Below are 57,059 nucleotides of genomic sequence, written 5' to 3' on the forward strand. Positions count from 1 at the left end.
ACGTTCTTACGGTTATCATCTGATTTAGACATCTTCTTCGTCGCGTCCTGAAGGCTCATTACGCGCGCATTTACCGTCGGGATATATGGCTCAGGAACCGTAAAGATTGGGCTCTCTGGCGAATAGATGTTGTTGAAACGCGTTGCAATATCACGTGCTAGCTCAAGGTGCTGCTTCTGGTCGCTGCCTACTGGCACCTGATGTGCGCCATAAAGCAGAATATCTGCTGCCATAAGCACTGGGTAATCAAACAAACCAACATTCACATCGTTCGCGTAGCGAGCTGATTTGTCTTTAAACTGAGTCATACGGCTCAGCTCACCCATCTGAGTGTAACAGTTAAGAAGCCAACCTAGTTGAGCATGCTCTGGTACGTGTGACTGAACGAATAGCGTGCTCTTCTTAGGGTCAACACCCACAGCCAGACAGATCGCCAGTGCATCCAGAGTTGCTTCATGTAGCGCTTTAGGGTCCTGACGAACCGTAATCGCATGAAGGTCTACTACACAATATTGGCAATCATAATCGTCTTGCATCTGGTGCCATTGACGTAGAGCACCCAAGTAGTTACCGATACTTAGTTCACCTGAAGGTTGAACACCACTCAATACAATGGGTTTGCTCATTAGAATGATTCCTTTGACTTCTTAATCTAATTAAATGAAAAACCGCGCACTTTTTGATGCACGGTTAGCTCAGTGTACTCATTAACAAGTATTTTGGAAGATTTTTTGTCGCGCTTATGCAGAAACGGCGACAACTTCCAATAATTCCGACATCTTGTCTGCGACAAAGTCCGGATTTGATGCAGAAATTGGCTCACCATGGTTGTAACCGTAAGTTAAACCAAATGAGGTACAGCCTGCGTTTTTCGCGGCAAGGATGTCGTTTTTCGAATCTCCTACCATTAACATTTCGCCCGGTTGAATCTTATGTTTTTCCATCAACCAGTTCAGTGCCACTGGGTTTGGTTTTTTCTCAGGGAAAGCATCACCGCCCAACACATCGACAAAGTAATCGGCAATGCCATGTTGCTCCAGGATATGCGGTACAAACTTAGAAGGTTTGTTCGTAACGACTGCAAGGGTAAAACCCGCCTGGTGCAACTCTGCCAGTGTCTCTTTTACTGTTGGGTAAAGGTGACTCAGTTTATGACCGCTCTGCTCGTAAAACTCATCAAACAGTTCTCGCGCTTCTGCACGTAGCTCTTCACTAAGTTCAGGGTTGATGGTCAGACTTTGACTCAAAGAGCGACCAATGAGTACATCTGCGCCATTCCCGACATAGTCACGAACTTGCTCTATTGATACCGATGGGTAACCAAGAGCCTGAACAGCCTGGTCTGCCGCGATGGCCAAATCGGGTACGCTATCAAGCAATGTACCGTCTAGGTCAAAGGCGATGAATTTTATAGATTGTTGAGTCATAACTTCCCTACGCATGAGCTAAAAATAACAAAGGATGGTTGCCCATCCTGAGTTTTGGTCATTGTCACTGACCTTTAAAATTGGTTCTACGCCTATTTTGAGGCTAGTCGCTGACGCACCGCTTCAAACAAACAGATGCCAGACGCAACCGACACATTCAGGCTTGATACACTACCTGCCATTGGGATTTTAATCAAATCATCGCAGGTTTCACGTGTCAAGCGGCGCATACCATCGCCTTCCGCGCCCATTACAATTGCCAGAGGCCCTGTCAGTTTCGCTTGGTAAATATCGTGTGTCGCTTCACCAGCAGTACCAACAAACCAGATGCCTTGCTCTTGCAGCGTACGCATCGTGCGAGCTAGGTTAGTTACACGAATCAGTGGCACCACTTCAGCTGCGCCACACGCGACCTTACTTACTGTCGCGTTCATCGGTGCCGAGCGATCTTTTGGCACTATAATAGCTGCTACGCCAGCAGCATCCGCATTACGCAGACACGCACCAAGATTGTGTGGATCAGTCACACCATCCAGCACAAGTAAAAGCGGTGATTCATGTTGCGCCAGAATCGCATCAATGTCATTTTCATTCAGCTGCTTTGCCGCTTTTACGCGTGCGATGATGCCTTGGTGGTTCGCACCTTGTGCTTTATCGTCCAAGGTCTTACGTGTCATTTGCTGAATGGAAACGCCACATACCTGTAAATCGTTCAGGATTGGCATTAAACGATCATCTTGGCGCCCTTTTAGCACGTACGCTTCGATAAATCGTTCTGGTTCACGTTCCAATACCGCTTTCACGGCATGAATACCGTAAATAAAATCGTTACTCATTATTTAACCTGTTGTTCTGATGACACCAATCGGAATCAATCTCATAAGTTGGTATCAGTGCCTTAGCCAGTCCAGCAACCACCAGACTGGCTATTCAGCCTACGACTCGTCTTGTTTCGAGCGTTTGGTTTTCTTTGGCTTACTGTGTGGCTTTTTCTTACTCGCTTTTCTTACTTTAGGCTTCTTTTTGCCTTCCGTTTCACCATTCCTAGTACCGCGCTTAGGACCATTGCGCTGGCCTCCTGCTGCACTTTCTTCCGGGCGTTTGGTCGGTTCAATTGCAGGAACGGCACGCACCGCACCACCTTCTTTCGATGAGGAACGTGTCGCTGCGCGTTTTTTCTCTTTCGCTTTACGTTTTGCTTCTGCCGCGCGCTTCTTCGCGGTCTTACCTTCGCCGCGTAGCTTACGACTTGTTTCGACCAATTCAAAGTCAATTTGTTTATCATTTAAGTTTACGGCTAACACTTTGACTTTTACCGCGTCACCTAAGCGATAGATATTGCCGAAGCTTTCACCGATAAGTCTTTGACCAATCGGATCAAACTGGTAGTAGTCATTTGCCAAGGTCGAAATGTGCACTAAACCATCAATATGCAGATCGGTTAGACGAACAAAGAAACCAAAACTGGTCACGTTAGCGATCACACCGTCTAACTCATCCCCAACATGGTCTTGCATGTACTCACATTTCAGCCAGTCGGCGACGTCGCGAGTTGCATCATCGGCTCGACGCTCAGTCATGGAGCATTGTTCACCATAGAAGTCCATGTCATCAAACGAGTAATGGTAGCCACCGGTTGGTGTCCAGCGATCTTGATTTCGGCCTTCGTGTTTGGCAATCAGATACTTGATAGCTCGGTGCAACAGCAAATCCGGGTAACGACGAATTGGCGAGGTGAAGTGAGCATATCGCTGTAGCGCCAGACCAAAGTGACCTGCATTGTCAGCGTTATACACCGCTTGTTTCATCGAGCGCAGCAACATGGTTTGAATCAACTCTTGATCTGGGCGATCGCCAACCTGGCTCATCAGATGCGCGTAATCGGTTGGTGATGGCTCCAGACCACCGCCAAGCTCTAAGCCAAGCTCAGCAAGGAAGTCACGGAAGCCCATCAGGCGTTCTTCCCCTGGCGTTTCATGGATACGGTATAGCGCAGGCTCTTTGGCTTTTTCCACCAGTGATGCCGACGCAATGTTCGCCATGATCATGCACTCTTCGATCAGTTTGTGAGCATCGTTACGTTCCACAGGTTCAATGCTTTCAATCTTGCGCTCAGCATTGAAGATGAACTTGGTTTCGACGGTTTCGAATTCAATCGCACCACGCTGCTCACGAGCTCCTTTCAGCACTTTGTACATGCTGTGCAGTTCTTCAAGATGCGGAACCAGCTCTTTGTAACGCTCACGTAGTTCTTCATCACCTTCCAAAATATGATGCACTTTGGTGTAAGTCAGACGAGCATGTGAGTTCATCACCGCTTCATAATGCTTGTAACCAGACAGCTTACCCGTTTCTGAAATAGTCATCTCACACACCATACACAAGCGATCCACTTGTGGGTTCAGCGAGCATAGACCATTAGAAAGCACTTCCGGCAACATTGGGACAACCTGAGATGGGAAGTAGACGGAGTTACCACGATTGATCGCTTCTTTGTCCAAAGCCGAATCCGGACGCACGTAGTAACTTACGTCAGCAATGGCAACCCAAAGACGCCAGCCACCGCTTTTCTTCTTCTCACAGAAAACCGCATCATCGAAGTCACGCGCGTCTTCACCATCAATCGTGACGAGTGGCAACTCGCGCAGATCAACACGACCTTCTTTAGCTTCTTCCGGAACTTCTTCCGTTAGGTTAGCGACTTGCTGATCAACACTTTCAGGCCACTCATGAGGAATTTGATGGGTACGAATCGCAATTTGAGTTTCCATACCCGGCGCCATGTTTTCGCCCAGAACTTCAACCACTTTGCCCATCATGCCGCGCGAACGTGAACCACGGTCGGTGATTTCAATCACCACGACGTTACCCATACGGGCACCCGCTTTGTGTTCATTCGGGATCAGAATATCCTGACTGATGCGCGAGTCATCAGGCACAACATACGAGTAACCGTATTCAAGGAAAAAGCGTCCGACGATTTGATCATTGCGCTCTTCAAGCACACGTACTAAGCGACCTTCACGTCGACCACGTTTGCTGTTGTCAGTTGGCTGAACCAGCACATAATCGCCATGAATAATGTTCTTCATCTGATGGTGTGGAAGTACAATATCATTATCCTTGCCGACACTGCCTTCTGGACGCACCCAGCCGTGACCGTCTTTATGGCCGATCACGTAACCTTTCACCATTTCCAGCTTTTCAGGTAATGCGTAGCACTGACGACGAGTGAACACTAGCTGACCATCTCGTTCCATCGCACGTAAACGACGACGCAACCCTTCGTATTGCTCTTCGCCTTCTAGCTTTAGCGCTTCAAACAGGTCATTGCGGTTCATTGGAACGCCTGCTTGGGTTAAGAACTCGATAATGAACTCTCGGCTTGGAATTGGATTTTCGTAATTCTGGGATTCACGATCTGCGAATGGATCGTTTGGAATATTGTCTGACATAGGCACGCCTATCTAGCAAGGAAGGTATAGAGCTAGTATATCCGAGTCTCTCGATAAGCTACAGAATTGCTTTGAAAAAAGAACGATCGAGATCGGCACTAAACAGACAAGATAGTTTATGGACGCTCTAATAAGATCAAAAGCTCAGAATTGTCCCTGAGTAACTCTTCAATCGTGCAGTAATCCAATTCCGCTAAGAAAGCGCTTTTGGCTTTCGCTAACTTATCTTTCAGTCGACAGGCTGGCGTGATGTGACAAAAATCTGCGCTGCAGTTCACCAAATCTAACGGTTCCAAATCACGGACAACGCCACCAACCGTGATCTCAGCAGCAGGCTTCATCAGACGGATACCGCCATTTTTGCCACGTACAGTCTGTACATATCCCAATTGACCAAGTCGGTTAATCACCTTAACCATATGGTTACGTGATACACCAAATAAATCAGTCACTTCAGTGATATTTGTCAACTCATCCTTTGGCAATGAAGCCAGATAGATCAAGGTTCTCAGCGCGTAATCGGTGAAGCTGGTTAACTGCATATTGCTATCCTCTCTAATAGGAAAAGTGTAAATCTTTTCTTGATTGAAAGATACATTTGAGATACAACTTTAAACATGCATTATAAATACAACTTAAATTAGGAAGCCCCATGCTCAGCAATCAGACCATTGAAATCGTAAAAGCAACCGCACCACTTATCGCCGAAACAGGACCAAAACTGACCGCACATTTTTATGATCGTATGTTTACTCACAACCCTGAGTTAAAAGACATTTTTAACATGAGCAACCAGCGCAATGGTGATCAGCGTGAAGCGTTATTTAATGCTATCTGTGCATACGCGGCGAATATTGAAAATTTACCGGCTCTGCTTGGTGCGGTAGAAAAAATTGCGCATAAACACACCAGCTTTTTGATCACAGCGGACCAATATCAAATTGTCGGTTCACATCTATTAGCGACCATTGACGAACTATTCAATCCGGGTCAGGAAGTATTGGATGCATGGGCAGAAGCTTATGGCGTGCTAGCCAATGTGTTCATTCAAAGAGAAGAGCAAATTTATCAGGCGAATGAAGCCTTGGAAGGTGGCTGGCGTGGATTACGTGAATTCGAACTTGTCACGAAACAAGCAGAAAGCGAACACATCTGCAGTTTTGTGTTTAAACCAACAGATGGTCTTAACGTCGCAGCCTATAAACCAGGGCAATATGTGGGTATCTACATCAACAGCGATAAGTTTGATAACCAAGAGATCCGCCAATACAGCCTCTCTTCTGCGGCACAAGAGAACACGTACCGCATCTCGGTTAAACGTGAACAAGACGGTAAGGTATCCAACTATCTGCACGATGAGCTTAACGTTGGTGATAAAGTAAAACTGGTCGCTCCGGCGGGTGACTTCTTCATGGACGTAGAATCGGACACTCCTGTCGTACTGCTCTCTGCTGGCGTAGGCTTAACGCCGACACTTTCTATGCTGGAGAGCTTGTCTGCGCATCAGGCGCCAGTAACTTGGGTACACGCGACGGAAAATGGTCAACAGCATGCCTTTAAGCAGCATGTGAACCAAATTGTCAGCTCACAAGATAACGTCAATGCGCTTGTCTGGTATAACCAACCGACAGCCGAAGATAAACTTGGTGAAGATTACCACTTCACTGGTTTCGTCAACCTGAAGGAAATTGAAGCTGCGCTTAAGCAAACCAATGTTCAGATTTATTTCTGCGGTCCTGTTGGGTTTATGCAGTATGTCGCCAAGCAGCTGATCGATCTTGGCGTTCCGCAAGAACAGTTCCATTACGAGTGCTTTGGTCCACACAAAGTCATTTAAGACCAAAAACCAAACCATATAAAAACAACAAAGCCCACATCAGTGGGCTTTGTTGTATGTATTCAATCGTGAGCAATTTTACCAGAAAGTATCTCGCCGCTTAGCTCGAGCGATAATATTTTCAGGCATACGCTGCTCAAGGCCATTTCGTAAAATAGTAATCCGTTTGTGCTGGCGTTTATCGGCCGTTACCGAGTTATACAACCAGCGGTAAGCATCTTCATAGTCCAGAGGGCTGCCGTAATCACGCAGGAGCAACTCCGCAAGTTGAATGCGTGCATTGAGGTTCCCCATGGATGCCGCTTCGCGCAGATAAGGGATCGCTCGCTCTTTGTCCTGCTGAACCAGAGTACCAAGAGAGTAATAGCGCCCTATTTGTTCTAGCGCGGCTGGTAATCCTTGCTGGGCGGCATTCTCCATATAGTAGAGCCCAAGTTCCACATCTTGTTCAACACAGACACCCCAAGCCAGCATATCGCCATACAAAAACTCATACGCAGGCAGGCTAATTCGAGTCGCGCGAGCAACAATGTCTTCCACCAACTGGCAGTTGTCAGCGCGCACACGCTGTAAGTGCTTATTCTGCTCAATAAGCGTTATCAGTTCTGCTTCGGTGTAAATGGGAACAGGCGCTCCAACATCAGAGGCACTTGCCCGAGATGCAACCGTCGCCAGCATCAGTAACAGTGAAGCAGCCACTGTTCGTAACTTCATAAACGTACTCTTCAAGGTGTCTGAGAAACAAAAAATCGCCAAAGGTTCTGCTCTGCTTGATAAGATTATCGGCAAACCTGCCCTGAGCTTTAGACAATTTTTGCCCCTCACCACCGAGAGACGGCAACAAGTTGCCACATTGAGACGCGTGTTCCACAACCGCAGCATTCCATTGCACAAAAGTATCAGACACAAAAAAGCCGACCTTAAGGTCGGCTTTCAAAATCTCTAACGAGTCGTCATTAAGATTCGAATGGGTGAACCTTGATGATAGTTTCGTTACGGTCAGGACCAGTTGAGACGATGTCTACTGGCACGCCTGTTAGCTCTTCGATACGCTTGATGTAGTCCAGAGCCGCTTTTGGCAGGTCTTCTAGTGCTTTAGCACCGAATGTGTTTTCAGACCAACCTGGCATTGTTTCGTAGATTGGCGTCGCTTTTTCAAATGCTTCAGCAGCCATTGGCGAAACTTCTAGTACAGAGCCATCTTCCATCTTGTAACCAGTACAGATTTTTAGCTCTTCTAGGCCATCTAGTACGTCTAGTTTGGTTAGACAGAAACCAGAGATAGAGTTGATTTGGATAGCACGACGCATTGCAACAGCATCAAACCAACCAGTACGACGTAAACGACCAGTTGTTGCACCAAACTCATGACCTACAGTACCTAGGTGCTTACCGATTGGGTCTTGCTTGTCTAGACCGTCGTATAATTCAGTCGGGAATGGACCAGAACCTACACGCGTACAGTAAGCTTTCGCGATACCAAGGATGTAACCAATGTGACGAGGACCAAAACCAGAACCTGCAGCAACACCACCAGCAGTCGTGTTAGAAGAAGTTACGTATGGGTATGTGCCATGGTCGATATCTAGTAGCGTACCTTGAGCACCTTCAAACATGATCTTGTCGCCGCGTTTACGAGCAGAGTCTAGCTCGTCAGTTACGTCGATAACCATTGAAGTTAGTAGCTCAGCGTAGCCTTTCGCTTCTTCCAGTACCGCTTCGTAGCTTACTGGTTCCGCTTTGTAGAAGTTTACTAGCTGGAAGTTGTGGTATTCCATAACTTCTTTTAGCTTCTCAGCAAATGCTTCCATATCGAATAGGTCGCCAACGCGTAGACCGCGACGAGCAACTTTATCTTCGTATGCTGGACCGATACCACGACCTGTTGTACCGATAGCTTTTTTACCGCGAGCGATTTCGCGAGCTTGGTCCATTGCAATATGGTATGGAAGAATTAGAGGACATGCTTCAGAAATGAAAAGACGTTCGCGTACTGGAATACCGCGCTCTTCAAGAGGTTTCATTTCTTTAAGTAGAGCTTCAGGTGATAGTACTACACCGTTACCGATAACACATTTTACGTTATCGCGAAGGATACCTGATGGAATTAAGTGAAGAACGGTTTTTTCACCGTCAATTACGAGAGTGTGGCCTGCATTGTGACCGCCTTGGTAGCGTACCACGTACTTTGCATCTTCAGTTAAAAGGTCTACGATTTTACCTTTACCTTCGTCACCCCATTGGGTGCCTAGAACGACTACGTTATTTCCCATCTTTCCAAGTCTGATTGCTAGTTAAAAATGGATTCTAGCACCGAATCGGACTTCTTGCAGTCATTTTTTGTTCACAGACTTAGAGCCGCAACGTAATCGAGCATTTCAGAAGCAACATATCACTGATAATATTTAGCTTTATAAATTGGTTTAGGAAGCTTTATGTCTGAGTCGATATGGCTGGCTGTAGGGCTAGTATTAATTGTTGAAGGGATTGGTCCGCTGGTAGCGCCGAATGGCTGGCGAAATATGGTCGCCCAACTCAGTGAGCAACCCAACAATCAGCTGCGTCGTATTGGCGGCTGTCTGGTTGTTGCTGGCGCTGTCATTGCTATCATGATGAGTTAACGACTCTCACCTTACATAACTACTAGATACAAAAAAGGCTCCTGATGGAGCCTTTTGAATACTAGAGGGAAGCTTTATTCAGCTTTTACACCTTTAGAATTATTCATGTACTGGAAGAAGTCACTCTTCGGATCCAGAACAAGGATATCGTTCTTAGAGCTGAACGACTTCTCGTAGGCTCTTAGTGAACGTAGGAAGCTGAAGAACTCAGGATCCTTGTTGTAAGCATTAGAGTAAATCTTCGCTGCTTCTGCATCCGCTCCACCTCGTGTAACACGAGCTGTTTTGTCGGCTTCAGCCAGAATTGTCGCAACTTCAAGCTCAGCTTGAGCACGGATAACTTCCGCTTTCTCACGGCCTTGAGAACGGTGTTTACGAGCTACCGACTCACGCTCTGCGCGCATACGACGGTAGATAGATTCACTGATCTCATCTGGCAGGTTGATTTTCTTCATTCGGAAATCAACTACGCGCACACCTAAGTCTTTCATCGCGCTTTCACGTGTGTCTTTCAACACGTTAGACATGATTAAGTCACGCTCACCATCGATTTCTAGTGCTTCACGAGCAGCTTCCGTCGTAACTTCATCACTGCTTGCATCTTCCGGTAGAACGTCGTTATTACGTGGGCCAGAAACGATTTGCTTGATTTCACGAGCACCGATTTCAGAACGAAGCACGTCAGTCACTTTACGTTCAAGAAGAGCTTCTGCCGTTAGCGAGTTACCGCCACCTGTTGCCAGGTAGTAACGTCCAAAATCTTCAATACGCCACTTCACGTAGGTATCAATGATAACGTCTTTTTTCTCAGACGTTACAAAACGGTCAGCACGGCCGTCCATTGTTTGGATACGTGCATCCAGAGTCTTCACACGATCAAACAATGGCATTTTGAAATGCAGACCCGGCTCGTAAATTCGAGTGATGTCGTTGTTGTCTTTCAGAACACGACCAAATCGAACGACGATACCGCGCTCACCTTCAGGAATCACAAACAGAGACATCAGCATCAATGCCAGTGCGATTACCAATACAGGGATCATTAACTTACGCATTCTTAGTATCTCCCTTGACGTGAACCAGTTGAACGAGACTGCGTGTTCGAGGTGTCTTCTTGTGTACGCTCAGACTCTAGTTGAATTTGATCGTAGGTTGAAGAAGACTTCGACTTACGTTTGGTGTCAGTTTGACCTTCTTGACCCGACAATTTATCAATCGGTAGGTAAAGCAGGTTACCGCTTGATTCAGAGTCAATCAGCACTTTAGAAGTACTTGTGTAAACTTCTTCCATCGCGTCGATGTACAGACGGTCACGAGTTACACCTGGAGCTGCTTGGTATTCTGGAAGTAGCTGTTCAAACTGTGCAACCTGACCAAGAGCTTCATTGGTAACACGTTCGCTGTAACCTTGCGCTTCTTTCTTCAAACGCTCAGCACGACCCGTTGCTTTTGGCAGAATCTCGTTTTTGTAAGCTTCTGCTTCACGGATGAAACGCTCTTCATCCTCTCGCGCTGCAATCGCGTCATCAAACGCATCTTTAACCTGCTCTGGCGGACGTGCAGACTGGAAGTTCACATCAACAAGCACAAGACCCATATCATAGCTATCCATGATTTGGTTCAGTGTCTCTTGAGTTGTTTGACGAATTTGCTGACGACCACTGGTTAGAATGCTATCCATCAGTGAGTCACCAATTACCGCACGTAGAGCAGAGTCCGTTGCCTGACGTAAACTGTCGTCAGCATTGGTTACTCGGTATAGGTATTTGTATGGGTCAGTAACGCGATACTGAACGTCCATGCCTACCGTCACAACGTTTTCATCTTTAGTCAGCATTAGACCAGATGCACGAAGTGAACGAATCGCCTGTACGTTAACCGCTTCATACTCATCAATAAAGCGAGGACGCCAGTTCAGACCTGGCTCTACGATACGATCGTATTTACCTAAACGCAGTACTACACCACGCTCTGCTTCACCGATGGTGTAAAAACCAGCGAAGAACCAAACAGCAACAGCAATCAGTGCAATCACACCAAAGCCAATTGCGCTGCCACCACCGCCGAGTGGAGAACCACCGCCGCCTTTTTTACCAAATTTGCCGCCCAGCTTCTGACTCAGTTTATTGAACACTTCATCTAAATCTGGCGGACCTTGATCTCGGCCACCAGGACGCTGGCCACCACGATTATTATTACCCCAAGGGTCGTTATCGCGGCCATCATTGCCGTTGTTATTTCCAGGCTCATTCCACGCCATTAGAAAGCTCCATCATTTGATATGACGTTATACTGTAGCAGTCCTTTAAGTGACTATAAAGCCAGTCAAAACTGCCCCTTCTCTTTTTTCAAGTCTAGACCAATCTACTTGCTGCATTCGAATATCGATCAACAAGTTACCTTCCTGGTCGTATTCTTCACGCTGAATACAATTCATTTGGAAGAATGTACTACGGAACCGTCCTTGATACTGTGGAGGAATACACAACTGATGCTCAACCATTTGTGACGCCAGACGTTCTGTCAGCGCTTCAAACAGGAGCTCGATGCCCATACCTTCCATTGCAGATACCCAGACCGAACGAGGTACGCCTTCCTCATCACGCTCTATACGCGGATTCTGCGATTCTAGATTGTCAATTTTGTTCATGACAACCAGACTCGGCACTTCGTGCGCGTCGATCTCTTCTAGTACTTCATGAACAGCTTGAATATTCTCACGAAAACGCTCATCACTGGCATCAACAACATGTAACAAAATGTCAGCTTCTTGCGTTTCTTGCAAGGTTGCTTTGAAGGCTGCAACTAAATCGTGAGGCAAATGTCGAATAAAACCAACGGTATCTGCAAGTATGGCAGGTCCCACGTCCGCTAACTCGATCTTACGTAATGTAGGGTCCAAAGTAGCAAACAACTGGTCTGCGGCATACACTCCCGCTTCGGTAATACGGTTAAACAGTGTCGACTTACCCGCGTTGGTGTAGCCCACGAGAGAAATCGTTGGGATTTCAGCTCGATTTCGGGCGCGACGCCCTTGTTCACGCTGCTTGGCCACTTTTTCTAAGCGGCGCAGGATGGCTTTGATTCTGTCACGCAATAAACGACGGTCGGTTTCCAACTGGGTTTCACCAGGACCACGTAGACCAATACCACCTTTCTGCCTTTCTAGGTGCGTCCAACCACGAATCAAACGAGTAGAGATATGACGAAGTTGAGCCAGCTCTACCTGTAGCTTACCTTCATGTGTTCGCGCTCGTTGAGCAAAGATATCGAGGATGAGACCAGTGCGATCGAGAACTCGACATTTGCACAGTGTTTCGAGGTTACGTTCTTGGGCAGGAGAGAGGGAGTGATTAAAAATCACAATTTCAGCGCCAGTTAATTGTACTGCTGTAGCAATTTCCTGAGCCTTACCCTCTCCGACATAGTATTTCGGGTGTGGGGATTGACGACTACCAGTTACCACTTGTAGCGTCTCTACCCCAGCAGAAGAAACCAGCATTTCGAACTCAGCCAGATCTTCCCATTCACCTTCTTGCGTGAAGTTGATATGAACAAGTACGGCTCGCTCACCGGATTCATAACGGTCAAACAAGCAATCAACTCCTTACTTTAAAAATATTCGATGAAGAATTAATCTTCAGATTTCTCTTGTGGACGATCACCTTGGGTACGTTCACCGCTGTGGTGGCTCACTGGACGAGCCGGCACAACTGTTGAGATCGCGTGCTTGTACACCATTTGGTTAACAGTGTTTTTCAAAAGAATCACGAATTGATCGAATGATTCGATCTGACCTTGTAGTTTAATACCATTCACAAGGTAGATAGACACTGGGATACGCTCACGACGTAGCGCGTTTAAGAATGGGTCTTGTAGAGATTGCCCCTTAGCCATTTTTATTTTCCTTATTTAATTTGTAGTTGTAATTATTTAGCTAGTGGTGCAATGCAAAAAGTACTGCTTTTGCATCTGAGCTAAACGAATCAAAATGCACTCTAAGTAATTAGCAGCATAGTCTAAAAACCGCCAACCACTGTTCCTTTCAGAGCGCGTTCACGCAAAAACGATCACATTATACACAGCTATCTCAATCAGATGCTATTGCTTCCGAAATGGTTTCGAGAGACTGTTCAATGTTATCACTATCCAACCAAGTTAAGTCATCCCAGCTGCGTAACCAGGTGATTTGACGCTTGGCCAATTGACGAGTCGCGCATACTCCGCGAAAAATGGCTTCTTCGCGAGTGCACTCCCCATCTAAATACTCCCACATCTGTCTATAACCGACGCAACGTATAGACGGAAGATCCGGGTGAAGATCTTTGCGAGCATATAATGCTTTCATTTCATCTTCGAAGCCCGCTTCCATCATTTTTTCGAAGCGCAGTTCAATGCGACGGTGAAGTTCTGCCCTATCCTTGGGAGCTATTGCAAACTGCTTGACCCGGTACGGAAGGCGTTCACCTTTCGTTTGAGTCAACTCAGTTAGAGTTTTACCTGAAATTCGAAAAACTTCCAATGCCCTAGATAAACGCTGGGGATCATTAGGATGAATTCGCTCCGCAGAGACAGGATCAATCTCTTTCAGTTCATCGTGCAACACCGACCAACCTTTAGTCAATGCTTCTTGTTCAATTTGCTGACGAATTTCAGGATTTGCAGCAGGAAGAGGTGATAAGCCTTCAAGTAATGCTTTGTAATAGAGCATTGTACCGCCAACAAGTAACGGAATTTTTCCTTCTGCAACAATATCATCCATAGCCTGTAACGCATCGCGACGGAAATCCGCTGCGGAGTATGACTCGCTAGGATCCAAAATATCAATCAGGCGGTGAGGCGCTAAGCTAAGCTCACGTTCATCAGGCTTGGCAGTCCCGACATCCATTCCTTTGTAGATCAAAGCCGAATCGACGCTGATGATCTCAACCGGAAACTTCTGACGAAGTCTAATCGCGAGTTCTGTTTTACCTGATGCAGTTGGTCCCATTAAAAATAGAGCCAACGGTAGTTTTTCTGTCATGGTGTTAATTTGGCTATCGTGGCAGAGAAATCAACAGCAGATACAAACTGAGTATCTTCTAATGGCAATTGGCCATGCCTTAGCTGTTCAAGTTCCGCAATAATTTGAATGGCTTCGGAGAGAGTATAATTGCTTTTTACTGTCGTTACCCGCAAAGCAAGCCAATCGATCAGTGCAGAAAGCATTTGAGTGGCAGTCTTCTCACCCTTCACCCACGTTTGCGCGTAAGATAACAGATCTGGTACCAAATTTTGTAAGTTTTGTTGACGCAATGGTGCTGGTACGCCCATGACCATCAATGCTTTGTCATTTCTGGCTTTAAGCTGTATACCGAGCTGAGCGAAATCTTGTTGGTAATCCTCTGCTAACCTGACTAACTCTGCGTCCAACTTTAACGACAAAGGTACGAGTAAAGGTTGTGCTTTTAATGCGCCTTCACTTGGCGTTAGCTGCCCCTTGACTCGATAAAATTCCGCGCGTGGTAATGAAACCAATGCCACGCCACTGTCACTGCTCATCAGGACAAACTGCTCATCCACCACAGCGAGTGCTTTACCTAATGCCGTCACTTGAGGCAAAGGTGCTTGCTCTCTCGATGTAGCGACAACCGCATTTTCGATCGGCTTAGGTTCGAAGTCTGGCGTTTTCAAAAGCTCATGATAAGCACGAACTTCTTGTTTACTCGGAGCGGGTTCCGCATTACGCTCTTTGCTCTGAGTCGGCTTTGGAGCGGGCTTAGATTCAATCCAGTCCGAACGATGATAAGAATCTGACTGACGAGCCTCTCGCACTGACGACTCTGAAGAAGAACGCTCTCGTGGTTTTGCCTCATAGTCGCTTCGTCCCGGATAAGCCGGTGTTTTGTCTATCGCCTGATAAACTCGTTCAGGAACAGGAGAAGAGACCTTGTCTTCTTTAATCGAGGCTTCTGAAATCGAGGGTTCTGAGTCAACATCGCGTTCCTGAATCGGGGAAGACGGCTCAGCGTGATGAAAGGCAGATTCATTGACATGTGGCTGTTCAATGACCGCACTTTGTACCAGTGCATCGGTTAATGCCTGATAGATAAAGTCATGCACCAGTCGAGCCTGATGGAAACGCACTTCATGTTTGGCTGGGTGGACATTCACATCCACCTGATGCGGATCGAGTTCAATGAACAGCACGTATGCCGCAAACTGATCCGGCTTTAAGCTCATTTCGTAGCTCTGGCGGATAGCATGATTAATCAGCTTGTCACGCATCATGCGGCCATTCACATAGCAATACTGCAAATCACTTTGCTGCCGAGCACCATCTGGCGTTGTGATCCAACCATGCAGCTTCAGACCCTGATGCTCTAATTCAATACGGAGCATGTTACGGACAAAAGCATTACCGCATACGGCTGCAATGCGCTTTTCCGTTTGTAGTTGATTTTTTGCTGCGCGATATTGGCGGATAATTTTTCCGTTATGGCGCACAGTAATCGACACGTCAAACCGGCTCAGTGCGATACGCTTTAGCAGCTCATCAATATGGGAAAATTCCGTTTTCTCGGTACGAAGAAATTTACGACGTGCAGGGGTATTGAAGAAAAGGTCCAACACTTCTACCGTGGTACCAATAGGGTGTGCGGCAGGTTGCAGTTTGACCTGCATTTCGCGCCCTTCGGAATACGCACTCCACGCCTCTTCTTGCGCTGCGGGACGCGAGGTTAAGGTCAAGCGTGAGACTGAACTGATACTCGCGAGGGCCTCACCACGAAAGCCCAAACTCATGATCGCTTCTAAGTCATCCAAACTATGAATTTTGGATGTGGCATGACGACTTAATGCCAAGCCTAACTCATCTTTCGCAATCCCTTTACCGTTATCACGAACACGGATGAGCTTAGCTCCCCCTTTCTCGATATCGATATCGATGCGGGTAGCGCCGGAGTCGAGGCTGTTCTCAACCAACTCTTTGATGACAGAGGCAGGTCTTTCGACCACCTCCCCTGCTGCTATCTGGTTGGCGAGCCTGGCTGGCAGTATTTTAATCGTCATAACGCGTTAAAGATCACTTATTTATTTGGGATGATCAGCACTTGTCCTACCGCAAGTTCATCTGAACGTAAGTTATTCGCTTCACGAATACTTTGCACGCTCACGTCGTACTTCGATGCGATCTTACCAAGGTACTCACCTCGAGAGACTTTATGTTTACGGATCGGCTTGTCCTTCACCGCAACCGTCACCTTCAGTTTCTGACCTACCCACAGCGTATCTGATTTGAGATTGTTTTCGCGGCGAATATCAGAAACCTTCACTTTGTAATGGCTGGCAATCTTACCTAAAAATTCACCAGACTTAACGGTGTGAGTGATGGTTTCTGTCTCCACCGTGATCGGCTTGCTTGGCACGTTGATGTTACCAGCCGACGGAATTCTCAGTTTCTGGCCAATTCCTAACCCGCTCGATTTCAAGTTATTTTCAGCCATTATCGCTTTCGAGCTTGTCCCGTATTTATTCGCAATCACCGATAAAGATTCGCCGCGCTTCACAATATGCACCATCGGTTTCGATGAAGGTGAGAATACGGTGCCTTCTGGCGGGTTATCCTTTAGATACTTGACTACCGCCTTCGATATCGACTGTGCCAGTTTGTCTTGGTGTGCACGCTGGAACAATAATTTCTCTTCGGTCGGGTTTGAGATAAAGCCCGTTTCGACCAATACCGATGGGATCTGCGGAGAGCGTAATACCGCCAAGCTAGTGTTGATAGGTTTCGTGTTGTGCAAGTGAGCAACACGTCCCATTTCACCAAGGATTTCGGTCGCTAGCTTATAGCCTTCCTTCTGCGAATGACTGAACTGCAGATCCAGCAACGTTTGGTTGACGTTACGATCTTTGGTATTGCTGACAAATGCGTTACCCGATCCACCTAAAAGCTCAGACTGCCTCTCATGATTCTCAACCCAACGGGAAATTTCCGTATTCGCACGACGCGTGTTCAGTACGAATACCGAACCACCACGAGGTCGTGGAGAGGTAAACGCATCCGCGTGAATTGATATCAGCAAATGAGCATCATTCTCGCGAGCAATCGCGACACGTCGATTCAGGTTAACAAAATAGTCCCCACTGCGGGTCAGTCGAGTTTTGATGCCCGGTGTCGCATTCAACTGAGCAGCAATCTTACGAGAAATACTCAATACCGCGTCTTTTTCATACTTACGACGAGAAGGTCCAATTGATCCCGGATCTTCACCACCATGACCAGGGTCGATAACAATCAACACTTCCTGAGCACGCTGAACTGAGCTCATGTCTTTGCTGGTTGTGGTTTTTTCTTCTGACTTCGTTGCGGTTGTCGCCGTTTTTGTACCATGCGGAAGATCAATGACCAAACGGTGACCATATTGCCCACCTGGTGTCGGGCTCAGTTTGAATAGCTCAGCTTGAACGCTTTTTTTCAGCTCAAAAACGAGACGATAAGTGCCCGTTTCCGGAGGTGAGCTTTTTCGCACTCGCGTTAAAACAGGGCTATCAGAGACCGTCACCGGCAATTTGGCTTGCATGGTGGCGTCTTTCAAATCCACAACCAGTCTATCCGGTTCGGATAATGAGAAATAGGAGTAGTCCGCTTCCGAGCCTAAATCGATGACAACGCGAGTCTCATCTGGAGAAGGCCAAACTCGAAAGCTTTTAACGACGTTAGCAAATGCTAAACTGGGGATGATAAGGAGAAAAGTGGCGACAAACGTCGCCACTACTCTAAAATTTGAAAAACTCAACATAGCTCCAATCGACTGAGTAACTGCACACCATAATCATTATTCGCGATGAGTTCGGCGATACGGCCTTCACCTTGATAACGGATGTTCACATCAAGATCTGGCTCAGGCAGTAAGCCTTGCCCCTTTTCTGGCCACTCAACCAAACAAATCGCATCATCAGTGAAATAATCTCGAATCCCCATGAATTCTAACTCTTCAGGATCCGCAAGACGATATAGGTCAAAATGGTAAACTTGCCACTTATCCAATTGGTATGGTTCAACCAAGGTATAAGTTGGACTTTTTACATTTCCTTGATGCCCAAGAGCACGGACAAACCCACGACTGAAGGTTGTTTTACCTGCGCCCAAATCACCATGCAGATAAATTGTCGTTTGTTGAGAACAAAGCTGAGCCAGAGCGGTGCCCAGTGCTACCGTTTCATGCTCATCTTTTAAATTAAATTGTTTCGTGCTCATTGATGCTTCTCTAACTAATGATCGTTGACTATATAAAAATCAAAAGAACAGGAATAGTAAACTGTGTTGGTTTTGAGAGACAAGCTTTCAAATGTCATATATGCGAAAAAAGTAGCCACAAAACGGTATCTTATTTGTCAGCTCTCTACTTCTAGCCATATGAGTTTAGCTCTCCAATATAAGAAAGCAGCAGATAGCAAAAGGTTCCATTATAAATATCATTAAATAGCATACTTTTATAAGTGCGACTTTACGCTAGAACCAATACAAGAGATCCGTTAAGATCCGCCCCCCATTTATCTCGGTGGTAACCATGAACTACGAACAACTCGCACAGCAAATCAAAATTTGGGGAAAAGAACTCGGCTTTCAAAAAGTGGGGATCTGCGACGTTGACTTAAGTGAGCATGAGGCCGCACTGCAACAGTGGCTGGATGCCGGGTATCACGGTTCTATGGACTGGATGGCTCGACACGGCATGATGCGCGCGCGACCACATGAATTACTGCCCGGAACCATACGTGTTATCAGTGCGCGTATGGATTACCTACCGCCAGAAGCGCAATTCGCTTCAAACCTTGCCAATAAAAACCACGCCTACATCAGTCGTTATGCCCTAGGACGTGACTATCACAAACTCGTAAGAAAGCAGCTCAATAAGCTCGGTAAATTAATTGAAGAAGAAGTCGGTAAGTTTGGCTACCGCCCTTTTGTTGATTCCGCCCCGATATTAGAGCGACCACTGGCTCAAAAAGCTGGGCTAGGTTGGACCGGGAAACATTCTCTGATCTTGGATAAAGACTGTGGTTCTTGGTTCTTTCTGGGCGAGTTACTGATTGATTTGCCATTGCCGGTTGATAAACCAAGTGTCGATCAGTGTGGAAAATGCAAAGCGTGTATCACTTCATGTCCGACGCAAGCGATTGTAGACGACAAAGTGGTGGATGCACGACGTTGTATCTCCTACCTGACCATCGAGTTCGATGGCATCATTCCAGAAGAATTTCGAAAACCAATGGGGAACCGAATTTACGGCTGTGATGATTGCCAACTGGTGTGTCCATGGAACCGATATGCCGATATCACCGAACAAGAAGACTTTCACCGCCGTGATAGTTTTCAACACCCGGATTTAGTCGATATGTTTGGTTGGGATGAAGTCACCTTCTTAAAGAACATGGAAGGCTCCGCGATTCGCCGAATTGGTCACTTACAATGGCTGCGTAATATTGCTGTCGCACTTGGCAACGCAGAATACAGTCAACGTGTCATTGATGCACTTGTCTCTCGTCAGGGAGAAAGTGACTTACTCGATGAACATATTATCTGGGCATTGAATCAGCAGCTGAACCAAACTCCGGTCAATGAGACTGAGTCAGTTGAAACGAAGAAAAACCGTTTAATCAGGATTGTAGAGAAAGGCTTACCGAGAGATGCATAAGGCGTAGTCTATATGCAAAAGATTGAAATGCTTTTTTCATGCGCAATTCATGACCTCGTTCTCAATTTTGTAATGTGGAAAAAAATTTGAGATTAGATAAAAAAGAGGTAGGAAAAAAAAGTTAAACACAATCCCAGTAAATGACTAGGATCAAAAAAATACAATGTAATGATCGTATTTTAACAACCAAGATCTATGTAATTGTTCTTTTTTTCTTTATTTAACAACTAGTTAGAACAGAATTCAATCACAATTCAAACACTTAAAAAAGAAAAGATCTTCGTTTACTAACAAATAATGTCAAGCTAAAAACACTTTATCAACCAAGTTATCCACAGAACGCTGTATGTGGATAAGTCTGTTAATGAAAGATAGCAAAAACACTCGCATACCAGAGCACTATTGTGTCTGCCGATTCATATAATGTTTTCAGCACAAACGAAAACACCCGACATCATACAATGCGGATTAAAATTTATTTTAGGGGAGTTATGCTTCACAGCATGATGAAAAGAGCGATGTGGATTGGTTGCGGGGGCTGGATTTGATCCGAGCGGCGCATCCGTCGACGACCTGAGGGTTATGATAAATAACAATCAAACTGTCTTGAATTTGGTTGCGGGGGCCGGATTTGAACCGACGACCTTCGGGTTATGAGCCCGACGAGCTACCAAGCTGCTCCACCCCGCGTCCGTATTTCACTGTTAAGCACAATGAGAGCTATATGTTTGGAGCGACACACGAGGTTCGAACTCGTGACCTCAACCTTGGCAAGGTTGCGCTCTACCAACTGAGCTAGTGTCGCATGATTAACCGCTAGTGCGCTTAATCTTAATTTGGTTGCGGGGGCCGGATTTGAACCGACGACCTTCGGGTTATGAGCCCGACGAGCTACCAAGCTGCTCCACCCCGCGTCCGTATTTCATTGTTAAGCACAATGAGAGCTATCAAACTGGAGCGACACACGAGGTTCGAACTCGTGACCTCAACCTTGGCAAGGTTGCGCTCTACCAACTGAGCTAGTGTCGCATTTTGTCACTGTTAAGCACAATGAGAGCTATCAAATTGGAGCGACACACGAGGTTCGAACTCGTGACCTCAACCTTGGCAAGGTTGCGCTCTACCAACTGAGCTAGTGTCGCATTTTGTCACTGTTAAGCACAATGAGGGCTATCAAATTGGAGCGACACACGAGGTTCGAACTCGTGACCTCAACCTTGGCAAGGTTGCGCTCTACCAACTGAGCTAGTGTCGCATGATTAACCGCTAGTGCGTTTAATCTTAATTTGGTTGCGGGGGCCGGATTTGAACCGACGACCTTCGGGTTATGAGCCCGACGAGCTACCAAGCTGCTCCACCCCGCGTCCGTATTTCACTGTTAAGCACAATGAGAGCTATCAAATTGGAGCGACACACGAGGTTCGAACTCGTGACCTCAACCTTGGCAAGGTTGCGCTCTACCAACTGAGCTAGTGTCGCATATTCTCAGAAGAGAATTGGTTGCGGGAGCCGGATTTGAACCGACGACCTTCGGGTTATGAGCCCGACGAGCTACCAGGCTGCTCCATCCCGCGTCCGTATTTCATTGTTAAGCACAATGAGAGCTATCAAATTGGAGCGACACACGAGGTTCGAACTCGTGACCTCAACCTTGGCAAGGTTGCGCTCTACCAACTGAGCTAGTGTCGCATATTCTCATAAGAGAATTGGTTGCGGGGGCCGGATTTGAACCGACGACCTTCGGGTTATGAGCCCGACGAGCTACCAAGCTGCTCCACCCCGCGTCCGTAATCATCATTCAAAGCATGATGAGCGCTTATCAAACTGGAGCGACACACGAGGTTCGAACTCGTGACCTCAACCTTGGCAAGGTTGCGCTCTACCAACTGAGCTAGTGTCGCATTCACAACGTTTCCGTTGTTCAGGGCTGCGAATTATAAGAGCATTTTTTTGTGATGCAAGTCCTTCCTTCAAAAAAACTTTAAATTTTTACTGAATGATGAAAAAGCAAGCAAAACAACCATGAATGACAACTATTTAGATCGCAGCCTTAACAATTAAATCTTAAAGATTGTCTCGCGATAGTACTTCAGTTCAGCAATAGACTCACGAATGTCATCTAAAGCCAAATGTGTACCTTGTTTAGAAAAACCATCCAGCACTTCTGGTTTCCATCGACGAGTAAGCTCTTTCAGCGTGCTGACATCCAAATAACGGTAGTGAAAATATTCTTCCAGCTCTGGCATGTGCTTGTACAAGAAGCGACGATCCTGGCCAATGCTGTTACCACAAATTGGAGAAGCGCCTTTAGGCACCCACTGCTCTAGGAAAGCAATAGTTTGAGCAACCGCATCTTGTTCAGTCACTTTGCTGTTGCGAACACGCTCAACCAAGCCACTTGCGGTATGGGTATTGGTGCACCAGTCATCCATCTTAGCCAATTCTTCTTCCGGCTGATGAACTGCAAGTACCGGCCCTTCTGCCAGAATATTTAATTCGCTATCGGTGACAATAGAAGCAATTTCTATGATTTTGTGTGTTTCAGGATCGAGCCCCGTCATCTCTAAATCAACCCATATCAGGTTTTGATCGCTAAAGGACATGGTTACGCCGCCTATTTGTTTATCGATAAAAAAGGTACTATACCTCAAAATACTTGAAACACGATACTCACTAACTTGAGCCGAGAGCGAGCTCAATAGCTTGAGTTAACTCATATTAAGTACAAAATTGTGGCTAAAAAGAAAAAGTTAACCAAAGGTCAGGTACGACGCGTTCGTAACAACCAACAGAAACGTTTGAAGAAACAAGAAGAGTCCATCCAATGGGATGAGAACATGCTAGGCGCGAGTAAACAGGGCTTAGTGATCACCCGTTTTGGCCAACATGCTGATATTGAAGATTTAGAAACGGGTCAGGTCCAACGCTGTAACCTTCGTCGCGGTGTTGAATCTCTGGTTTCTGGAGACCGAGTACTGTGGCGCGAAGGTCTCGAGTCGATGGCTGGAATATCTGGTGTGGTGGAAGCGGTTGAACCTCGTACTTCAATGCTGACTCGACCGGACTACTACGATGGCCTAAAACCCGTCGCAGCGAACATCAACCAAATGGTGATTGTCTCTTCTGTTTTGCCAGAGCTTTCGCTCAATATCATCGACCGTTACTTAGTTGCTGCAGAGACACTCAGCATTGCGCCTTTACTCGTTCTGAACAAAGTCGATCTGCTTGAAGATGACGATCGTGCGACGTATGAAGAATGGCTAAAAGAATATGAGCGCATTGGCTATAAGGTACTGTTTGTCAGCAAGAAATCTGGAGAAGGCATTAAGGAACTGGAAGCTCAGTTACGCGATCGTATTAACATCTTCGTCGGCCAGTCAGGTGTGGGCAAATCCAGCCTGGTAAACGCCCTGATGCCAGAACTCGAGCAAGAAGTGGAAGAAGGCGAAATTTCTGAAAACTCAGGATTAGGTCAACATACGACAACGGCCGCACGTCTTTACCACATCCCAACAGGTGGCGATTTGATTGACTCCCCGGGGGTTCGTGAGTTTGGTCTGTGGCACTTAGAAGCAGAAGAAGTTACTAAAGCGTTCGTCGAGTTCCGTCCATATCTTGGTGGCTGCAAATTCCGAGACTGTAAACACAATGATGATCCTGGCTGTATTCTGCGTGAAGCCGTGGAGAAAGGTGAAGTAAGCGAAGTTCGGTTTGAGAACTACCATCGTATTCTCGAAAGCATGGGCGAGAATAAAGCAAACCGTCAATATTCTCGCAGTAAGAAAGCGGATCTGTAACCGAATTGTCGCCGCAACTGTGTAATAATTCTTCACCGAATACTGACAAGCCAATTAAATTTCAGTAACATCACGCGCCCTAACGTGCGTATCTAACAGAAGTATCGGAATTAAAGATGGACAAGATTAAAGTTGGACTGCAGTACTGGATCCCACAACATGGCTTAACTCGCCTGATGGGTAAACTAGCTTCATCAGAAGCTGGCAGTCTGACCACAGCAGTTATTCGCTGGTTTATCAAACAGTACAATGTGAACATGGACGAGGCGAAGCACTCTGACCCTAAGCACTTTAAAACGTTCAACGAGTTTTTTGTTCGTGAACTTAAAGAAGGCGCACGTCCGATTGCTGAAGGCGAAGCAGTGATCACTCACCCTGCAGACGCTTGTGTGAGTCAATTTGGCCCGATCGAAGACGGTCAGTTGATTCAGGCAAAAGGCCACAACTTCTCGGCACAAGAACTGCTTGGCGGTGATGCAAAGCTAGCAGAAGAGTTCCAGGACGGCTCATTTGCAACGCTATACCTGTCACCTCGTGACTACCACCGTGTGCACATGCCGTGTGACGGAACGCTGCGTCAAATGATTTACGTACCGGGCGATCTGTTCTCAGTAAACCCACTGACTGCGGAAAATGTGCCAAACCTATTTGCGCGTAATGAGCGCGTCGTTTGTATTTTTGATACCGAGTTTGGCCCAATGGCTCAGGTTCTGGTTGGCGCAACCATCGTAGGTAGCATCGAACAAGTTTGGGCTGGTACGATTACGCCTCCTCGCGGTAATACCGTTTACAAATGGGACTACCCAGCAGAAGGTAACAAAGCAGTTATCCTGAAAAAAGGCGAAGAGATGGGTCGCTTTAAGCTAGGTTCAACCGTTATCAACCTGTTCGCAAAAGATGCCATCACATTCGATGAAAGCATGGAAAATGGTAAGACAACGGTAATGGGGACGCCTTACGCTCATAAGCAGTAAGTTTTCCTGTAAAAAAGCTGATTTCAAAGCCTCCAAATGCGGAGGCTTTTTTATTGATAAAAAACAAAACTCTGTTCGAAATTTAGCCTAACATTTTCAAACTCATACCTGCCTCTAAGTACTTAAAAGCGCAATCAATTATTCTGTGCAATGGAGTGACTATTTAAAGGGGCTACCAATGCCAAAGATGAGTGCGAGTACGCTGGTCAAATTGCTGGTGTGTTTTTTGATTCCGCTTGGCGTCCTAATGATGCCGATCGATGCTATTCCTATTGATGACCTGACTTTAATTCAACATCGTCTACTGGCTATTTTTCTTCTTGCCGCCCTACTTTGGGTACTAGAACCCGTTCCGGTTTTCGCTACCTCAATTCTGATCATCGCTCTTGAGCTGATCATGATCTCGGATAAAGGATTGCATCTCTTTCGTGCTCCACCAGCAGGGCACGATCTCGGTGACCTGATCGCCTACACCGATATTTTTTCTGCATTCTCATCGCCGATCATCATTCTCTTCATGGGTGGTTTTGCCCTTGCAATTGCTGCCTCAAAATACGATCTCGACAACAACCTTGCACGTGTTCTGCTTAAACCATTTGGTACACAGCCTAAATTCATCATGCTTGGCCTGATGCTAATCACCGCCGTATTCTCGATGTTTATGTCCAATACCGCGACAACGGTGATGATGCTGGCTCTATTAGGCCCAATTGTGGCTTCTGCCCCTAAGGGCGATCTAGGCATTAAAGCACTGGTGTTATGTATCCCTATCGCGGCAAACACAGGTGGTATCGCAACACCGATTGGTACGCCTCCCAATGCGATTGCTCTGCAGTATCTAACCGGTGAAAACACGATAGACTTTCTGAGCTGGATGATGATGGGTCTGCCGTTTGTATTAATACAACTCACCATTGCCTGGTTTTTACTGCAAAAGCTTTTCCCCTCTAGCGAAGCGGAAATGAAACTCAAACTAAATGGCACGTTTAAAAGAAGTTGGCGTGCTTATGTGGTCTACGTAACGTTTGCAATGACCATTCTGCTGTGGATGACAACCAAAGCCCACGGTATGAACACTTATGTCGTCGCCATTATCCCGCTGGCAATCTTCACCTTGACGGGCATCATGGGCAAAGAAGAGCTGAAATTGATTAACTGGGACGTGCTTTGGCTGGTAGCCGGTGGTATTGCGATTGGCATTGCACTGGATAAAACGGGCTTAGCAGAAGCCCTAGCTCACGCAATAGACTACGAGTCACTCTCTCCGTTTGCGGTTGTAATTGCTCTCTCGATTGTCTGCTGGCTAATGGCAAACTTTATGTCGAACACCGCGACAGCGAACTTATTGATGCCAATTGCTGCCGCTATTGGTGCGTCCATGCCGAGTCTCGCTTCTATCGGTGGGCTTCAGGGGCTGTTGGTCGTGGTCGCCTTCTCCGCATCACTCGGTATGATTTTACCTGTCTCGACACCGCCAAACTCTCTGGCTTACTCGACAGGCTTGATAGAAAGTAAAGACATGGCGAAAGTCGGTCTTATCCTTGGACTGGTCGGCTTGTTTATCGTTTATGGCGCCGTGCTTATTCTCTTTTAGCTCTCAAACCTGACCATCAGATACAATCGGAAAGCCAATCTTGGTTTTGGAGAAAAAGCAGCTTCTCACGCTGCTTTTTCTTTGCCGCTAACTTGTTCTTTTACATCGATACAATTTAATGCATATTAATGCTCCCTCCCGAACCAACAGGACTTTACTCAATCATGGGTTATGAATGGCTGGCACTTTGTGCTGCTTTTTTGTGGGCGATCTCTAGCTTAATTTCCGTCATTCCGGCACAGCATTTGGGCGCTTTCGCTTATAGCCGTTGGCGTATGGGATGCACGGCAGTCATCCTTACAACCATGGCGTGGATTACTGGCGGCTGGTTAAGTGTGTCGATGGAACACGTCACACCAATGATGGCATCTGGCTTAATTGGTATTTTCATTGGTGATACCGCCCTGTTTGCCTGTATGAACCGTATGGGGCCAAGGCAAGCGGGTTTGCTGTTCTCCTGTCACGCCGTATTCTCAACCATCCTTGGCTATTTCCTGTTTAGTGAAAGCATGACCAATACGGAATTGCTCGGCTCAGCGCTGGTATTTAGTGGTGTCGTAATGGCTATTTTCTTTGGCCGACGCGGGCAAACGAATAACGTTTTAGAAGAGGTCAAAGGCAATATCTGGCTAGGGATAGGATTAGGGCTCACTGCTGCAATGTGTCAGGCGCTTGGTGGCATCATTGCCAAGCCAGTAATGCAAACGAGCGTTGACCCTGTAGCAGCATCGGCGATTCGTATGATCAGTGCTTTTATTGCTCACTGCTTGTTACTGGTCATCGGAGTAAAAGTCGCCAGACCAACACAACATATTACGTGGCGTGTTTTTGGCATTACCGCTCTGAACGGTTTTCTCGCCATGGCGGTTGGTATGACACTGATTCTTTACGCGCTTCGCGAGGGTAATGTAGGCATGGTCGCTCTATTGTCTTCCACCACACCAATCATGCTGCTCCCACTGCTCTGGATTTATACCAAGCGCAGACCAAACAGATTTGCCTGGCTAGGCGCCGCTCTCGCAGTGATTGGAGCAGGGATTTTGGTCCACTAGAATTCATAGAGCATCAGAAACAAAAAAGCCCGAGATCAACTCGGGCTTTTATCATTCTGCATTTCAGTTAATTACTTAACCAGAATATCACCAGACATTTCTGCAGGGATTTCCAGACCAGCCAGAGAAAGCATGGTTGGCGCTAGATCAGACAGTTTACCGCCTTCTTTAAACTCAACCGCTTTGTCACCTACGTAGATTAGAGGTACTGGTAGGTTGGTGTGTGCAGTGTGAGTACCGCCAGTTTCTGGGTCAACCATCATTTCTGCGTTACCGTGGTCAGCAGTGATAAGTAGCTGGCCGCCCGCTTCTTTGATAGCTTCAACCACTTTGCCCACGCTTTCGTCTAGCGCTTCGATCGCTTTTTCAGCCGCTTCGTAAACACCAGTGTGACCAACCATGTCTGCGTTCGGGTAGTTACAGATGATAGTGTCGTACTTACCAGATTTAATAGCCGCTACCAGCTTCTCAGTTAGCTCTGGAGAGCTCATTTCTGGTTGAAGGTCGTAAGTTGCAACTTTTGGAGAAGCAACAAGTTGACGCTCTTCACCGTCAAACTCGCTTTCAACACCGCCGTTGAAGAAGAAAGTAACGTGCGCGTATTTCTCTGTTTCAGAGATACGTAGCTGAGTTTGACCTTGCTTAGACAACCACTCACCGTACGTGTTCTCTAGAGACGCAGGTGGGAATGCGATTGCTAGTGGGATATCCGCTGCGTATTGAGTCAGCATCACGAAGTGAAGTGATGGGAATGCTTCGCGCTCAAAACCATCAAATTCAGGTACGAATGCACGTGTGATTTGACGTGCGCGGTCAGCACGGTAGTTCATGAAGATAACAGCATCGCCATCTTGCATGATTGCATCTTCTTCGCCTTCCGCTTTGATTGCTGTCGCTTTCACGAACTCATCGTTTTCTTCACGAGCGTAAGCCGCTTCCAAGCCAGCTACTGCAGTTTCAGCTGTGAATTCTGCTTTCGCTTGAGTTAGAAGATCGTAAGCTACCTGAACACGTTCCCAGTTGTTGTCACGGTCCATTGCGTAGTAACGGCCCACTAGAGAAGCAACGCGGCCTTTACCTAGTTTCGCGAATAGATCTTGGAAACGTTGTAGCGAGTTTTCTGCACTGCGAGGTGGCGTGTCACGGCCGTCCAGGAAGCAGTGTAGGTAGATTTTTTCTGCGCCACGAGCTGCAGCCATTTCGACCGCTGCGTAGATGTGATCTTCGTGAGAGTGTACGCCACCTGGAGACATCAGACCCATGATGTGTACTGCTTTCTCAGCTTTTACAGCTGCATCGATAGCTTCAACCAACGCTGGTGTTTCAGCGAATTCGCCGTCAGCGATAGATTTAGTAATACGAGTTAGGTCTTGGTATACAACGCGACCTGCGCCAATGTTAGTGTGACCAACTTCTGAGTTACCCATTTGACCATCAGGAAGGCCAACATCCATACCTGAAGCAGAGATTAGAGTATTTGGGTTGTTCGCAATCAGTGCATCCATTACTGGCGTTTTCGCATTCGCAATTGCGTTACTTGCTGTGTCTTCACGGTAACCGTAACCGTCAAGGATAACTAGAGCCAATGGCTTCTTAGCTGACATAGTGATGACCTCATCAAATTTAGTAACTTTTTGGCGTAGGGCTTCTCTGCCCCATCTAACCCTGAAACAAAACTAGCGTAATTTTACTACACTTTTTAACCAAAACTGTAGGGTAAGATCAAATATTGTTTGCGATTTATCGTTGCTATCTTACAAGTTTAGGAAACAACGAGTCTCTGTCAGCAAACCTGTCCAACAAGCATAGTCACTCCCCACAAGCTTTGTACACCCGGTCTATATTCGATTTTTACGTCCGATTTTGGCGGTAGATCTTTCTAAGCAAGTCGCGTTTTAGACCTGTGTTGTTGCTTGAAAGACAAAACCTATCGCTTATTGTTCTCCTTTTCCTGAAAAACAGAAGTCACTTAGACCAATAGCTACAATAGGAAATCTTGATGAATAAAGCCGCGGCCAGTGGCAGGGTAATTCTGGCGTGATGAATTTGTAGAGATCTCAATTATTCGTTAGAAAATTTTAACCCTCTCGCCTAAGAGGCCTAACCTCGCTATACTCCTGCTTTAATTTTCCGCCAACAGTGCAAGAGCTCAAGACATGCAAGAGTACATTGAATTTTTCCAACAAAACATGATTCTATCTTTGGTTTGGGTAGGTCTTCTTATCGCATTTATCCTGAATATCGTTAAGTCAGCGACAGCGGCGTACAAAGAAATCAACGTAAACCAACTGACTCACCTTATTAACCGTGAAAACGGTGTTGTGGTGGATATTCGTACACAAGATGAGTACAAAAAAGGCCATATCACTGACTCACTTCACATTTTACCGTCAGATATCAAATCAGGTAGCTTTGGTAGCCTTGAAAACCATAAATCCGACCCAATCATCCTAGTATGCAAGACAGGCCAAACCGCTCAGGAGAGCGCAAACCTACTAGCAAAAGCAGGCTTTACAAACGTAAGTCTACTTAAGAATGGTTTGATCGCATGGAACGAAGCGAACCTTCCTTTAGTACGCGGTAAAAAGTAGTACAAAGGTCGCCTTCATCGTGATTGGGAGCCTAGTGGATAACAAACTGAGCAAATAAAAAGCAGTTGAAGCCCTAAGTTGTGACGCTTTGCACGTAATACACGCTTCATCTAGTCACGGTAAACTTGCTCAGTTAGTCTCAGGACAAACCAGATTTCTGGGTTTAGGCGTTCTAAACCCAACAAATGTTTATTAAGGATTTAAAAATGGCAGAAGCTACACCACAAGACGCACAACAAAACTTCGCAATTCAACGCATCTTCCTGAAAGACGTTTCTTTCGAAGCGCCTAACTCTCCAGTAGTATTTCAAAAAGAGTGGAACCCAGACGTTAAACTAGACCTAGACACTCAAAGCCGTGAGCTTGGTGAAGGCGTTTACGAAGTCGTTCTACGTCTGACAGTTACTGTTAAGAACGAAGAAGAAACAGCGTTCCTATGTGAAGTTCAACAAGGTGGTATCTTCACAGCTGAAAAAATGGAAGCTGGTCAACTAGCGCATTGCCTAGGTGCATTCTGCCCTAACATCCTATTCCCATACGCTCGCGAAACTATCTCAAGCCTAGTGGTTAAAGGTACGTTCCCTCAACTGAACCTAGCACCAGTAAACTTTGACGCTCTGTTCATGAACTACCTACAACAGCAAGCTCAACAAGGTGAAGGCGAAGCTGAAGCGTAATTCACATTTGTAAGTGACACGTCGGTTTGAAGACAGCCGAAAGTGTCACATACCTAAGAAAATGCACAAAGCGTCCACCGAGCGATGCGATGTGCATTTTTTATTTCTGAATAAGTTGCAAGACAAACCCTAGTTCCTAGCCCCTAGACAGCGTAAAATCTGGCAATAATGAACTAGATTCTACTAGTAGAACAACGATTAGGCGGTAGCATGACACAAGCAAATACCAACAATGCTTACGGTAAAGACATCGCAATGACTGTGATTGGCGCAGGCTCATATGGTACCTCACTGGCTATTTCTCTTGCCCGTAACGGTGCAAACGTGATCCTTTGGGGTCATAACCCAGAGCACATGGCTCGCCTTGAAGCAGATCGTGCTAACCACGAATTCTTACCTGGTATCGATTTTCCAGAAAGCCTGATTATCGAATCGGATCTGGAAAAAGCGGTGCAAGCAAGTCGTGACTTGTTGGTTGTCGTTCCGAGCCATGTATTTGGTATCGTTCTGAAAAGCTGTAAGCCTTTCCTACGTGAAGATACGCGCATCTGCTGGGCAACCAAAGGCCTAGAGCCAGAAACTGGTCGTCTGTTAAAAGATGTCGCCTTTGATATCATCGGGGAAAACTACTCGCTGGCGGTATTGTCTGGCCCAACTTTCGCCAAAGAACTGGCCATGGGGCTGCCAACGGCAATTTCAGTTGCCTCACCAGATGCTGAATTTGTTGCTGATCTGCAAGAAAAGATCCACTGCAGCAAAACATTCCGCGTGTACGCCAACAGTGACTTTATTGGCATGCAGCTTGGTGGCGCCGTGAAAAATGTCATTGCTATCGGCGCTGGTATGTCAGATGGTATCGGATTTGGTGCTAACGCACGAACTGCACTGATCACACGAGGCTTGGCCGAAATGAGCCGTTTAGGTGCCGCTCTTGGCGCGAAACCAGAAACCTTTATGGGTATGGCTGGGTTGGGTGATCTTGTGCTCACCTGTACCGATAACCAATCCCGTAACCGTCGTTTTGGTTTGGCATTAGGTCAAGGTAAAGACGTCGATACCGCGCAGGAAGAAATTGGTCAGGTTGTGGAAGGTTACCGCAACACTAAAGAGGTATGGATGCTCTCCCAACGTATGGGTGTTGAAATGCCAATTGTTGACCAAATTTATCAAGTATTGTATCAAGGAAAAGACGCGCGCCTGGCAGCACAAGATTTACTTGCTCGTGACAAAAAGTCTGAAGGTAAATAGCACCCTAACGCCTCATCTGAGAAGAATATAAGTTGTCGGGTCACGGAAGAAGAACTACTCAGGATATTGAGAATGAAACACTGCGAAAAACAAAAAGTCTGGAACAAAATTGTTGCAGAAGCCCGCGAAATGTCAGAGCAGGAGCCAATGCTGGCCAGCTTTTACCACGCGACGATCATCAAGCATGAAAGTCTCGGCGCTGCCCTGAGTTACATTTTGGCCAACAAATTAGACACAGCCTCGATGCCAGCTATGGCAGTGAGGGAGGTAATTGAAGAGGCGTTTATCGCCGATCCAAACATTACCGACTGTGCGGCCTGCGACATTTGTGCCACAGTGAATCGTGACCCTGCGGTTTCTATGTACTCAATGCCCCTGCTGTATTTAAAAGGCTACCACGCGCTGCAAGGATATCGTGTCGCAAACTGGTTGTGGTCACAAGGTCGTCATGCATTAGCGACCTATCTGCAAAACCAAATTTCGGTTGCGTGTCAGGTGGATATTCACCCTGCGGCGCGAATTGGCTGTGGGATCATGCTCGACCACGCGACAGGTATCGTGATTGGTGAAACCGCCGTTGTGGAAGATGATGTATCTATCCTGCAGGACGTGACCTTAGGTGGTACGGGTAAAGAGTGCGGTGATCGTCACCCGAAAATCCGTGAAGGCGTGATGATTGGTGCCGGTGCAAAAATTCTCGGTAACATCGAAGTAGGTGAAGGTGCCAAAATTGGCTCTTGCTCCGTGGTTCTACAACCGGTTCCCCCTCACACGACCGTGGCAGGGGTACCAGCAAAAATCGTGGGCCGACCAAAAACAGATAAGCCATCACTCGATATGGACCAGGGCTTCAATGGCAAATCTCAAAGCTTTATCCATGGAGATGGTATTTAATCGTTCTCTAATTTTTATATAACAACAATGTGGTAGGTAACTCTCAAGTGCGAAAACAAAATCATCCTGTGCTCCGCTCGGCTATTTTATTAACTTGTGCTTTATCTGCCACGTTCCCTATCACCTCTTCCGCTGTGAGTCAGCAAGAGTTGAAAGGGGTCTCCAGCGAAATCAATCGCCAGAAGAAAGCCCTCACCTCTCAAGAAAAGCAACTGAATGAACTGCAAAAATCTCTTAAAGACCAAGAACTTGGGATCTCAGTTCTAGAAAGAGAGATCAAACAGACCAAAGCAGAGCTCACTCAAGCCGATAAAAACATCAATAACTTAGAAGAAAAGATCGCCTTACAAGAGGGTCAGCGTCAGGCGCAGGAAGAAGAGCTGAAACAGCTTCTGCAAACCTATTACGTGACTGAACGTGCTAAAGCCAATGGGCACTTGCTCAATCAGGGCGTCGAAGAAGATCGTATCAGCCAGTACTTTCAACACTTGGCAAAAGCGCGCTCCGAAATCATTGATGCCATTACCCAAACCACTCAGAAGCTGGAACATAACAAGAACCAACTTGAGCTGGAAAAAGAGCAAATTGAAACCCTGCTAAAACAGCAATCCGAAAAGCGTACCGCGCTGGCAAGTACGCAGTCGAAACGTAAACAAACACTGAGCAAAATTCAGGGCAGCATTACCAACGACAAACGCTATCTGGCAGAGTTGCAGCGTAATGAAACTCGCCTTAAAGCCGAAATAGCTAAAGCCGCTAAGCGCAATGCGGTGCCAATGGATGGTTTAGGCAAGCAGCGCGGTAAGCTGCCTTGGCCAATAACAGGTAGTGTGCTGCATAACTTCGGCACTCGTCAGACTGGTCAGGTTAACTGGAAAGGCATGGTGTTATCCGCCAACTATGGCCAGCAAGTCAAAGCGGTTTATCCCGGCACTGTGGTATTCGCTGAGTACTTACGTGGTTATGGATTAGTGGTACTCCTCGACCACGGTAAAGGAGACATGACCCTTTACGGATACAATCAGGCACTAACGAAGAAAGAAGGCGATAGAGTGACGGCTGGTGAGGTTATTGCTCTTGCTGGTGATACAGGAGGCCAAGACAGAGCATCCCTTTACTTTGAGATTCGTCGTAACAGCGAAGCACAAAACCCGAAATCCTGGTTAAAGCGCCTGTAAGTAAAAATAGCCTAAAAAGAAAAAGGAGCCGATGGCTCCTTTTTACACAAATGAATGACTCTAAATCGTTACGCGTAATACGTTTCAACCGCGTCAATAAATGCGCTCACATCGTCTTTGCTTAACGCATTGATTCCCGCCGCAGCCTCTCGACCACCGCCTGTCGGGAACTGTCCACAAACCGCTACTGCACCCTGCTTGTTATTCAATGGAGCGCGCAGTGATACCGTATAAGTACCATCTACGTTTTCGGTTAAAACAGCATGAGCTGAATCTGGATTTTGGTTCGCCAACCAGTTGCCATAAACTCCGCTGATACGGCGTGAAGCCGCATTGTCAGGCAGCTCAAACAGTTTCAGTTTATTGCTTTCATGGGTGGCAGGAATCGCTTGGGCGGCATCCATATCTTGCTGATAGGCCGATTGCAGCAAGTAGAATGGAGAAGATGCATCTGCAATGACATCAAATGGCGAAGTATATTTAATCAATGCTTGATATAAATCCGCCGGATGAAAATGTAGATCGTCAACCTTCGAACCATAGCCGTTGTAATTGATCAACGTACCCAGCTCTTTCAGTTGCGCTTTCTGTTCCGCCGAAAAACCAGCCAGGTCAGCCAGTTCATCAGCTTTAGCAATCAGGTTATCACCATACGCTGCCGTTATAGCCCAGGAATGAAAACGTCCCTGCAACAGTTTATCGACAATCAAAGCCGTACACATATTCGCATCGAGATCGATGTGCGCATCTAAGTTGCCATGCTGTGGAATGTCACCCGCTTTATGGTGATCGGCGTAAAAAACATGAGCGCCCTGAGCTAAAGCATGCTCCAGACCTGCCATGTTCTTTTCCATCGAAACGTCTAATACCGTCAGCTCGTCGCCCGCTTGTACATCCACGGTTTCCACCAGCTTGATATCGCGTTTTACACCCGTTACCAATTTGGCTTCCAGAGGATCAGCTAAGCGCAGTTGCAGCAGAGCGATAATGCCGTCTGCATCACCATTAAATATGTCATAATTCATTGAAAGATAATTCCTTTATCGAGATAACTTTGCTCAGGTATAAATTGAGTTTTGTAACTATTGTGCGCTGCGCGTGCCACAAGTCAACTCAAGTTACGATTCGAAAATGAAATTAAGCTTAAAATAATACGCCATTAGCCCTGCATAGCACTTACGCCATCTTCCAACAGTAACAGCTGCTCCAACCCTTGCTCCGTTGCGAGTGGTTTTACAACATTGATCATCTGAAGCATGCCTTGTCGCACCATTTGCTCGGTAATGTTGGATTTAGGTAGCATCGCAGATTGGTAAGACAACCAACTACAAGCGATGAGATGCAGCGTGCATACCAAAGATGTTAATTGCTGCTGATCAACGTTCAGCAATTTGAGGGCAACGAATTCCTGCATGATCGCAATCAAATTGGCTTGCAGTTTGTCCTGAACCTCGATGTATTGCTCGTGAAGTTGCTCATCACGCGACAAAATCTCTGGTAAATTGGCGTAGAAAAAACGGTACTTCCACATCAGCGTAAAGGTCGAATCTAGGTAACTCTTCAGCATAGTCAGACTCTCTTGAGAGCCTTTAAGGGGGGTAAATCTTTCTAAAAGTTCTGCTGAATAAAGCGCAAAGATTTCGCGGACGATTTCTTGCTTATTGCGAAAGTGGTAATAAAGATTACCTGGACTGATTTCGATGTGATCGGCAATGTGATTAGTGGTGATATTTCGCTCACCATGTTGGTTAAACAACTCCAGTGCCGCGTAGACTATTTTGTCGCGCGTTTTCATTATTATCGTATTCCCTTTTCTTTAACGAATCGAGTATAGCGACTTCACCAACCTAGGTCGATAGAGGCTCCAAATACGATAACTTAGCAGACCAGTCAGAATCCCCGTGCCATTAGCGACAAGGTCTAACCAAGAGGTTTCTCTACCGACATAACCTTGTAGCCATTCAATCACCGCGCTGAACAACAGGATACTAATTGCCACTATCCAGCGTTTTCGCCAATGACGAACACAGCAACAAGCAACAAAAGCAAAACTCGTGTATGCCATTAAATGTTGTAGCTTATCGAGGTAAGTAAAAGACCCCCACTTTTGTAGCTCTCCTGAGCTGAGCGATAAATACGCAATCACAACAGCGCAACCGCAAATAATCAAACGTCCAACCGTTCGGTTCATCGGATATCCTTATGCAATAGGGAACGGGAATGCTGTTACCTGATCAATATGATCACAGCCTAATGCCAACATGATGAGTCGATCAACGCCTAACGCTACGCCAGCACAGTCCGGCAACCCAGCCTCTAGTGCCGCAATCAGATGATAGTCAATAGGCTGAGGCTTCAAACCCATCTCTAAGCGTTTCGCATTGTCTTGTTCAAAACGCGTAAGTTGTTCTTTAGGATTGTCTAACTCATGGAAACCATTAGCGAGCTCTATCCCTTTAAAATACACTTCAAAGCGATCAGCGACACGGCTGTCTTGAGGGTTTATTTTTGCTAATGCCGCTTGCGATGCAGGAAAGTCATAAACAAACGCAGGCGCATCCTGACCAATCTTACTTTCGACACCAATACTAAACAGGAGTTGCAGTAAAGTATCGCGGTCATCTTCCGGATCAGCGATATCACTCAGCCCCAGCTTTCCGGCGACGACTTTAAGCTCTGACATTGAGCCTTCAAGCGGACACACGCCAAGAACATCGAGAAACGCCTGCTGATACGTCATACGATGAGCCAAGCCACACTTCAGCACTCGCTGTAGCAACTCATCCATCTCATCCATTAACTGATGATGGTCAAAACCAACTCGATACCATTCCAGCATGGTGAATTCTGGATTGTGGTAACGGCCATTCTCTTCGTTACGAAACGCTTTATTGATCTGGTAGATGCAGCCACTACCCGCCGCCAATAAACGTTTCATATGGAATTCGGGACTGGTCATAAAGAACAGCTTACTGCCGTCAGCGTAGCCAGGGCCAACAAACTCGGTTTGAAAGGTATGCAAATGAATATCCGTCACCGTCGCGTGGCTCATGGCAGGCGTATCCACTTCCATCACTTGTCTCTCGGCAAAAAATTGGCGAATAGTGGCGATTAACGCCGCACGTTGACGAAGTTGTTCAATGGAAGCAGTCGGTTGCCAATTGGTTTGCATAACAAGTCTCTCAAAGCTTAGGGCTAGCAGCTAAAGCCCACATTCTACATGTTTTTACTTTGGGGCGAGAAACGATTTCATTCGCTTTTAAAGACCGGTTATTACTGTGCGACAAAGCAACATGAAGCCAAAATTTTTCGTACTACAAAGCAAAATCAACACTCACCACAAAACCTGTTATCAACCTCGACAACAACAAGCAACACTCCATTAACACTCAATAATTTCAGTTAGAGGTTACAAATATTCTCGCCGTGATAGTAATCACATAACCTATAATTTTTATGCTCTTAAGTGCATTACCAAAGAAAAAACCTAATTACATCAATATTTATCTCATACAGCTCCACTACACTAATCTCTACTACTTTCGGGGAACTTCTCTTCGAGAACCCCTCACAATCACAATAACAAGCGGATTTCCGCAATTACTCACTGGAGGATAACTGTGCAAATTATCACCACAGATATCGCAGTCATCGGCGCTGGCGGCGCTGGTCTTCGTACTGCTATTGCAGCGGCAGAGGCAAACCCAGATTTAGAAGTCGCTCTGATTTCTAAAGTTTATCCTATGCGCTCACACACGGTCGCAGCGGAGGGTGGCTCAGCAGCAGTTATCAAGGATGAAGATAGCTTAGATAACCACTTCAACGATACGGTTGGCGGTGGCGACTGGCTATGTGAACAGGACGTCGTTGAATATTTTGTAGAAAACGCAACCCGCGAAATGATCCAAATGGAACAATGGGGTTGTCCTTGGAGCCGTAAAGAGAACGGGGAAGTTAACGTTCGCCGCTTTGGCGGTATGAAGGTTGAACGAACTTGGTTTGCAGCGGATAAAACCGGCTTCCATATGCTTCACACCCTATTCCAAACTTCAATGAAGTACAGCAACATCAAACGTTTTGATGAGTACTTTGTGTTGGATCTGCTTGTTGACGATGGTGAAGTACAAGGTCTGATCGCCATTCACATGTCTGAAGGTGAGTTGGTCACCATCAAAGCGAAATCTGTTGTGCTTGCGACTGGTGGCGCGGGACGTGTTTACCACTGTAACACCAATGGCGGTATCGTAACGGGCGATGGCATGGCGATGGCTTACCGTCACGGTGTTCCGCTACGTGATATGGAATTTGTTCAATACCACCCTACTGGCCTACCAGGTACTGGTATCCTAATGACAGAAGGTTGTCGTGGTGAAGGTGGTATTATTGTCAACAAAAACGGCTACCGCTACCTACAAGACTACGGCATGGGCCCTGAAACTCCAGTGGGTCAACCGAAAAACAAATACATGGAACTGGGTCCACGTGACAAAGTTTCTCAAGCTTTCTGGCATGAGCAACAGAAAGGCAACACCATCAAACACCCACTGGGTGACGTGGTGCACCTAGACCTTCGCCACCTTGGTGAAGAGTACCTACAAGAACGTTTACCTTTCATCTGTGAGCTAGCAAAAGCTTACGTGAACGTTGATCCTGCAAAAGAACCAATTCCAATTCGTCCGACCGTGCACTACACCATGGGCGGCATCGAAACTGATGGTGGCTGTGAGACTCGCGTTAAAGGTCTATTCGCAGTTGGTGAGTGTGCGTCAGTTGGTCTGCATGGTGCGAACCGTCTTGGCTCTAACTCTCTGGCTGAGTTCGTGGTATTTGGCCGAGTTGCGGGTGAAAACGCAGTGAAACGTGCAGCAGAATTCAAAGGCTGGAACGACAATGCTATCGCAGCTCAAGTGAAAGCTGTTGAAGAACGCATTGCCAGCTTAATGAACCAAGAAGGCGATGAAAACTGGGCAGACATCCGTACCGAAATGGGCCACACCATGGAAGCGGGTTGTGGCATCTACCGCCAAGAAGATCTGATGCAAGCAACCATCGATAAGATCACGGAACTTAAACAACGTTACAAACGCATTAGCATCAAAGACAAAGGCAAAGTGTTCAACACTGACCTTCTTTACGCAATCGAAGTCGGTTACGGCCTAGAAGTGGCAGAAGCGATGGTTCACTCTGCAATCCTGCGCAAAGAATCTCGCGGTGCACACCAACGTCTCGATGATGGCTGCACTGAACGTGACGACGTGAACTTCCTGAAACACTCACTTGCTTTCTATCAACCAGACGCAGCGCCTAGCATCGACTACAGCAATGTAACCATTACTAAGTCTCAGCCTAAAGCGCGTCTATACGGTGAAGCTGCAGAAAAAGCCGCAGCAGAAGAAGCAGCGAAGAACGCAGAGGAGCAAGCATAATGTCAGCAAACCGCATCCAGAAAGTAGACATTCTGCGTTATGACCCAGAAAAAGACGCAGAACCGCACTTACAAACTTTCGAAGTACCATTCGATGAAACTATGTCTGTGCTCGACGCGATTGGTTACATCAAAGATAACCTAGACAAAGACTTATCTTACCGTTGGTCTTGTCGTATGGCGATCTGTGGCTCATGCGGCATCATGGTTAATGGTGTGCCTAAGCTAGCTTGTAAGAGCTTCTTACGTGACTACCAAAATGGTCTGAAAATCGAGCCATTAGCGAATTTCCCGATTGAGAAAGACTTGATCGTTGATATGACGCCATTTATCGAGCGTCTTGAAGCGATCAAACCTTACATCATTGGTAACGACCGTAAACCTGAAGACGGCACAAACTTGCAAACGCCAGAGCAAATGGCGAAGTACAAGCAGTTTGCTGGTTGTATCAACTGTGGTCTGTGTTACGCAGCGTGTCCTCAGTTCGGTCTCAACCCAGAGTTCATCGGCCCGGCAGCGCTAACATTGGCGCACCGTTACAACTTAGACAGTCGTGATAACGGTAAAGCTGAGCGTATGAAGCTGATTAACGGTGAGAATGGCGCCTGGGGTTGTACGTTTGTAGGTTACTGTTCTGAGGTTTGTCCAAAGAGCGTTGACCCTGCAGCAGCAGTAAACCAAGGCAAAGTAGAGTCTTCTATGGACTTCGTAATTGCGATGCTGAAACCTCAGGAGGCAGAAGGATGAGTAACCGTAAACCTTACGTTCGTGAAGTAAAACGCACTTGGTGGAAGGACCATCCTTTCTACCGCTTCTACATGTTACGTGAAGCGACGGTACTGCCACTGATTCTATTCACCATCTTCCTGACTTTCGGCCTGGGTTCACTAGTGAAAGGGCCTGAAGCTTGGCAAGGCTGGTTAGAGTTCATGGCAAACCCAATCGTAGTCGCGATCAACATCGTTGCGCTACTTGGAAGCCTGTTCCACGCACAAACCTTCTTCAGCATGATGCCACAGGTGATGCCAATTCGCCTAAAAGGCAAACCTGTGGGTAAGAATATCATCGTACTGACTCAGTGGGCAGCGGTCGCGTTTATCTCACTGATCGTTCTCATCGTGGTGTAAGGAGCTGAACAATGAAACCAAATTATAGTGTAAACACAGCACCAAAACGTTCAGATGAGCCAATCTGGTGGGGACTGTTTGGTGCAGGCGGTACCTGGTTTGCGATGATCACTCCTATCACCGTACTTGTACTTGGTATCCTCGTTCCACTGGGCGTGATTGATGCAGACGCCATGAGCTACGAGCGAGTATCTGAATTCGCGACCAGTATCATTGGTGCGCTATTTATCATCGGTACACTAGCGCTGCCAATGTGGCATGCAATGCACCGTGTTCACCACGGCATGCACGACCTTAAGTTCCACACTGGTGTGGTGGGAAAAGTGGCATGCTATGCGTTCGCTGGCCTTATCAGTGCGCTATCAGTTATCTTTATCTTCATGATTTAAGATACTGTTATAAATATAAAAAGCTGGCTTTATGCCAGCTTTTTTTGTTTTTGGACACCCATGATCTTTTTGCTTTATAAGCTTTTGGCCACCTATGATCTTATTGCTGAGTAATCTTCTTAGTTTGATCCATTAAGCCAAGAGCACCAAAACCAGTGATCACATCTAAGTTCGTTTTCAGGCCTGTTTCCTGATTACCACCAATATAGTTTTGCGGCATTTGAACTTGGAAGTTTTGCAGATTACTGTACAACGAGTTTGCAACCTCACGGTTCAGCTCAGCTAGGTAAACTTCTCGGTTTGCCCCTAATGCCGCATACTTAGCTTTCAGGACTTCGGCTTCTGCGCGGCCTTTCTCTAAAATCGCTTTCGCTTCATATTGAGCGGAAAGAGCGTTGGCTTTCTGAATAGCTAAGTTCGCTTCTGCCATTGCCAGCTCTTTTTCTTTCTCCACTTCAGCAAGTCGCTTGGTTTTCTCCACTTCAACGATTTCACGCTCAGCTATTTGACGAGCAACCTCGACCTCTTTTTGCTGAGAAATAATAGCGAGCTCTTTCTGACGTTGTGCATCCTGAACTTCACGAGTACGCTGAATTTCTTTACGCAGCTGCTCAGTTTCGGCCTGAGCTTTAGAAGTTTCCTGCTCCTGAATTGCGCGAATGCGATCTGCGACCAAGCGCTTTTTATCTGCCAATAACTGATCAAGCTGCTTCTCTGGCTGCGGGTCACCAATGGTTACCTGAGTAACTTGAATACCGTATTGCTGTAACGGGTTATCCTGTCGGATAGGTTGGCCTGTTTTGTCTACGACCGGTACCGTTTTCCAGACTAACTGATTCGTACGCTGCAATTGATTGGCGTTGGCCTGATTTGCACCGACGGGAGCAAGGTCAAGCTCTTCAACCTCCACCTGACGACGCTCAGTCAGATAAATACCTTCTCGAAGCTGATCACCCAACTTAGATTTAAACTGGTTCAAACCGCCCTGAAAGAACTCTTCTCCAGTATACTGAGTCGCAGTAATCACCGTTACGTTGCGGGCATTTTTTACTAATAACGCATCGATCAGATTGCTGTTATTACGAAACTCTCGGTGCATTTTCTTCACTGCTTCCGGATCATTACTCAATTTAAAACGGAATGTGACGGGAATCTGACCAATATAAGTATCCGCAAAGCGTACTTGTACCGGCTCAAGCCTCTGGTAAAAATCCTCACCCTTGTTGTTACCAAATGACACAGTGATGACTTGGTCATATTGGGTGATTTTAGACAGAAAGGGCATACGAAAATGAATACCCGGTTCAGTGAACACATCCAATTCACCGGTAATATTGTTCTGGTGCACGTAACTGTAACCTGCATCTGTCATCAAAACAGAACTGTTAATGGTTAACCCTATAGCCAACAACGGTATACCAAAAACTGCCGCTTTTATCCCTCGGTGAAGTAATCGACGTCGTTCTTCAACTTTTAAGCTTTGTCCTAAGCCTGTGCTTTCCATATTGTTCTCCTTATTGCGGTTGTCATTGAGTTAAATCGATAAAAATCAAATTGCTATGCAACTCAACGACCTCTGGAGATAATCTATCAAATGGTAACCTTAAGGAATAATCGAAAGATTCATCAAACAAATACGTTTTTAACGAATAATACAAAAAGAATAAAACTATGCGGTGCGCTTCTTGTTTTAGCCACATGTCAAAACTGCGGACAATAAAAAAGGCCGCCGAAGCGACCTTTTCTATTCGATACGTTGAAGTGAATTACTTCACACGACCTACATATTCACCAGTACGAGTGTCAACTTTGATCACTTCGCCAATTGCGATGAATAGTGGAACACGTACAACAGCGCCAGTTGATAGCGTAGCTGGTTTACCACCAGTACCTTGAGTATCACCTTTCAAACCTGGATCTGTGTCAGTAACTTCCAGCTCAACAAAGTTTGGTGGAGTAACTGAGATTGGGTTACCGTTCCAAAGCGTGATCATACAAGTGTTGTTTTCTACCAACCATTTAGCGTTCTCACCTACCGCTTTCGCATCAGCAGCGATCTGTTCGAACGTTTCATTGTTCATAAAGTGGTAGAATTCGCCGTCTGAATATAGATAATCTAGGTCGATATCCATTACGTCTGCCACTTCACAAGTGTCACCAGACTTGAATGTTTTCTCTAGCACTTTACCAGAAAGAAGTTTACGAATTTTTACGCGGTTGAACGCTTGGCCTTTACCTGGTTTAACGTATTCGTTTTCCAGAATTACGCAAGGCTCATTATCAAGCATTAACTTAAGACCGCCTTTAAATTCATTGGTGCTAACTGTAGCCATTTTTTCCTCTTACATTCTTAGAGCTAAATTCAATGCCGCACATAATAACCCGAAAAGTCGATTCTGTTGAGCAAAACTGGCTCAAACAGTTGGCGAATGGGATCTCTGATCCTGCAAAATTGCTCGAAAAACTGGAAATAGATCCCTCACCGTGGCAAGACGGGTTTGCTGCGCGCAAGCTGTTTGCACAGCGTGTACCGCAAAGTTTTGTCGATAGAATGGAAAAAGGCAATCCCAAAGACCCTCTTTTACGTCAGGTTTTACCGTTAAGTGAAGAGTTCGAAGTGCATGAGGGCTACTCCAGCGATCCACTTGAAGAGCAAGACAACGAGATTCCCGGCTTGCTGCACAAATATCGTAATCGTGCACTGATGATTGTTAAAGGAGGCTGTGCGGTGAATTGTCGCTACTGCTTCCGCCGACATTTCCCGTATCAGGATAACAAAAGTGGTAAACAAGCCTGGGCTCAAAGTCTCGAGTATATTGCGCAGCAGCCCGAGCTGAACGAAGTGATCTTCTCCGGCGGAGATCCATTAATGGCGAAAGATGATGAACTTCAGTGGCTGATAGAGCGGATTACACAAATTCCGCATATCAAACGTCTTCGAATTCACAGCCGCTTACCTGTGGTAATCCCAGCGCGTATAACCGATGAACTATGCCAGATACTTCGCGACTCCCGCTTGCAGGTTATCTTGGTCACTCACATCAACCATGCGAACGAATTAAGTAGCGAACTCGCCTCACAGCTGTTCAAACTCAAACAGTCTGGTGTGACTCTACTCAACCAAAGTGTGCTGCTTAAAGATATCAATGACTCTGTGGATGCCCTGGTCGACTTGAGTGAAGCCTTATTTGATGCGGGAGTGTTACCTTATTACTTGCATGTACTAGACAAAGTCCAAGGTGCTGCGCACTACTTTGTTTCCGATGAGGAGGCAAAAACGATCATGCGCGGAGTAATAACTCGTGTGTCTGGTTACCTGGTGCCAAAACTTACGCGAGAGATCGGCGGCAGGCCAAGTAAAACACCGCTTGATCTCCATTTAGAGTAAATACCGAGACCAGTTGAAGTTGAATTAAATTTGTCGTCACGAGCGTTTCTTTTTGTTCGCTTTGAGGGGTGATTCTATGCATACTCCGCGCTTTTGGAGGTCAAGATGCATACAACATTCGAACAAATTTTCGATCTTGGCCCATTTAGTTGGTCTGCTCTTCTATGCTGTGCCATCAATGGGTTAATGATTGGCATAGAACGCCAGACCCGTGGTAAGCCGGTTGGCATTCGCACTGCAATACTAATTATTTCAGGCACCTATCTTTTCATGTCGATGGCGGTATCCTTATCGCCAAACACGCTTGATCAGGCACGTGTACTGGGTCAAATCATTACCGGTGTCGGATTTCTGGGCGCTGGTGTAATGATGACGCTAGATGGCAAAATCCACGGAGTGACCTCTGCGGCGGTCATCTGGGTACTAGCCGGGTTAGGCTTAATGATTGGTCTTGGTTATTTGTCTCAATCAGTGGTCATCACAGTACTGACTTTAACTGTGTTACTGGGCGTTGATGAAGCGGAGCGACACATCAAGTCCTTACGTCGCGGTGTGCATCAAAGAATACAGCGCAGAAAGTCGTCTCGCTTAATCAAATAAGCTCAAACGTGAGATATAAAAAGACCCCGACATCAGTTCGGGGTCTTTCTGTTTAAGTATTACTATAACTGCAGATTATTTCGCGAAGTTAATCAATGGGAAACACTTCAAGAAGCCGTTATCCGCACAGTTAAGCAGACCAATTTGAATACCGTCGATTTGGTCTGTCATGTTGAAGAAACCTAGCTGGAAGTTAGACTTTTTAGAGATACTTGCCAGACCAACATCCGCCATTGTGTAACCTTGGGAGTAGTTCACCGCGCTCCAGTTAAGGCCTTTCACATTGTTAGTAATGTTAACCGCACCCAGGTTTAGGCCTGTTGTTTGGCCACGGTTCCAGTTAACAAGACCAAGGGAAGCCCCTTTCATTTCTTGGTTTACTTTCGCTGCGCCGAAGAACAGACCAAAGTTAATACCGGTTGTACGATCGGTTTCAGACATACCAAGTAGAGAGAAATCGACCCCTTTCACTTCGTTAACCTGTCCGTGTAGAACAGCTAAGCGAACACCGCCCACTTCAGAGCGAGACGGCGCATTAATGTGATCAATTGTAGAAAACATCACAGGAGTGCTGTCAGCAAGCGCAACAGGTGATGCAACAGCGGCTACCACTGCCAAAGACGTCAAAAGCTTTTTCATTCTTATCTCCGTTATATTAAGCATTACTTACAACATAGCGTATGTGTACTCATTTTCTACTAATCGTATGAAAAAATTTCACTCGCATGCCATATTTAACAAGTTGACTATAATAGAAAAAATCTACAACGACCATATTTCAATATTTTCTGAAGTATTTCTTGTACCAGTCCCACACAATGGCGATGTCATGTTCAGCCACGAATCTGGATAAGCAAGTACGACGCATCGCGTTTAAATCAGTATTTCATCGCACTGCATAAACGACAAATTGAATTGCGATGACGTATCAACAAATCAAAAACGCCAAGCACAAAAAAGCCGAGGTAAAAACCTCGGCTTCTTCTTGGTTTGGTCAGTTACCTCTTCGCTATAAAATGTTACAGCGATAAGGTAAGCAGCGTATTACATCATGCCGCCCATACCACCCATACCGCCCATGCCGCCCATATCAGGCATGCCTGCGCCGTCTTTCTGTGGCATATCAGTAACCATGGCTTCAGTTGTGATCATCAGACCTGCAACCGATGCTGCGAATTGTAGTGCGCTACGAGTTACTTTAGTTGGGTCTAGGATACCCATCTCTAGCATGTCGCCGTATTCACCTGTTGCTGCGTTGTAGCCGTAGCTGCCTTCGCCTGCTTTCACGTTGTTCGCTACTACTGACTCTTCGTCACCCGCATTCTTCGTGATTTGACGGATTGGCGCTTCCATTGCACGTAGTGCAACGCGGATACCAACGTTTTGTTCTTCGTTGTCACCTTCAAGGCCAGCAATCATAGATGCTGCACGGATTAGAGCAACACCACCGCCTGCTACTACGCCTTCTTCAACCGCTGCGCGAGTTGCGTGAAGTGCGTCTTCTACGCGGTCTTTCTTCTCTTTCATTTCAACTTCAGTTGCTGCACCAACTTTGATTACTGCAACACCGCCAGCTAGCTTAGCTACGCGCTCTTGTAGTTTCTCTTTGTCGTAGTCTGAAGTTGACTCTTCGATTTGCTGACGAATCTGAGCAACACGGCCATGAATCATTGTTTCTTCACCGATACCATCGATGATAGTCGTGTTTTCTTTCGTGATAGCAACGCGCTTAGCCTGACCTAGGTCTTCTAGCGTTACTTTTTCAAGCTCTAGACCTACTTCTTCAGAAATCACTGTACCGCCAGTTAGAACCGCGATGTCTTGTAGCATTGCTTTACGACGGTCACCAAAACCTGGTGCTTTTACTGCCGCAACTTTCACGATGCCACGCATGTTGTTCACAACTAGTGTTGCTAGCGCTTCACCTTCTACGTCTTCTGCGATGATTAGCAGTGGACGAGATGCTTTAGCAACTGCTTCTAATGTTGGTAGAAGTTCACGGATGTTTGAGATCTTTTTATCAACCAGAAGGATGAATGGGTTTTCTAGATCAACAGAACCTGCTTCTTGGTTGTTGATGAAGTAAGGAGATAGGTAACCGCGGTCGAACTGCATACCTTCAACTACGTCTAGCTCGTCTTGTAGCGCCTGACCTTCTTCAACAGTGATAACACCGTCGCGGCCAACACGTTCCATTGCTTCAGCAATGATGTTACCTACGCTTACGTCAGAGTTCGCAGAGATAGTACCTACCTGTGCGATAGCTTTAGTGTCGTTACACTCAACAGACAGCTCTTTTAGCTGTTCAACTGCTGCTGCTACTGCTTTGTCGATACCGCGCTTAAGATCCATTGGGTTCATACCCGCTGCTACTGCTTTCAGACCTTCGTTTACGATTGATTGCGCTAGTACTGTTGCTGTTGTTGTACCGTCACCTGCAGCATCGTTTGCTTTAGATGCTACTTCTTTAACCATTTGAGCGCCCATGTTCTGGAATTTGTCTTCCAGCTCGATTTCGCGCGCTACAGATACACCATCTTTAGTGATTGTTGGTGCACCGAAAGATTTATCTAGAACGACGTTACGGCCTTTAGGACCTAATGTCACTTTTACCGCGTCAGCCAGAACGTTTACACCTTCTAGCATCTTAACTCGTGCGTCATTACCAAATTTAACGTCTTTAGCAGCCATCTTTGATTTCCTTTCTACAATTCTTTAAGTTCGACTTGGTTTTTGAATCTGAGCAAAAAATTACTCAATGATTGCTATTATTCAACGATTGCCATGATGTCGTTTTCAGACATAACTAGCACTTCTTTACCGTCGATTTTTTCAGTCTTAGTGCCGTAACCTTCAGCGAAGATAACAGTATCACCAACTTTAACGTCCAGCGGTAGCACTGTGCCGTTTTCTAGAATGCGGCCTTTGCCTACAGCTAGAACAACACCGCGAGTTGATTTTTCCGCAGCAGAACCAGTCAGAACGATTCCACCAGCTGACTTAGATTCAACTTCTTTACGTTCAACGATAACTCGGTCATGTAATGGACGAATGTTCATTGGTCGTCTCTCCTGAAAATTTCCATGTTTATTTGATAATTGCCCTTCTGGGACACGTGATCACTATATAAGGGGTCCAATGAACGATCCCAAGGGGCGAGCATGATTTTTTTGTGACTTAGTTAAAAGATCGCAACGGTTTGCGTGAGAAATGCGCACTCGCTCACCTTCCTGCTTTCTTGTATCCTTGCAGTTTATCCACCAGATAGACGTTAAACATGCTGGAAAAAAACAAGCCGGAACACCAAGCAACAGATAAACATGGTTTGTTGAGCGCGCCCATTCCCGAAACACTGAGAAAAATGACGGTCCCGATGACGGTGGGCATGATCGCGATTTTGATGTTCAATCTGGTCGATACATTTTTTATTTCTCTGCTCGGCACGCAAGCCCTAGCTGCCATTAGTTACACCTTTCCGGTCACCTTTGCCGTTAACTGCATTACGATGGGCATTGGCATGGGGCTTTCGACCAATATAGGCCGCCTACTCGGACAAGGGCACTCAACACAAGCCGCGCGTTTTACTACTCATGGTCTACTGTTAGCTGTCATGCTAGTTGCAATCGCGTCATCAGTTGGCTTTGCAACCATCAGACCATTGTTCGGTTTTCTTGGCGCGACTGACGATCTTCTTCCACTCATCGAACAGTACATGCAAGTGTGGTATCTCACCATTCCCTTACTGGTGATCCCAATGGCTGGCAACAGTGCAATCCGCGCGACGGGTGATACGAAAACCCCAGCGAAAATCATGATGCTGGCAGGGTTGATCAACGGAATGCTGGATCCGCTACTGATCTTCGGCTTGGGGCCTTTTCCTGAACTTGGAATCCAAGGCGCAGCAATCGCGAGTGCTTTTAGTTGGTTAGGCGCTTTAGTCGGCTCTTCATACTTACTGGTTAAACGGGAGAAACTTCTGGCTAAGCCGCAGTGGTTACATCTGAAACAAGATTGGCAACAGACATTAAAAATCGGTACTCCTGCGGCCTTCTCTACCGCAATGACACCTCTCTCTGGCGCTATTTTGATGATGCTGCTGTCAGGCCACGGAACCGCAGCTGTTGCCGCTTATGGCGCAGCACAGCGCATCGAGTCGATACTGATTCTGGTATTGATGTCACTGACCTCAGCTTTAACGCCGTTCATGGCACAAAATCTCGGCGCTAATAATCCACAACGGGCATTTGCAGGATTATTCCTCAGCATGCGCTTCGCAGTTGTGTTTCAGGGACTTATCTTTCTGGCAATGGTGCCTTTGAGCATCCCGCTGGCCGCTCTTTTCTCACAAGAAGAAGCGGTTAAAAACCTGCTTTGGCATTATCTCCTTGTCGTGCCATTCAGCTACGGTTTCCAGGGTATTGTGATGATATTAGTGAGCGGGCTAAATGCGATGCACAAGCCATTACGCGCTTTCCAGTGGAGTTTTATGCGCCTGTTCATCTTTACATTGCCAGCGGCCTGGATTGGCAGCTACCTGTACGATGTTGAAGGGCTATTTATCGGTATTGCGGTGGGTAATATATTAGGTGGGTTACTTGGTTATATGTTTGCGCTCCGCGAACGAAAGTTAATGCTGGTAGAACAAAGCATTTCCTCTTCATGAACCCTGTCCTCCCCTCGCTTAGAAAAACAGAGACAAAAAAACCGCGTATCAACGCGGTTTTTTATTTTAGCTAAGAGCGGTCGACTTAGAACAGCTCTTCTGCAACCTTGTACAGGTCATTACGTACAGGGCGCTTCATGTTTTCGATCGCATCAATAATATCGTGATGAACAAGCTGCTCTTTCACGATACCAACACAACGGCCACCGTGACCTTCCATTAGAAGGTGAACAGCGTAGTTACCCATGCGAGATGCAAGAACACGGTCAAATGCAGTAGGACGACCACCACGTTGGATGTGACCAAGTACTGTCGCACGAGTTTCACGACCTGTTGCCGTTTCAATATCACGTGCAAGCTCGTTTGCATCCATCATCAGTTCAGTAAGAGCAATGATTGCGTGTTTCTTACCTTTTGCGATACCGTCTTGAATATTGCCGATCAGCTTCTCTTTATCAAGACCCGTTTCTGGTGTGATGATGTACTCACAACCACCAGCGATAGCAGACATCAGAGTCAGGTCACCACAGTGACGGCCCATGATTTCTACAATTGAAATACGTTGGTGAGATGAAGAAGTGTCACGTAGACGGTCGATTGCATCAATAACTGTGTTTAGTGCAGTTAGGTAACCGATAGTGTAATCCGTACCCGCAATGTCGTTATCGATAGTGCCTGGCAGACCGATACATGGGTAACCCATTTCAGTCAGTTTCTTTGCACCCATGTAAGAACCGTCACCACCAATCACTACCAGTGCGTCGATACCGTGTTTCTTCAGGTTCTCAATAGCTTTTTCGCGTACTGCCACTTCCTTGAACTCAGGGAAACGTGCAGAACCCAGGAACGTACCACCTTTGTTAATAACATCAGAAACACTAGAACGATCTAGCTTCTCGATGCGGCCTTCATAAAGACCTAGGTAGCCATCGTACACACCAAACACTTCCAATCCTTCAGAAAGTGCTGTGCGTACCACGCCGCGTACTGCAGCGTTCATACCAGGTGCGTCACCGCCACTTGTTAAAACACCGATCTTCTTAATCATGCTCACCCTCGATCTTTGGCAATCAATTTATTTAATTTTCTTCTAGGCCCCTTGTCACCAAGCAACCTGCATAATCCAGAACTGTGCGTTATGTTACATTTCCTATACCGGATTACCAATGAAAACACACATTTTTATGTAACTTTTCTACTTATGTAAGAGTATTACAGCTTCTACTATCAACTTCGTTGATTCACATCAGTATCAGGATTCTTAAAGCGTATTGATGGAAAGATAGACAATAAGCGCCTATTTGTCGTCAGACGCTTTTGTATTTTTCGAGCTCTACCAATCTTGCTCTTTCTGTTCTTTCTCTGGTCCATAAATGACAGATATCGGATCTTGGTGGATCAACACATCCGCTTCAGGAAAGACAGACAAGAGGTTTTCTTCCACTTTATCAGCTATATAATGGGCTTCGATTAAACGTAAGTCATCATCTAACTCGAGATGTAACTGAATAAAACGTGTCGGCCCGGACATCCGTGTTCGTAACTGATGAACACCTCTCACCCCTTTCACGCTCAAGCACTGAGTGTGAATTTCCTCTAATTCGGTATCAGGCAGTTTTCTGTCCAATAAAGTCTGCGTCGCTTCATTCACCATTTTGAAAGCACTGTAAAGAATGAACACGCCAATACCAATCGCAAACACCGCATCCGCTTGCGTGACACCAAAATAACTTAACCCGAGCGCGACCATAATGGCCGCATTCATATAAAGGTCAGTCTGATAGTGAAGTGAGTCGGCTGCAATGGCTTGGCTGCCTGTCACTCGCACTACGTGTTTCTGAAACGTCACCAAACCAAGTGTAACGACAATAGCAAACAACGAGACATAAACGCCGAGTTCAGGAGTATGCAGAGCCTGAGGGCGGAAGAAACGCTCAACCCCATTAAGGATCAAGAATACCGCGGAGCCGGAGATAAACATGGCTTGCGCAAGGGCAGCTAATGACTCCGCCTTGCCGTGGCCAAAAGTATGTTCCCTGTCTGCTGGCTGCAAGGCATAACGAACCACGACTAAATTCACCACCGATGCGGCAATGTCCAGCATAGAGTCAATAAGAGAGGCTAATAGGCTGACCGAACCTGTCACCCACCAAGTGATGACCTTAACCAGTAAAAGAAGCGTTGCCGTGATTGTTGCAGTCCAGGCTGCTGTCGTCACTAAGCGTGCGTATTGATGTTTCATAATCAAAGAGTTAACTCAAACCATAACCAAAGTATACCTCGATAATTATTTAATGAGTATGAAATAGCCAGATCAAAAAGAGGCAGCCAGGGCTGCCTCTTAAGATTATTTCGTTGTGTCGGTTAGTTGCTGCTTGGTTTAGTCATGCGTTTTTGCATTCTTTCACCACACTGTTGCATACGTTCATTTTGCAACTTCACAAACTCTGCTTTTTGCTCAGGAGTCAGTACACTCAACATTTGGTGTTTTTTCTCCAGCATTTTTACACGGCGTTCAGTTTGTTTTTCTACCATTTCTTTGGCTAACGCATTCGCTTGAGCTTCATCAAAGTTATCCGCCAGCACAAGAGCCTGCATTTTTGCGTGGTAAGCTTGGCGCTCCGCTCGACGAGCATCACGTTCTGCCGCATTTTTACCTTTCATCTCCGCACGATTAGCGTCACGAAATGATTGTAATTGCTCTTTTTGCGCGTCAGTCAGATCCATTTGGCGCATAATTCCTCGGTCCATTCCAGGGCCACATTCGTCGCGAGGACCTTTTTGCTGGTCTTTACCACCGTAGGCGAAGGCACCTGCAGCACCAAGAGTAAGTGGTAGAACAACGGCAGCTAACACAATTTTTTTTGCAGATTTCATAATTTGATTCCTCATACATCTGATTGCTTCTTCTGGGCTGTTCTCCCAGCGCTTGAGTATAGAATAGGACGCGCTAGGTAAAGTGACGTATAGAGAGCGTAAAGATTCGTAAAGAGTGATTTTTATACTCTTCGTCACCCATCATTCCAATGTAATATTAAATAAAAGGTAATTGATGGTAGGTCCCTAAATGGCAAACATTCTTTTGATTGATGACGATATAGAGCTAACTAGCCTGTTAAAAGAAGTACTCAGCTTCGAAGGATTTGAAGTCAGTGAAGCGAATGATGGAGAAGCAGGTTTAGCTGCCGTGACAAGTGAAATTGATTTGATTTTGCTGGATGTCATGATGCCTAAGCTCAACGGCATGGAAACATTAAAGCGCTTGCGTGAAAACTGGGAAACTCCCGTATTAATGCTGACAGCCAAAGGCGAAGAAATCGACCGAGTGATTGGCTTAGAACTAGGGGCAGACGATTACTTACCAAAACCCTTTAGTGACAGAGAGCTACTGGCCCGCATTCGCGCCATTTTACGCCGTACCAGTGCAACTCAAAAGGACAGTAAAAGCGGTGACTGCATTGAGTATCAAGAGCTTCGCCTTTATCCAGGCAAGCAGGAGGCTTACTGCGATCAGCTGCTGCTTGATTTAACGGCAACAGAATTTGCTTTGCTCACACACTTTGTACAACACCCTGGGCAAGTACTGACGAAAGAAACCCTGAGCCTAGATGTGCTTGGCAAGCGACTCGCCGCTTTTGACCGCGCGATTGATATGCACGTCTCCAACTTACGCAAAAAACTGCCCGACCAAAGTAATGGTAAGCCACGTATCAAAACCTTGCGTGGCCGAGGCTATATGTTGCTTGAGGAAGATTAATGAGCCAAATATCACGCATCAAACTGCCAAATATTAACAGCTTGTATGGACGCATATTTGCCATCTTCTGGTTCACCATGTTGTTGGTGTTAATCGCTGTGCTATCACTACCGCATCTGGATCCACGTAAAGCGCGTGATATTCCAAGTGCGCCTTATCAGCGCATGCTAGAAGTGCGTGACGACATTCAGAATCAATACAGTAAAGAAACTGACCTTGGCCGCATTCTATTTAGCATTGAGGGACGTCGCCAAAATAAAAACGCCCCTCGGCCACGGATGTTCTTTTCTGACTATAACGGCAAAATATTAACCACTGACCACCGCAACAACTTTCAAATGCGGGCGATGCAAAACTTTGTTTCCATCATCGAAGACAATAACCAACCGAAACAAAAGCTCTATGGCCGATACATGGTCGCCGGGCCTGTGCCAATTACATTAGCCGGTTCTGACCTTTTAATGTACGTCGGCTTTAAATGGAATGAGCCACCGCCACTGCTGCTGAGACTGTTTGATCACCCTGTTCAGTTATTACTTGCCGTCATGCTGGCGAGTACACCTTTGCTACTTTGGTTGGCATGGGCATTGAGTCAGCCTGCACGTCGACTCGAAGCCGCCGCACAGCGCGTAGCCAAAGGGGAGTTTGTCACAGACCCTAATCTGGAGAAAGGGACTTCAGAGTTCCGTCAGGCGGGCAGCAGTTTCAACCAGATGGTCGAAGCGGTAAATCAGATGATATCCGGTCAGCAACGCCTGCTCTCCGATATCTCTCATGAACTGCGTTCACCACTGACTCGCCTGAGAATGGCCAATGCTTTAGCGACACGCAAACAAGGCGAAAGCCCAGAGCTAACAAGGATTGATACCGAAGCTCAGCGGCTTGAGCAAATGATCAGTGAGCTACTGGAACTGTCTCGAATGCAGGCGAATAGCCACATGACACGCGAAACTCAACCGATTCAAAGTTTGTGGGAAGAGATCATTGAGGACACTCAATTTGAAGCGGAACAAATGGGTAAACAATTGCGTTACTCCCCGCTACCTAAAGGCAGTATTTCCGGCAACCCTAAGTTGCTAATGAGCGCTGTGGAGAACATCATTCGCAACGCCATTTACTACGGGAAAGATCAGGTTGAAATTAATCTAGAAACGCAAGGTAACACTCTGCACATCACCGTAGATGATAACGGTGAAGGAGTGCCAGATGCCGAGCTGGAAGCCATCTTCCGACCATTCTACCGAGTCTCTACCGCTCGTGATCGTCACTCTGGCGGAACAGGATTAGGGCTGACGATCACCGAAAGTGCCATTCGTCAGCACAGCGGAACGATTGTCGCTAGCCGCAGCCCACTGGGTGGATTGCGCATGACGATAACATTGCCTTTGAGTTTGTAGTCAAAGCTCACACCATTCAACTGACCAGGTAAACCCTCCGTCTCAGGAGGGTTTACTTTTTCTCAACACGGTTCAATGGCGACTCACTTTCCTTTGATGTCGCATGTGTAGCTATGCCAGTACTTGGGTGTATACCCCAGTCGTAGCTACGGTATATACTGCCTCTCTCTTTTGACTAACTCTATTTCTATACCATGTTTGATATCGCTTTATACGAACCAGAAATCGCGCCGAACACCGGCAACATCATTCGACTTTGTGCCAACTGCGGTGCAAACCTTCATTTGATTGAGCCACTGGGTTTCGATCTGGAAGAGAAAAAAGTGCGCCGTGCAGGCTTGGATTATCATGACTTGGCTCGAGTAACACGTCATAAAAACTATCAGGAATTCTTAGACTATTTAGAGGAAGAGAAGCAAGGTAACTACCGTCTGTTCGCTTGTACAACCAAAACGACAGGTCACCATGTAGATGCTCAGTATCAAGCCGGTGACGTGCTGCTTTTCGGTCCGGAGACCCGTGGTTTGCCTGCGGAAGTGATTGAAAGCCTGCCTATGGAGCAACGTATTCGTATTCCAATGATGCCAGATGCCCGCAGCCTGAACTTGTCGAATGCCGTCGCCATTATTGCATTTGAAGCATGGCGTCAGATGGGCTTTGAAGGTGCTCAATAATCGCTGAATTATAGTGACAAAAAAGGGCGCCAGATGCGCCCTTTTGTCTTCTGCTGGAACTGACAATTGATCAGTTAAGCTTATTTCTGTCATTACGATCGTCATCGTCGTCTTTACGCTCGTATTCACCTTCGAAGGTATTGCCATTATCCGAGCGAGAATCGAATGGACCACGACGGAATGGATCTTCGTCAAATGGCCCCTGCTGCCCAGAAAAACCGCTGTGGAAGCCACCACCGTGGACCGTTTTCACCACCATTTTACTCATCAGGTATTTTGCAATCGCAGCTCTAGGCGCAGGCAACAATACCAACATACCAAGTGCATCCGTCATAAAGCCCGGAGTTAACAGCAGCACGCCAGCTACAGCCAGCATGACACCTTCAAAAATCTGCTGAGCAGGAATTTCACCTTGCTCAAGACGCCCCTGAACTGACATCAGTGTTTGAATACCCTGACTACGCACGAGTGACGCCCCAACAAACGCGGTGATGAGCACCAACGCAATGGTCGGCCAGAGGCCTAAAAACCCGCCCACCTGAATAAACAAGCCGATTTCAATGATCGGAACAAAAATAAACGCCAATAATAAGATAGGAAACACACGCCCTCCTTTGTTTAATTCAGTGTAATGGTAAAAGCTAACCAAGCTCAAACGAATCGTTGTAAAAAAGCGTGTTCAGCACTTGTTGATGAAGTAAAAGATGCCTTTCCATTGGCACGAATCAGATAGCCATAATCACAAACATGAACAGTAGAAACACTGCCCTGAAACGTAAGGCAATAACCTGTTCATACTTTGCAAACTATTGACGCATTAAAAACCAAAAAGGTGATCTAGTTACTATTTTTATGTGCTAGGTAAAGTATGATGTGCCACATAAGTCAGGACGGATTTTCCAGCCCAAAATTCTGATGAATGGATTCTAGATTGCAGAATAGGCTAATACTCAACCATATTATTAGAATTATCATCTAAGGATCCTGTTATGGCTACTCTATCTGATGCTCAAAAAGCAGTTAACTCAGCCACTCGTATTGAAGAAGATCTATTAGGTCAACGTCATGTCCCTGCAGATGCGTACTACGGTATTCATACTCTACGTGCCATCGAAAACTTCAACATCTCTAACGTAACCATTTCTGACGTACCTGAATTTGTACGTGGTATGGTAATGACCAAGAAAGCCGCAGCGTTGGCAAACAAAGAACTTGGCGCGATTCCAAAAGATGTTGCGAACTACATCATCGAAGCATGTGATTTGATCCTGGAAACAGGCAAGTGCATGGATCAATTCCCTTCAGACGTATTCCAAGGTGGCGCTGGCACTTCTGTCAACATGAACACCAATGAAGTAATCGCCAACGTTGCTCTTGAAATCATGGGCAAAGAGAAAGGCCAGTACGAATTCGTCAACCCGAATGATCACGTCAACAAAAGTCAGTCAACTAACTGTGCTTACCCTACCGGCTTCCGTATTGCGGTTTACAACAGCGTACACAAGTTGATGGAAGCGATTGAATACCTGAAAGGCGCATTCGAACTTAAAGCAATTGAGTTCAAAGATGTGCTTAAAATGGGCCGTACTCAGCTACAAGACGCGGTACCAAT

The 57,059-nt window shown here is 46.3% G+C and carries 54 protein-coding genes and 12 tRNA genes (2 of these 66 only partly in view); 24 read left to right on the forward strand and 42 right to left on the reverse strand.

Annotated elements, in window-relative coordinates; genetic code table 11:
* The 5 genes from trpS to nsrR all read right to left on the reverse strand — a co-directional run.
* On the reverse strand, positions 1-626 hold the 5' portion of the coding sequence (trpS, locus tag DBX26_RS13965; RefSeq protein WP_014233194.1) for a tryptophan--tRNA ligase. The gene continues 391 nt to the left of window position 1, outside the view; only the first 626 of its 1,017 coding nucleotides appear in the window; it begins with the start codon at positions 624-626; the stop codon falls past the left edge of the window.
* 114 nt (positions 627-740) lie between these two features.
* Entirely contained in the window at positions 741-1,427 is a 687-nt protein-coding gene (locus tag DBX26_RS13970) for a phosphoglycolate phosphatase (RefSeq protein ID WP_118119525.1), read from the reverse strand.
* 92 nt (positions 1,428-1,519) lie between these two features.
* The gene (gene rlmB / locus DBX26_RS13975) at positions 1,520-2,263 is read right to left on the reverse strand and encodes a 23S rRNA (guanosine(2251)-2'-O)-methyltransferase RlmB (RefSeq protein WP_014233196.1); all 744 of its coding nucleotides are present in this window, start codon (positions 2,261-2,263) and stop codon (positions 1,520-1,522) included.
* Positions 2,264-2,362: 99 nt separating this feature from the next.
* Entirely contained in the window at positions 2,363-4,882 is a 2,520-nt protein-coding gene (gene rnr / locus DBX26_RS13980) for a ribonuclease R (protein ID WP_118119527.1), read from the reverse strand.
* A gap of 116 nt (positions 4,883-4,998) precedes the next feature.
* Positions 4,999-5,424, reverse strand: a complete 426-nt coding sequence (gene nsrR, locus DBX26_RS13985; protein ID WP_014233198.1) for a nitric oxide-sensing transcriptional repressor NsrR — start codon at positions 5,422-5,424, stop codon at positions 4,999-5,001.
* A gap of 110 nt (positions 5,425-5,534) precedes the next feature.
* Here nsrR and hmpA point away from each other — a divergent pair, with 110 nt between their 5' ends.
* Complete coding sequence (gene hmpA, locus DBX26_RS13990; RefSeq protein ID WP_065297466.1) at positions 5,535-6,719, forward strand: NO-inducible flavohemoprotein; 1,185 nt, start codon at positions 5,535-5,537, stop codon at positions 6,717-6,719.
* Positions 6,720-6,797: 78 nt separating this feature from the next.
* On the opposite strand, the gene DBX26_RS13995 is transcribed toward hmpA, so the two are convergent.
* A complete protein-coding gene (locus DBX26_RS13995; protein ID WP_118119528.1) occupies positions 6,798-7,433 on the reverse strand; it encodes a tetratricopeptide repeat protein in 636 nt (211 codons plus the stop codon).
* Between the two features lie 16 nt (positions 7,434-7,449).
* Between DBX26_RS13995 and DBX26_RS25500 the strand changes: the two genes are divergently transcribed.
* Positions 7,450-7,665, forward strand: a complete 216-nt coding sequence (locus DBX26_RS25500) for a hypothetical protein (protein ID WP_065297467.1) — start codon at positions 7,450-7,452, stop codon at positions 7,663-7,665.
* Positions 7,666-7,675: 10 nt separating this feature from the next.
* On the opposite strand, the gene DBX26_RS14005 is transcribed toward DBX26_RS25500, so the two are convergent.
* Entirely contained in the window at positions 7,676-8,992 is a 1,317-nt protein-coding gene (locus tag DBX26_RS14005; RefSeq protein WP_014233201.1) for an adenylosuccinate synthase, read from the reverse strand.
* 162 nt (positions 8,993-9,154) lie between these two features.
* On the opposite strand from DBX26_RS14005, the gene DBX26_RS14010 reads away from it, so the two are divergent.
* Positions 9,155-9,340 (forward strand): DUF2065 domain-containing protein, encoded by a 186-nt coding sequence (locus tag DBX26_RS14010; protein ID WP_014233202.1) that lies wholly within the window; start codon positions 9,155-9,157, stop codon positions 9,338-9,340.
* Positions 9,341-9,414: 74 nt separating this feature from the next.
* Here DBX26_RS14010 and hflC read toward each other — a convergent pair whose 3' ends face one another.
* The 8 genes from hflC to tsaE all read right to left on the reverse strand — a co-directional run bounded on the left by hflC (position 9,415) and on the right by tsaE (position 18,581).
* Entirely contained in the window at positions 9,415-10,395 is a 981-nt protein-coding gene (gene hflC, locus DBX26_RS14015; protein WP_014233203.1) for a protease modulator HflC, read from the reverse strand.
* Positions 10,396-10,397: 2 nt separating this feature from the next.
* Positions 10,398-11,600 carry an FtsH protease activity modulator HflK gene (gene hflK, locus DBX26_RS14020; RefSeq protein WP_014233204.1) on the reverse strand — a complete coding sequence of 401 codons (1,203 nt, stop codon included), beginning with the start codon at positions 11,598-11,600 and terminating at the stop codon, positions 10,398-10,400.
* A 45-nt stretch (positions 11,601-11,645) separates the two neighbouring features.
* Positions 11,646-12,935 (reverse strand): ribosome rescue GTPase HflX, encoded by a 1,290-nt coding sequence (gene hflX / locus DBX26_RS14025; RefSeq protein ID WP_014233205.1) that lies wholly within the window; start codon positions 12,933-12,935, stop codon positions 11,646-11,648.
* A 38-nt stretch (positions 12,936-12,973) separates the two neighbouring features.
* Positions 12,974-13,237, reverse strand: a complete 264-nt coding sequence (gene hfq, locus DBX26_RS14030; protein ID WP_014233206.1) for an RNA chaperone Hfq — start codon at positions 13,235-13,237, stop codon at positions 12,974-12,976.
* Between the two features lie 193 nt (positions 13,238-13,430).
* A complete protein-coding gene (miaA, locus tag DBX26_RS14035) occupies positions 13,431-14,363 on the reverse strand; it encodes a tRNA (adenosine(37)-N6)-dimethylallyltransferase MiaA (protein WP_014233207.1) in 933 nt (310 codons plus the stop codon).
* On the reverse strand, positions 14,360-16,390 hold the full coding sequence (gene mutL, locus DBX26_RS14040) for a DNA mismatch repair endonuclease MutL (RefSeq protein ID WP_118119529.1): 2,031 nt from the start codon (positions 16,388-16,390) through the stop codon (positions 14,360-14,362). The genes miaA and mutL overlap by 4 nt, the downstream gene beginning before the upstream one ends.
* A 17-nt stretch (positions 16,391-16,407) precedes the next feature.
* Complete coding sequence (locus DBX26_RS14045) at positions 16,408-18,123, reverse strand: N-acetylmuramoyl-L-alanine amidase (RefSeq protein WP_118119530.1); 1,716 nt, start codon at positions 18,121-18,123, stop codon at positions 16,408-16,410.
* Complete coding sequence (gene tsaE / locus DBX26_RS14050; protein ID WP_014233210.1) at positions 18,117-18,581, reverse strand: tRNA (adenosine(37)-N6)-threonylcarbamoyltransferase complex ATPase subunit type 1 TsaE; 465 nt, start codon at positions 18,579-18,581, stop codon at positions 18,117-18,119. Before tsaE ends, DBX26_RS14045 begins: the two co-directional genes overlap by 7 nt.
* A gap of 313 nt (positions 18,582-18,894) precedes the next feature.
* Between tsaE and queG the strand changes: the two genes are divergently transcribed.
* On the forward strand, positions 18,895-20,022 hold the full coding sequence (queG, locus tag DBX26_RS14055; RefSeq protein WP_118119533.1) for a tRNA epoxyqueuosine(34) reductase QueG: 1,128 nt from the start codon (positions 18,895-18,897) through the stop codon (positions 20,020-20,022).
* A gap of 613 nt (positions 20,023-20,635) precedes the next feature.
* On the opposite strand, the gene DBX26_RS14060 is transcribed toward queG, so the two are convergent.
* From DBX26_RS14060 to orn, 13 genes are all read right to left on the reverse strand, one after another.
* Positions 20,636-20,712, reverse strand: a tRNA-Met gene (locus tag DBX26_RS14060).
* Between the two features lie 39 nt (positions 20,713-20,751).
* Positions 20,752-20,827, reverse strand: a tRNA-Gly gene (locus DBX26_RS14065).
* 32 nt (positions 20,828-20,859) lie between these two features.
* Positions 20,860-20,936: transfer RNA gene (locus DBX26_RS14070), tRNA-Met, on the reverse strand.
* Positions 20,937-20,975: 39 nt separating this feature from the next.
* Positions 20,976-21,051, reverse strand: a tRNA-Gly gene (locus tag DBX26_RS14075).
* Between the two features lie 37 nt (positions 21,052-21,088).
* Positions 21,089-21,164, reverse strand: a tRNA-Gly gene (locus DBX26_RS14080).
* A gap of 37 nt (positions 21,165-21,201) precedes the next feature.
* A tRNA-Gly gene (locus tag DBX26_RS14085) sits at positions 21,202-21,277 on the reverse strand.
* A 32-nt stretch (positions 21,278-21,309) separates the two neighbouring features.
* Positions 21,310-21,386 (reverse strand) — tRNA-Met (locus DBX26_RS14090).
* Positions 21,387-21,425: 39 nt separating this feature from the next.
* Positions 21,426-21,501: transfer RNA gene (locus DBX26_RS14095), tRNA-Gly, on the reverse strand.
* Positions 21,502-21,519: 18 nt separating this feature from the next.
* Positions 21,520-21,596, reverse strand: a tRNA-Met gene (locus DBX26_RS14100).
* Positions 21,597-21,635: 39 nt separating this feature from the next.
* Positions 21,636-21,711, reverse strand: a tRNA-Gly gene (locus tag DBX26_RS14105).
* 18 nt (positions 21,712-21,729) lie between these two features.
* Positions 21,730-21,806: transfer RNA gene (locus DBX26_RS14110), tRNA-Met, on the reverse strand.
* Positions 21,807-21,847: 41 nt separating this feature from the next.
* Positions 21,848-21,923: transfer RNA gene (locus DBX26_RS14115), tRNA-Gly, on the reverse strand.
* A 156-nt stretch (positions 21,924-22,079) separates the two neighbouring features.
* Entirely contained in the window at positions 22,080-22,625 is a 546-nt protein-coding gene (gene orn / locus DBX26_RS14120; protein ID WP_020336188.1) for an oligoribonuclease, read from the reverse strand.
* Positions 22,626-22,754: 129 nt separating this feature from the next.
* Here orn and rsgA point away from each other — a divergent pair, with 129 nt between their 5' ends.
* The 4 genes from rsgA (at position 22,755) to DBX26_RS14140 (ending at position 27,439) form a co-directional block, all read left to right on the forward strand.
* A complete protein-coding gene (rsgA, locus tag DBX26_RS14125) occupies positions 22,755-23,819 on the forward strand; it encodes a small ribosomal subunit biogenesis GTPase RsgA (protein WP_065297471.1) in 1,065 nt (354 codons plus the stop codon).
* Between the two features lie 116 nt (positions 23,820-23,935).
* Entirely contained in the window at positions 23,936-24,793 is an 858-nt protein-coding gene (gene asd, locus DBX26_RS14130; RefSeq protein WP_020336190.1) for an archaetidylserine decarboxylase, read from the forward strand.
* Positions 24,794-24,971: 178 nt separating this feature from the next.
* Positions 24,972-26,387 (forward strand): DASS family sodium-coupled anion symporter, encoded by a 1,416-nt coding sequence (locus DBX26_RS14135; RefSeq protein WP_065302964.1) that lies wholly within the window; start codon positions 24,972-24,974, stop codon positions 26,385-26,387.
* 164 nt (positions 26,388-26,551) lie between these two features.
* Positions 26,552-27,439: a DMT family transporter gene (locus DBX26_RS14140; RefSeq protein ID WP_020336192.1), complete on the forward strand. Its 888-nt coding sequence runs from the start codon at positions 26,552-26,554 to the stop codon at positions 27,437-27,439.
* 71 nt (positions 27,440-27,510) lie between these two features.
* Here DBX26_RS14140 and gpmM read toward each other — a convergent pair whose 3' ends face one another.
* A complete protein-coding gene (gene gpmM / locus DBX26_RS14145) occupies positions 27,511-29,043 on the reverse strand; it encodes a 2,3-bisphosphoglycerate-independent phosphoglycerate mutase (protein ID WP_014233217.1) in 1,533 nt (510 codons plus the stop codon).
* Positions 29,044-29,595: 552 nt separating this feature from the next.
* On the opposite strand from gpmM, the gene DBX26_RS14150 reads away from it, so the two are divergent.
* The 5 genes from DBX26_RS14150 to DBX26_RS14170 all read left to right on the forward strand — a co-directional run bounded on the left by DBX26_RS14150 (position 29,596) and on the right by DBX26_RS14170 (position 34,027).
* Complete coding sequence (locus DBX26_RS14150) at positions 29,596-30,030, forward strand: rhodanese-like domain-containing protein (RefSeq protein WP_014233218.1); 435 nt, start codon at positions 29,596-29,598, stop codon at positions 30,028-30,030.
* 206 nt (positions 30,031-30,236) lie between these two features.
* On the forward strand, positions 30,237-30,707 hold the full coding sequence (gene secB, locus DBX26_RS14155) for a protein-export chaperone SecB (RefSeq protein ID WP_020336193.1): 471 nt from the start codon (positions 30,237-30,239) through the stop codon (positions 30,705-30,707).
* Positions 30,708-30,917: 210 nt separating this feature from the next.
* Positions 30,918-31,955, forward strand: coding sequence for an NAD(P)H-dependent glycerol-3-phosphate dehydrogenase (gene gpsA, locus DBX26_RS14160; RefSeq protein WP_118119535.1), 1,038 nt, complete (start codon positions 30,918-30,920; stop codon positions 31,953-31,955).
* A gap of 72 nt (positions 31,956-32,027) precedes the next feature.
* On the forward strand, positions 32,028-32,849 hold the full coding sequence (gene cysE, locus DBX26_RS14165) for a serine O-acetyltransferase (protein WP_014233221.1): 822 nt from the start codon (positions 32,028-32,030) through the stop codon (positions 32,847-32,849).
* A gap of 29 nt (positions 32,850-32,878) precedes the next feature.
* Positions 32,879-34,027, forward strand: a complete 1,149-nt coding sequence (locus tag DBX26_RS14170; RefSeq protein WP_162889707.1) for a murein hydrolase activator EnvC — start codon at positions 32,879-32,881, stop codon at positions 34,025-34,027.
* A gap of 68 nt (positions 34,028-34,095) precedes the next feature.
* Here the strand turns inward: DBX26_RS14170 and DBX26_RS14175 are convergent, their stop codons facing one another.
* The 4 genes from DBX26_RS14175 to epmA all read right to left on the reverse strand — a co-directional run bounded on the left by DBX26_RS14175 (position 34,096) and on the right by epmA (position 37,199).
* Complete coding sequence (locus DBX26_RS14175; protein ID WP_118119537.1) at positions 34,096-35,052, reverse strand: DHH family phosphoesterase; 957 nt, start codon at positions 35,050-35,052, stop codon at positions 34,096-34,098.
* Positions 35,053-35,186: 134 nt separating this feature from the next.
* Positions 35,187-35,822 (reverse strand): TetR/AcrR family transcriptional regulator, encoded by a 636-nt coding sequence (locus DBX26_RS14180; RefSeq protein WP_014233224.1) that lies wholly within the window; start codon positions 35,820-35,822, stop codon positions 35,187-35,189.
* A 21-nt stretch (positions 35,823-35,843) separates the two neighbouring features.
* Entirely contained in the window at positions 35,844-36,218 is a 375-nt protein-coding gene (locus tag DBX26_RS14185) for a VanZ family protein (RefSeq protein WP_014233225.1), read from the reverse strand.
* A 9-nt stretch (positions 36,219-36,227) separates the two neighbouring features.
* On the reverse strand, positions 36,228-37,199 hold the full coding sequence (gene epmA, locus DBX26_RS14190) for an elongation factor P--(R)-beta-lysine ligase (protein ID WP_118119538.1): 972 nt from the start codon (positions 37,197-37,199) through the stop codon (positions 36,228-36,230).
* A 448-nt stretch (positions 37,200-37,647) separates the two neighbouring features.
* Here epmA and frdA point away from each other — a divergent pair, with 448 nt between their 5' ends.
* Genes frdA through frdD form a run of 4 tightly spaced genes read left to right on the forward strand, consistent with a single transcriptional unit; the run spans position 37,648 to position 40,968 of the window.
* Positions 37,648-39,453: a fumarate reductase (quinol) flavoprotein subunit gene (gene frdA / locus DBX26_RS14195; protein ID WP_065300310.1), complete on the forward strand. Its 1,806-nt coding sequence runs from the start codon at positions 37,648-37,650 to the stop codon at positions 39,451-39,453.
* Positions 39,453-40,199 carry a succinate dehydrogenase/fumarate reductase iron-sulfur subunit gene (locus DBX26_RS14200; protein WP_014233228.1) on the forward strand — a complete coding sequence of 249 codons (747 nt, stop codon included), beginning with the start codon at positions 39,453-39,455 and terminating at the stop codon, positions 40,197-40,199. Before frdA ends, DBX26_RS14200 begins: the two co-directional genes overlap by 1 nt.
* On the forward strand, positions 40,196-40,579 hold the full coding sequence (gene frdC, locus DBX26_RS14205; RefSeq protein WP_014233229.1) for a fumarate reductase subunit FrdC: 384 nt from the start codon (positions 40,196-40,198) through the stop codon (positions 40,577-40,579). The genes DBX26_RS14200 and frdC overlap by 4 nt, the downstream gene beginning before the upstream one ends.
* 11 nt (positions 40,580-40,590) lie before the next feature.
* Positions 40,591-40,968: a fumarate reductase subunit FrdD gene (gene frdD, locus DBX26_RS14210; protein WP_014233230.1), complete on the forward strand. Its 378-nt coding sequence runs from the start codon at positions 40,591-40,593 to the stop codon at positions 40,966-40,968.
* Positions 40,969-41,068: 100 nt separating this feature from the next.
* Here frdD and DBX26_RS14215 read toward each other — a convergent pair whose 3' ends face one another.
* Entirely contained in the window at positions 41,069-42,472 is a 1,404-nt protein-coding gene (locus DBX26_RS14215) for an SPFH domain-containing protein (RefSeq protein WP_020336200.1), read from the reverse strand.
* Positions 42,473-42,734: 262 nt separating this feature from the next.
* Complete coding sequence (gene efp, locus DBX26_RS14220; RefSeq protein ID WP_014233232.1) at positions 42,735-43,301, reverse strand: elongation factor P; 567 nt, start codon at positions 43,299-43,301, stop codon at positions 42,735-42,737.
* Between the two features lie 32 nt (positions 43,302-43,333).
* On the opposite strand from efp, the gene epmB reads away from it, so the two are divergent.
* Both epmB and DBX26_RS14230 read left to right on the forward strand, forming a co-directional pair.
* A complete protein-coding gene (gene epmB / locus DBX26_RS14225; protein ID WP_020336201.1) occupies positions 43,334-44,356 on the forward strand; it encodes an EF-P beta-lysylation protein EpmB in 1,023 nt (340 codons plus the stop codon).
* 105 nt (positions 44,357-44,461) lie between these two features.
* A complete protein-coding gene (locus DBX26_RS14230) occupies positions 44,462-44,956 on the forward strand; it encodes an MgtC/SapB family protein (protein WP_014233234.1) in 495 nt (164 codons plus the stop codon).
* Positions 44,957-45,031: 75 nt separating this feature from the next.
* On the opposite strand, the gene DBX26_RS14235 is transcribed toward DBX26_RS14230, so the two are convergent.
* From DBX26_RS14235 to DBX26_RS14245, 3 genes are all read right to left on the reverse strand, one after another.
* Positions 45,032-45,595, reverse strand: a complete 564-nt coding sequence (locus tag DBX26_RS14235) for a phaC PHA synthase (RefSeq protein WP_065300315.1) — start codon at positions 45,593-45,595, stop codon at positions 45,032-45,034.
* A gap of 405 nt (positions 45,596-46,000) precedes the next feature.
* Positions 46,001-47,647, reverse strand: coding sequence for a chaperonin GroEL (groL, locus tag DBX26_RS14240; RefSeq protein ID WP_014233236.1), 1,647 nt, complete (start codon positions 47,645-47,647; stop codon positions 46,001-46,003).
* A gap of 77 nt (positions 47,648-47,724) precedes the next feature.
* Positions 47,725-48,015: a co-chaperone GroES gene (locus DBX26_RS14245; RefSeq protein WP_005381516.1), complete on the reverse strand. Its 291-nt coding sequence runs from the start codon at positions 48,013-48,015 to the stop codon at positions 47,725-47,727.
* A 218-nt stretch (positions 48,016-48,233) separates the two neighbouring features.
* Here DBX26_RS14245 and DBX26_RS14250 point away from each other — a divergent pair, with 218 nt between their 5' ends.
* Positions 48,234-49,619, forward strand: a complete 1,386-nt coding sequence (locus DBX26_RS14250; RefSeq protein WP_118119543.1) for an MATE family efflux transporter — start codon at positions 48,234-48,236, stop codon at positions 49,617-49,619.
* Between the two features lie 85 nt (positions 49,620-49,704).
* On the opposite strand, the gene pfkA is transcribed toward DBX26_RS14250, so the two are convergent.
* The 3 genes from pfkA to DBX26_RS14265 all read right to left on the reverse strand — a co-directional run bounded on the left by pfkA (position 49,705) and on the right by DBX26_RS14265 (position 52,496).
* Complete coding sequence (gene pfkA, locus DBX26_RS14255) at positions 49,705-50,667, reverse strand: 6-phosphofructokinase (protein WP_014233238.1); 963 nt, start codon at positions 50,665-50,667, stop codon at positions 49,705-49,707.
* A 285-nt stretch (positions 50,668-50,952) separates the two neighbouring features.
* Positions 50,953-51,861, reverse strand: coding sequence for a CDF family cation-efflux transporter FieF (gene fieF, locus DBX26_RS14260; protein ID WP_014233239.1), 909 nt, complete (start codon positions 51,859-51,861; stop codon positions 50,953-50,955).
* A 122-nt stretch (positions 51,862-51,983) separates the two neighbouring features.
* Positions 51,984-52,496, reverse strand: coding sequence for a CpxP family protein (locus DBX26_RS14265; RefSeq protein WP_014233240.1), 513 nt, complete (start codon positions 52,494-52,496; stop codon positions 51,984-51,986).
* Between the two features lie 190 nt (positions 52,497-52,686).
* Here DBX26_RS14265 and DBX26_RS14270 point away from each other — a divergent pair, with 190 nt between their 5' ends.
* The 3 genes from DBX26_RS14270 to trmL all read left to right on the forward strand — a co-directional run bounded on the left by DBX26_RS14270 (position 52,687) and on the right by trmL (position 55,447).
* Positions 52,687-53,376 carry a response regulator gene (locus DBX26_RS14270; RefSeq protein ID WP_014233241.1) on the forward strand — a complete coding sequence of 230 codons (690 nt, stop codon included), beginning with the start codon at positions 52,687-52,689 and terminating at the stop codon, positions 53,374-53,376.
* A complete protein-coding gene (gene cpxA / locus DBX26_RS14275) occupies positions 53,376-54,773 on the forward strand; it encodes an envelope stress sensor histidine kinase CpxA (RefSeq protein WP_118119545.1) in 1,398 nt (465 codons plus the stop codon). The genes DBX26_RS14270 and cpxA overlap by 1 nt, the downstream gene beginning before the upstream one ends.
* A gap of 194 nt (positions 54,774-54,967) precedes the next feature.
* Positions 54,968-55,447, forward strand: coding sequence for a tRNA (uridine(34)/cytosine(34)/5-carboxymethylaminomethyluridine(34)-2'-O)-methyltransferase TrmL (trmL, locus tag DBX26_RS14280; RefSeq protein ID WP_118119548.1), 480 nt, complete (start codon positions 54,968-54,970; stop codon positions 55,445-55,447).
* 70 nt (positions 55,448-55,517) lie between these two features.
* Here the strand turns inward: trmL and DBX26_RS14285 are convergent, their stop codons facing one another.
* On the reverse strand, positions 55,518-56,051 hold the full coding sequence (locus tag DBX26_RS14285; protein WP_020336212.1) for an FxsA family protein: 534 nt from the start codon (positions 56,049-56,051) through the stop codon (positions 55,518-55,520).
* Positions 56,052-56,436: 385 nt separating this feature from the next.
* On the opposite strand from DBX26_RS14285, the gene aspA reads away from it, so the two are divergent.
* A protein-coding gene (gene aspA, locus DBX26_RS14290) for an aspartate ammonia-lyase (RefSeq protein WP_020336214.1) crosses the window boundary here: on the forward strand, positions 56,437-57,059 show its start. 829 nt of this gene lie beyond the right edge of the window; 623 of the gene's 1,452 nt are visible here — the first part of the coding sequence; it begins with the start codon at positions 56,437-56,439; the stop codon falls past the right edge of the window.

The organism is Vibrio sp. dhg (assembly GCF_003443775.1).
GTDB classification, from domain to species: domain Bacteria; phylum Pseudomonadota; class Gammaproteobacteria; order Enterobacterales; family Vibrionaceae; genus Vibrio; species Vibrio natriegens.

What these genes read in the sequence shown, in the direction of transcription:
- hflC (WP_014233203.1), bottom strand. Translation starts at nt 10,395, where the DNA reads ATGCGTAAGTTAATGATCCCTGTATTGGTAATCGCACTGGCATTGATG.
- DBX26_RS14185 (WP_014233225.1), bottom strand. Translation starts at nt 36,218, where the DNA reads ATGAACCGAACGGTTGGACGTTTGATTATTTGCGGTTGCGCTGTTGTG.
- epmA (WP_118119538.1), bottom strand. Translation starts at nt 37,199, where the DNA reads ATGCAAACCAATTGGCAACCGACTGCTTCCATTGAACAACTTCGTCAA.
- DBX26_RS13970 (WP_118119525.1), bottom strand. Translation starts at nt 1,427, where the DNA reads ATGACTCAACAATCTATAAAATTCATCGCCTTTGACCTAGACGGTACA.
- DBX26_RS14150 (WP_014233218.1), top strand. Translation starts at nt 29,596, where the DNA reads ATGCAAGAGTACATTGAATTTTTCCAACAAAACATGATTCTATCTTTG.
- frdD (WP_014233230.1), top strand. Translation starts at nt 40,591, where the DNA reads ATGAAACCAAATTATAGTGTAAACACAGCACCAAAACGTTCAGATGAG.
- hmpA (WP_065297466.1), top strand. Translation starts at nt 5,535, where the DNA reads ATGCTCAGCAATCAGACCATTGAAATCGTAAAAGCAACCGCACCACTT.
- tsaE (WP_014233210.1), bottom strand. Translation starts at nt 18,581, where the DNA reads ATGAGCACGAAACAATTTAATTTAAAAGATGAGCATGAAACGGTAGCA.
- trmL (WP_118119548.1), top strand. Translation starts at nt 54,968, where the DNA reads ATGTTTGATATCGCTTTATACGAACCAGAAATCGCGCCGAACACCGGC.
- hflK (WP_014233204.1), bottom strand. Translation starts at nt 11,600, where the DNA reads ATGGCGTGGAATGAGCCTGGAAATAACAACGGCAATGATGGCCGCGAT.
- cysE (WP_014233221.1), top strand. Translation starts at nt 32,028, where the DNA reads ATGAAACACTGCGAAAAACAAAAAGTCTGGAACAAAATTGTTGCAGAA.
- miaA (WP_014233207.1), bottom strand. Translation starts at nt 14,363, where the DNA reads ATGACAGAAAAACTACCGTTGGCTCTATTTTTAATGGGACCAACTGCA.
- groL (WP_014233236.1), bottom strand. Translation starts at nt 47,647, where the DNA reads ATGGCTGCTAAAGACGTTAAATTTGGTAATGACGCACGAGTTAAGATG.
- DBX26_RS14215 (WP_020336200.1), bottom strand. Translation starts at nt 42,472, where the DNA reads ATGGAAAGCACAGGCTTAGGACAAAGCTTAAAAGTTGAAGAACGACGT.
- DBX26_RS13995 (WP_118119528.1), bottom strand. Translation starts at nt 7,433, where the DNA reads ATGAAGTTACGAACAGTGGCTGCTTCACTGTTACTGATGCTGGCGACG.
- rnr (WP_118119527.1), bottom strand. Translation starts at nt 4,882, where the DNA reads ATGTCAGACAATATTCCAAACGATCCATTCGCAGATCGTGAATCCCAG.
- orn (WP_020336188.1), bottom strand. Translation starts at nt 22,625, where the DNA reads ATGTCCTTTAGCGATCAAAACCTGATATGGGTTGATTTAGAGATGACG.
- DBX26_RS14175 (WP_118119537.1), bottom strand. Translation starts at nt 35,052, where the DNA reads ATGAATTATGACATATTTAATGGTGATGCAGACGGCATTATCGCTCTG.
- queG (WP_118119533.1), top strand. Translation starts at nt 18,895, where the DNA reads ATGAACTACGAACAACTCGCACAGCAAATCAAAATTTGGGGAAAAGAA.
- gpmM (WP_014233217.1), bottom strand. Translation starts at nt 29,043, where the DNA reads ATGTCAGCTAAGAAGCCATTGGCTCTAGTTATCCTTGACGGTTACGGT.
- DBX26_RS14005 (WP_014233201.1), bottom strand. Translation starts at nt 8,992, where the DNA reads ATGGGAAATAACGTAGTCGTTCTAGGCACCCAATGGGGTGACGAAGGT.
- efp (WP_014233232.1), bottom strand. Translation starts at nt 43,301, where the DNA reads ATGGCTACAGTTAGCACCAATGAATTTAAAGGCGGTCTTAAGTTAATG.
- nsrR (WP_014233198.1), bottom strand. Translation starts at nt 5,424, where the DNA reads ATGCAGTTAACCAGCTTCACCGATTACGCGCTGAGAACCTTGATCTAT.
- DBX26_RS14270 (WP_014233241.1), top strand. Translation starts at nt 52,687, where the DNA reads ATGGCAAACATTCTTTTGATTGATGACGATATAGAGCTAACTAGCCTG.
- frdC (WP_014233229.1), top strand. Translation starts at nt 40,196, where the DNA reads ATGAGTAACCGTAAACCTTACGTTCGTGAAGTAAAACGCACTTGGTGG.
- DBX26_RS14245 (WP_005381516.1), bottom strand. Translation starts at nt 48,015, where the DNA reads ATGAACATTCGTCCATTACATGACCGAGTTATCGTTGAACGTAAAGAA.
- DBX26_RS14230 (WP_014233234.1), top strand. Translation starts at nt 44,462, where the DNA reads ATGCATACAACATTCGAACAAATTTTCGATCTTGGCCCATTTAGTTGG.
- epmB (WP_020336201.1), top strand. Translation starts at nt 43,334, where the DNA reads ATGCCGCACATAATAACCCGAAAAGTCGATTCTGTTGAGCAAAACTGG.
- DBX26_RS14010 (WP_014233202.1), top strand. Translation starts at nt 9,155, where the DNA reads ATGTCTGAGTCGATATGGCTGGCTGTAGGGCTAGTATTAATTGTTGAA.
- DBX26_RS14200 (WP_014233228.1), top strand. Translation starts at nt 39,453, where the DNA reads ATGTCAGCAAACCGCATCCAGAAAGTAGACATTCTGCGTTATGACCCA.
- gpsA (WP_118119535.1), top strand. Translation starts at nt 30,918, where the DNA reads ATGACACAAGCAAATACCAACAATGCTTACGGTAAAGACATCGCAATG.
- DBX26_RS14180 (WP_014233224.1), bottom strand. Translation starts at nt 35,822, where the DNA reads ATGAAAACGCGCGACAAAATAGTCTACGCGGCACTGGAGTTGTTTAAC.
- DBX26_RS14265 (WP_014233240.1), bottom strand. Translation starts at nt 52,496, where the DNA reads ATGAAATCTGCAAAAAAAATTGTGTTAGCTGCCGTTGTTCTACCACTT.
- DBX26_RS14235 (WP_065300315.1), bottom strand. Translation starts at nt 45,595, where the DNA reads ATGAAAAAGCTTTTGACGTCTTTGGCAGTGGTAGCCGCTGTTGCATCA.
- asd (WP_020336190.1), top strand. Translation starts at nt 23,936, where the DNA reads ATGGACAAGATTAAAGTTGGACTGCAGTACTGGATCCCACAACATGGC.
- DBX26_RS14135 (WP_065302964.1), top strand. Translation starts at nt 24,972, where the DNA reads ATGCCAAAGATGAGTGCGAGTACGCTGGTCAAATTGCTGGTGTGTTTT.
- secB (WP_020336193.1), top strand. Translation starts at nt 30,237, where the DNA reads ATGGCAGAAGCTACACCACAAGACGCACAACAAAACTTCGCAATTCAA.
- mutL (WP_118119529.1), bottom strand. Translation starts at nt 16,390, where the DNA reads ATGACGATTAAAATACTGCCAGCCAGGCTCGCCAACCAGATAGCAGCA.
- fieF (WP_014233239.1), bottom strand. Translation starts at nt 51,861, where the DNA reads ATGAAACATCAATACGCACGCTTAGTGACGACAGCAGCCTGGACTGCA.
- DBX26_RS14045 (WP_118119530.1), bottom strand. Translation starts at nt 18,123, where the DNA reads ATGTTGAGTTTTTCAAATTTTAGAGTAGTGGCGACGTTTGTCGCCACT.
- DBX26_RS14250 (WP_118119543.1), top strand. Translation starts at nt 48,234, where the DNA reads ATGCTGGAAAAAAACAAGCCGGAACACCAAGCAACAGATAAACATGGT.
- rlmB (WP_014233196.1), bottom strand. Translation starts at nt 2,263, where the DNA reads ATGAGTAACGATTTTATTTACGGTATTCATGCCGTGAAAGCGGTATTG.
- pfkA (WP_014233238.1), bottom strand. Translation starts at nt 50,667, where the DNA reads ATGATTAAGAAGATCGGTGTTTTAACAAGTGGCGGTGACGCACCTGGT.
- hfq (WP_014233206.1), bottom strand. Translation starts at nt 13,237, where the DNA reads ATGGCTAAGGGGCAATCTCTACAAGACCCATTCTTAAACGCGCTACGT.
- cpxA (WP_118119545.1), top strand. Translation starts at nt 53,376, where the DNA reads ATGAGCCAAATATCACGCATCAAACTGCCAAATATTAACAGCTTGTAT.
- DBX26_RS14140 (WP_020336192.1), top strand. Translation starts at nt 26,552, where the DNA reads ATGGGTTATGAATGGCTGGCACTTTGTGCTGCTTTTTTGTGGGCGATC.